Origin of the sequence: Actinoplanes sp. NPDC051411 (genome assembly GCF_040682075.1) — a bacterium.
GTDB lineage: Bacteria > Actinomycetota > Actinomycetes > Mycobacteriales > Micromonosporaceae > Actinoplanes.
The window spans coordinates 56,278-113,948 of sequence record NZ_JBFBAD010000004.1 but is presented as its reverse complement, the minus strand read 5'-3'; the positions used below and the strand labels follow the sequence as shown (position 1 = coordinate 113,948).

Below are 57,671 nucleotides of genomic sequence, written 5' to 3'. Positions count from 1 at the left end.
TCCTCGGCGGTGTCGGCGAGGTGGTCGGCACCTTCGCCGCCGGGATCCTGGTCGGCGTGCTCTCCGGCGTGGTGGCCGTCGTCTGGTCGCCCGCCACCGCACCGTTCGTGCTGTTCACGGCCATCATCCTGGCGCTGCTGCTGCGGCCGCGCGGGCTCTTCGCGACGGGGGCGGTGCGATGAAGTCGCTGATCGTGGCGTTTCTGGCCCTGGCCGGGCTGGGCCTCTTCGGCGGCCTGCCCTCCTACTACCTCGTGCTGCTCGGCACCGTCCTCTTCTGGATCGTCCAGACCACGAGCTGGAACCTGCTCTCCGGCTACGCCGGCTACTTCAGCTTCGGCCAGGCGGCCTACGTCGGCGTGGGCGCGTATTCGACCGCGGTGCTCGCCGGGCGGCACGGCGTCAGCTTCTTCTGGACGATCCCGGTGGCGGCCGTGCTCTGCGGGTTGCTCGCGCTGGGGATCGGGGCGGTGGCGTTCCGGCTCGGGTCGCTGCGCGGGGAGATCTTCGCGCTGCTCACGTTGGCCGTACCGTTCATCCTCTCGGCCTTCGCCCGGATCAACCATTCGGTCGACGGCGGGCAGGGGACGACGGTGCCGCCGCCCTCGTTCGCCGATTTCCAGGAATTGCAGTACCTGTTGGCGCTGGTCGTGGCCGGAATCGCGGTCGCGGTGGCCTACCTGGTGCGGCACGGGCGGGCCGGGTCGGCGCTGATCGCGATCCGCGACGACGAGGACGTGGCCGAGGTGCTCGGGGTGCCGACGTTCCGCTACAAGATGGTGGCGATCGCGGCCGGCGGGGTGCTGGGCGGGATCGGCGGGAGCGTCTACGCCCTGCAGATCGGCTTCGTCACGGTCGAAAGCGTCTTCGGCCTGACCATTCCGCTCTTCGTGATCGTGATGGGCGTCCTCGGCGGGCGCAGCCACTGGCTCGGGCCGGTGATCGGGGCGACGCTGATCGTGTCGCTGCAGGACCGGTTGTCGGCGCACGGGCTGGACTCATGGAACGCGGTCATCCTCGGCGGGATCCTGGCGTTGCTGGTGGTGGCGGCGCCGGCCGGGCTCTACGCCCGGTTGCGGGCCCGGCCGGTGACGGCCGGGGTGGCGTTCGTCGTGGTCACGGGTGTGCTGGCGATCATCAACGTGTGGGGGGAGACCCTCGACTGGATCGTCTGCGGGATGCTGGCGGCGGCCGTGGCGGCGATCGCGTTGGGGACGAAGAGGTCGCCGGGTGAGAAATCCGGCGGCCAGACGGCTCCGGCGCTCGTCGAGGACACGGAATCGGTGAGCGGCGCTGGGCCGGTCACTGCTGGGCCGGTCACTGCCGCTCCGGTTGCTGCTAGGCCGGCCGGTGAGGAGGACGCGGACCGGGGACCGGTGCTCGTCGAGATCCGGGAACTGGCCAAGCACTTCGGCGGCGTGCACGCGCTCGACGACATAACGCTCGACGTGCGGGCCGGAGAGCTGATCGGGCTCGTCGGGCCCAACGGCTCCGGCAAGACCACGCTGGTCGACCTGCTCTCCGGCCGGCAGCGGCCCACCCGCGGCGCGATCCGGGTCGGCGGCACCGACCTCGGCCGGCTGGCACCGCACGAGATCGCGCACGTCGGTATCGCCCGCACCTATCAGATACCGAAGCCGTTCGGCTCGATGACCGTGCGGGACAACGTCGCGACCGCGATCATGTTCGGGCGCCGGCCGGGGTCGCTGCGCGAGGCCCGTCCCCTCGCCGAGCGGCATCTGGCCACGGTCGCCCTCGGGCACCTCGCCGACGCCCATCCCGGCCACCTCAACCTCCACCAGCGCCAGCTGCTCGAGATGGCCCGGGCGATCGCGGCCGGCCCGCGGGTGCTGCTGCTCGACGAGGCACTGGCCGGACTCAACCCGGCCGAGGTCGACAACGCGGTCGAGGTCGTGCGGCGCATCCACGCCGGCGGCATCACCATCGTGATCGTCGAGCACCTGCTGCGCGTCCTCAACCAGCTGGCCACCCGGCTCGTCGTGCTCGACCGGGGCACGGTGCTGGCCGACGGAGCCCCGGCGGCCGTGATGAGCGACCCGGCCGTGATCCGTGCCTATCTCGGAAGGCAGGCCCATGTCTGACCCGCTGCTCACGGTCGAGGACCTCGACGTCCGCTACGGCGACGCGCAGGCCCTGTGGGGCGTCGGCCTGCGGGTCGGCGCGGGCGAGACAGTGTGCGTGGTCGGCCCGAACGGCGCCGGCAAGTCGACCCTGGTCAACGCCATCGCCGGCATTCACCCGGCGAGCCGTGGCCGCGTCGTCGTCAACGGCGTCGAGACGACCGGGCTGGCCGGGCACCGGGTCGGCCGGCACGGGGTCGCGGTGGTCCCCGAGGGCCGGCGGATCATGCCGCGGATGACGGTGACCGACAACCTGCTGCTCGGGGCGTACCGCAAGGCGGCCCGCCGCGAGCACAGGACCACGCTCGCGACCGTGCACGAGATGTTCCCGCGGCTGGCCGAGCGGTCCCGGCAGCTGGCCGGCAACCTGAGCGGCGGCGAGCAGCAGATGCTGGCGATCGGCCGGGCCCTGATGGCCCGGCCGGCGTTGCTGCTGCTCGACGAGCCGTCGCTCGGGCTCGCCCCGGTGCGGGTCGACGAGGTCTACGACGCGGTCGAACGGATCGCCGCGACCGGCGTCAGCGTGGTCGTGGTCGAGCAGGACGTCGAACGGGCGCTGGCCATCGCCGACCGCGCCTACCTGCTGGGGGAGGGCCGGGTCGTGGCCGACGGTCCGGCGGCCGAGCTCCGGGACAGTGCCGAGGTGCGCCGAAGTGTCCTCGGTCTCTGAGGCCGGCTGCGCGGCGGCTCCGGTGCGCCCGCTGATCTTTTCCGGTCGGCGGGCGCTGGTCGACGGGCACCCGATCTGCGCGGTCTGCGGCACCGCGGCGGTGCCGGTGGGGCCGGACCGGTGGCGGCATGCCCGAGCCGGCGAGAGCTATCCGGCCGGGTCGCGGTGGCTGCGGCCGGTCACGCCGGCCTCGGTCCGCCGACTGGGCTCGTTCGCCGAGTTCACGGCCCGCTACCCCGACGTCGTCCGGCCGCCGTCCGGCTCACCGCTCACCGAGGAGCACTGGCGGTGCGGGCGGGAGCGGCTCCTCGCGTACGGGAGGAGGCAGAACGCCGCACCCGGCCGGAATCCGCTCCTCGAGCTGGTGTCGCTCCTGGCCGGGGTGGCCCGGGCCGGGCCGGGCCCGATCGCCGTGGCCGAGCCGCTGGCCCGGATGCTCGACCTCGAGGGCCGCCGGCGCGAGCTGTCGTCCCGCTACGCGTGGGCGATCCCGAGCGAGGCCGCGCTAGGCCTGATCGGTGACCACGGGCCGGTCGTGGAGGCCGGCGCGGGCACCGGCTACTGGGCGTCCCTGCTGCGGGACCGCGGCGCCGAGGTGTGGGCGACCGACCTGTCGCCGGGTGCGAACCGGTTCCACCGCGCGGGCCGCACATGGCTGCCGGTGACCCGGATGGCGGCCGTCGACGCGGCGCGGCAGGCCGGGGAGCGCACACTGCTGCTCTGCTGGCCGCCCCCGGACGACGACGCGGCCGGCTATGCGGCGGTCCGGGCCTACCGAGGTGGCACCGTGATCACCGTGGGCGGCGGGCCGGACGGCCCGACCGGGACCGCGCGCCTGCATCGCGAGCTCGACCTGAACTGGTCAGTTTCGGACGAGCTCGCCCTGCCGTCGTGGCCTGGCATCCCCGATCGCATGACGGTCTGGCGGCGCAACCCGGTCCGGCGGCCGCTGCGCCGGCGCGACCGCTGCCCGTCCTGTGCCCGGTTCGTGGGCACCGGCTCGCCGGAGCGCTGCCCCCGGTGTGTCGCGGCCGCGCCGCCCGCCCTCGCCCTGCGGCAGGGGCGGCTGCGGGTCGAATACCCGGCCGAGGTGCTGGCTTCGCTGCCCGCGGCACTGCGGACGGCGCTGTTCGCGAGCCGCCACCGGTTGCCGGTTCGGGGGCGGTGACCGGCGACGGCCCGAAAGTGTCGTACCCGGGCAGGAGAATGGCCTGGTGCTGGTGGCGGTGGTTTCCGATGGTCGGTTGCAGGATCTGCGGCCCGACGGCACGCCGCTGGCCCCTCCGCGGGCGGTGAGCGATCTGGGGGCCGCGATCGCCGAACGGGAGGCGCGCGACCAGCCGCGCTGGATCTGGGCCTCGACCGCCGATCTCTACCCGGCCCTGCTGCGGGCCGGCGTGCGCGTCGCCCGTTGTCACGACCTCGAGCTGACCGAGTCTCTGCTGCTCGGGCACGCCGGCCGCTGGGGTGAGCCGCGGGCGCTGGCCGCCGCCCGGGCGAGGCTCCACGGCCTGCCGGTGCCGAGCGATCCGCCGCCCCGCGTCGCCGAACCGCCGGGCTTCGCCCAGGGCGCGCTCTTCGAGACCACCGGGCCTCCGCCGGCCGCCGCCGGCTTCGACGTGCTTTCCGCCGTACGCGAGGTGTACGCCGACCAGCAGCACCGCATCGCCCAGACCGAGCACCCGGGGCGCTTCCGCCTGCTCGTGGCGGCCGAGTCGGCCGGTGGGCTGGTCGGCGCCGAGATGGGCCACGCCGGCCTGCCGTGGCGGGCCGACCTCCACGACGACCTGCTGCGGGAGCTGCTCGGGGCGCCCCAGCCGGTCGGGCCGCCGCGCCGGCTGGCCGAGCTGACCGCCGAGATCAACGCCGCGTTCGGGGTGCACGGGCTGCATCCCGATTCGCCGCACGAGGTGGTGCGGGCGTTCGCGCGGGCCGGCGTCGACGTGCCCAACACGCGGGCCTGGGTGCTGCGCAAGGTCGACCATCCGGCGGTGCGGCCCCTGCTCGAATACAAGGAGCTCTACCGCATCTGGACCGCCCACGGCTGGGCCTGGCGTGACGCCTGGGTGAGTGGGGGCCGGTTCCGGGCCGAATACGTGCCGGGCGGCGTGGTCTCCGGCCGCTGGGCGACCCGGGGCGGGGGTGCCCTGCAGGTGCCCAAGGTGGTGCGGCGGGCGGTGGTCGCCGACCCGGGCTGGCGGTTCGTGGTCGCCGACGCCGGGCAGCTCGAGCCCCGCGTCCTTGCCGCGGTCTCCGGTGACGCCCGGTTCGCGGCCGCCGGTGCGGCCGGCGATCTCTATGCCGCGCTGGCCGCCGACTCGTTCGACGGTGACCGGGCCAAGGCCAAGGTGGCGCTGATCGGCGCGATGTACGGCCAGACCGGCGGCAACGCCATCCCGGCGCTGGCGGTGCTGCGGCAGCGCTATCCGATCGCGTTCGACTACGTCGAGGCGGCCGCCCGCACCGGCGAGGCCGGGGGACTGGTCCGGTCGTGGCTGGGCCGCACCTGCCCGCCGGCCGGCCGGGGCGCTCAGGAGGCCGGGCTCGAACCGCCGGAGGCCGAGCCGCCGCTCGACGGTGCCACGGGCCGTGCTCGCGGGCGGTTCACGCGCAACTTCGTCGTGCAGGCGACGGCCGCCGAGTGGGCGCTGGTGTTGCTCGCCACACTTCGTACGGCACTAGCGGGCACGAACGCAGAAATGGTGCTTTTCGTCCACGACGAGGTGGTTGTGCACTGCCCGGCCGAGCTCGCCGACGACGTGGTCTCCGCAGTTCAGGCGAGTGCCGAACAGGCCAAACGTCTGGTGTTCGGCGACACTCCGGTGCGATTCCCGCTGGACGTCTCAGTCGTTGGGGCCTACTCCGATGCGAAGTGAAAATCGGGTATCTTTATCAGCCCGAGACGAGAGGCGCTGCAACGGGGGCCAAGCTCCCGCCACGCTCGTCCGGTGACTCCGACCAAGGGCGCCTCCGTTGATCCGGAGGTGGTCGGTATGGACAGAAGCGCGACAACTGCTGAGCTGCGGCGAGGGCTGGGCGAGCGGATTCTGGTGCTCGACGGCGCGTGGGGCACGATGCTCCAGGCGGCCAAGCTGAAGCCCGATGACTACCTGGCCGGCGGCGTGGTTCCCGCCGATCACGCCAAGGACGTCACCGGCGACCCCGATCTGCTCAACCTGACCCGGCCCGACCTGATCCTCGACGTCCACCGGCAATATCTGGCCGCCGGCGCCGACATCACGACGACCAACACGTTCACCGCGACCAGCATCGGCCAGGCCGACTACGGCCTCGAGCCGCTGGTGCGCGAGATGAACATCCAGGGCGCGCGGCTGGCCCGGCAGGCGGCCGACGAGGCGGCGGAGGAAACCGGGGTCCGGCGTTTCGTCGCCGGCTCGGTCGGCCCGCTCAACGTCACGCTGTCGCTGTCGCCCAAGGTCGAGGACCCGGCCTACCGCGCGGTCACGTTCGACCAGGTCAAAGCCTCCTACGCGGAGCAGATCGCGGCGCTGGCCGAGGGCGGCGTCGACCTGCTGCTGATCGAGACGATCTTCGACACGCTGAACGCGAAGGCGGCCGTCGCGGCGGCCCGCGAGGTGGCGCCCGACCTGCCGCTCTGGATCTCGGTCACGATCGTCGACCTGTCCGGGCGCACGCTGTCCGGCCAGACCGTGGAGGCGTTCTGGCGCTCGATCGAGCGGGCCCACCCGCTGGTCGTGGGCGTCAACTGCTCGCTCGGCGCGGCCGAGATGCGCCCGCACGTCGCCGAGCTGGCCCGCATCTCCAACAGCTTCGTGGCCAGCCACCCCAACGCCGGCCTGCCGAACGCGTTCGGCGGCTACGACGAGACCCCGGTGCAGACCGCCGAGCTGGTCGGGGAGTTCGCCGGGGCCGGGCTGGTCAACATCGTGGGCGGCTGCTGCGGCACCACCCCCGCGCACATCGCGAAGATCGCCCAGGCGGTCAAGGACGCGCCACCGCGGAAGATCGACACGCCGGCGGAGACCACCCGGTTCAGCGGCCTCGAGCCGTTCGCGATCGGTCCCGACACCGGCTTCGTGATGATCGGCGAGCGCACCAACGTCACCGGCTCGGCCCGGTTCCGCCGGCTGATCGAGGCCGACGACTACCAGGGCGCCGTCGCGGTCGCCCTCGACCAGGTGCGCGGCGGCGCCAACCTGCTCGACGTCAACATGGACGCCGACCTGCTCGACAGCGAGCAGGCGATGACCACGTTCCTCAACCTGATCGCCACCGAGCCCGAGGTCGCCCGCATCCCGGTGATGATCGACAGCTCCAAGTGGAGCGTGCTCGAGGCCGGCCTCAAGTGCGTGCAGGGCAAGGGGGTGGTCAACTCGATCAGCCTCAAGGAGGGCGAGGAGGCCTTCCTCAAGCAGGCCCAGCAGATCCGCAACTTCGGCGCCGGCGTGGTCGTGATGGCCTTCGACGAGCAGGGCCAGGCCGACACCCGCGACCGCAAGGTCGAGATCTGTGGCCGCGCCTACGACCTGCTGGTCAACGTGGCCGGCTTCGCCCCCGACGACATCATCTTCGACCCGAACGTGCTCGCCGTCGCGACCGGCATCAGCGAGCACAACGGCTACGCCAAGGCGTTCATCGAGGCGCTCCCGCTGATCAAGGAGCGCTGCCCGGGCGTGCGCACCAGCGGCGGCATCTCCAACCTGTCGTTCTCGTTCCGCGGCAACGACGTGGTGCGCGAGGCGATGCACTCGGCGTTCCTCTACTACGCGGTCCAGGCCGGGCTCGACATGGGCATCGTCAACGCCGGCCAGCTGACCGTCTACCAGGACATCCCGGCCGACCTGCTGGAGCTCGTCGAGGACGTGCTGTTCGACCGGCGGCCGGACGCGACCGACCGCCTGGTCACGTTCGCCTCGACCGTCAAGGGGGAGGGCAAGCAGCGTACGGTCGATCTCACCTGGCGCGAGGCGCCGGTGGCCGAACGGCTGTCCCATGCCCTGGTCCACGGGATCGTGGACTTCATCGAGGAGGACACCGAGGAGGCCCGGCAGCTGCTGCCCCGGCCGCTCGAGGTGATCGAGGGCCCGCTGATGGACGGCATGAAGATCGTCGGCGACCTGTTCGGCTCCGGCAAGATGTTCCTGCCCCAGGTGGTCAAGAGCGCCCGCGTGATGAAGCGCTCGGTCGCCTACCTCGAGCCGTACATGGAGAAGGAGAAGGAGCAGGCCCGCCTGGAGGGCCGCGCCGAGGCCGACCGCGGTCAGGGCAAGGTCGTGCTGGCCACGGTCAAGGGCGACGTGCACGACATCGGCAAGAACATCGTCGGCGTGGTGCTGGGCTGCAACAACTACGAGGTGATCGACCTCGGCGTGATGGTGCCGGCCGCCAAGATCCTGGAGACCGCGATCGCCGAGAAGGCCGACGTCATCGGGCTGTCCGGGCTGATCACCCCGTCGCTCGACGAGATGGTCGCGGTCGGCGCCGAGATGCAGCGCCGCGGCTTCACGGTGCCGCTGCTGATCGGCGGGGCGACCACGTCCCGGCAGCACACGGCGGTGCGCATCGCCCCGGCGTACGAGGGTTCGACGGTGCACGTGCTCGACGCCTCCCGGGTCGTCGGGGTGGTGTCCGACCTGCTCGACGCCGACCGGGCCGAGAAGCTCGACGAGGCCAACCGGATCGAGCAGGAGCGGCTGCGCGAGCAGCACGCCAACCGGCACGCCCAGCCGCTGCTGACCCTTTCCGCCGCCCGGGACAACCGCGAGGTGGTCGACTTCAGCGACCTGCCCACTCCGGCTTTCACGGGCGTACGCGAGGTGCAGCCCTCGATCGCCGGCCTGCGCGAGATGATCGACTGGCAGTTCCTGTTCCTGGCCTGGGAGCTGAAGGGCAAGTACCCGGCGATCCTCGAGCAGCCGGTCGCCCGCGAGCTCTTCGACGACGCCAACACGCTGCTCGACAAGATCATCGCGGACGGCTCGTTCAAGGCCCGCGGCCTGTACGGCTTCTGGGGCGCCCACAGCGTGGGCGACGACATCGTGCTCGACAACGGCGTCCGCTTCCCGATGCTGCGCCAGCAGACCGAGAAGCCGGCCGGGCGGGCCAACCGCAGCCTGGCCGACTACGTCGCGCCGGCCGGTGACCACCTGGGTGGCTTCGCGGTCGCCATCCACGGCGCCAACGAGCTGGCCGCCAAATACGAGGCCGAGCACGACGACTACCGGGCGATCATGGTGAAGGCGCTGGCCGACCGGCTGGCCGAGGCGTTCGCGGAGTACGTGCACCTGCAGGCCCGCCGGGACTGGTTCGAGCCCGGCTCGCAGCCCAAGCTGGAGGACCTGCACGCCGAGCGCTTCCGGGGCATCCGGCCCGCTCTCGGCTACCCGGCCAGCCCCGACCACAGCGAGAAGAAGGACCTCTTCAAGCTGCTCGGCACCGACACGATCGGCGTGGCGCTTACCGAGTCGTACGCGATGACCCCGGCCGCCGCGGTCAGCGGCCTGATCTTCCAGCACCCCGACTCGCGTTACTTCACGGTCGGCCGCCTGGCCAAGGACCAGATCATCGACTACGCCGCCCGCCGGGGCATGTCGGTCGACGAGGTCGAGCGCTGGCTGCGTCCCAACCTGGCCTACGAGATCTGATCTTTCTTCTTTCTCTCGCGGCGGGGCTCTCCGGAGCCTCGCCGCTTTTTTGTCTTGCAAAAGTACGTGCTACGTACTAAATTAGTTCGTGTCACAAACTACTTTTGCGAGGAGCACACGATGGAGACTCTCGCCGCGGTCGTCAGCTCGTTCGACCGCCCGCCGCGCTACGCGTCGTTCGACCTGCCGTCGCCGTCCAGCGCCGACGAGGTCGTGGTCGACGTGCTCGCAGCCGGGCTGCACCCGCGGGTCCGCACCGGGGCGTCCGGCCGGCACTACACGAGCACCGGCAAGCTGCCGATGGTCCCCGGCGTCGACGGTGTGGCCCGGCTGCCCGACGGCAAGCTCGTCTATTTCGTCGCCGACGACGAGCTGACCGGCCCGATGGCCACCCGGACCGTCGTCGACACCCGCCGCTGCATTCCGCTGCCCGACGGCGTCGACGTGGTCAAGATCGCGGCCGCGATGAACCCGGCGATGTCGTCCTGGGTCGCGCTGCGCCGCCGGGTGCCGATCAAGCCCGGCCAGTCCGTACTCGTCCTGGGCGCGACCGGCAACGCCGGGCAGATGGCGGTCCAGGTCGCCAAACGGCTCGGCGCCGGCCGGGTCGTCGGCGCCGGCCGCGACGAGCGCCGTCTCGCGCTGCTGCCCGGCCTGGGCGCTTCCGCTGTCGCCCTCGGCGACGACGAGGCGCTGGCCAAGGCGGCCGCCGATGTCGATCTGGTCCTCGACTATCTGTGGGGCGAGCCGGCGGCGTCCGCGATCATCGCGCTGCTGACGGCCCGGCCCGACCGGGGCCGCGAGCTCAACTGGATCCAGATCGGCGCGATGGCCGGCCCGACCATCGAGCTGCCGTCGGTCGCGCTGCGCTCGGCCAACTTCCGCCTCCAGGGCAACGGTCAGGGCGCGGTCTCGCCCCGGGCGTACCTGGAAGAGCTCCCGTCCCTGGTCGAGGAGATCAACCGGGGTGACATCGCGGTGACCGCGCGGGCGCTCCCGCTGGCCGGCGTCGAGTCGATCTGGACCGCGCCCGACGAGCCCGGCGTCCGCACCGTGCTCGTCACCGAGGCGGCCTGAACCCTGGCCAGACTCCTACGTTACCGACCCGACCAGCTCGGCGAGCACCGGCCGAATGTCAGCCGGGTGAAGCCCAAGCTCGTCGAACCGTTCAACCCCCGCCCACATCAGCTCATAGCTGTTCTCCGGCCCGTTCTCGGCGGCCTCGTCGCCCGACAAAATGGGCACCCCAGACACTCCACCCATCAAAAAATAGAACGCCGACCGTCCGTTATGCCGCCCGGTCCACACCAGACGCTCAACCACTCCACGAAGTCCGGTCTCTTCGGCCAGCTCCCGGACGGCCGCCACCTCAGCACTCTCGCCGTCCTCGACGTGGCCTCCCGGCAGCACCGCATACCGATGGCCGGCACAGTCGGGCCCAACCGCCCGGGCGTCCGCACACATCACGCACTCGGCCGCCGACCCCTGTCGCAGGTACCGCTTGATCAGCAACACCCGAGCCCCGTCAACGACAACCGCAACACCCCGCGGAATCCCCATGACCGCAGTATCGCCGCTCCCCAAAACCACGGGCCGCCACGGTCATGACCGGCCTCCCGTAGCCCGGACAGCCAGGTGTGGGGTCAACGGTCGCCGAGCGCGACGGTCGACCAGGTCCCCACAGGGTTCCGCGCGCCGGTCTCGGACCATGGAGCCGGGCCCTGCGCCGCCGGTAGAGGCCCTGGATGCCGGCCTGCTCTCATTTTCCGTGTCCCGCACCGAAGGCGGCCGGTCTTTCCATTCTTTTGATGTCGGGCGTCTTCGGCTCGGTACCGCGCTCGCGGCAGGCTTCGCTGCTGTAGCCCTTGTCAGCCGGCAAGACCTCGAAGCGGCGCCGGGCCGTCCAGGGCGGCTGGCGGGTAGCAGTCGAGCAGATCGCGAGGCTGATGTCGGGGACATTCGCGCCGCTGGTCAGCACGTAGATCGGGGTGCCGACGCAGATCAGGTGGTGCTTGGAGCCGGGCTTACCGCGGTTGACTGGTTCCGGAGCCCCTCTTCCCGACCGGTCCCGGTGTGCAGCACGAACAGGATGCCTTGCCGGCCTAAACGGTCCGGGATCGGCCCCGGCGCCTTCTCCGGCCAGGGTGGCCGCACCGGTTCGATCAACGCCCAACATCCCACGGCCTGGCCACGAGCAGTGAACGAGGCTGATCTGAGCTTTCCCCGGTTTCCCGGACGCCATCGCTGACGGAGGAGTTCGGATGCCTGCACCACACCCGCCGGAGTTTCGTGAGCGCGCGGTCGAGTTGGCCCGGCTTCAGCAGAAGCCGGTCAGGGAGATCGCCTGCGGAAGGCCGCGGCCTATTTCGCGCGGGAGAACGTCGCTGAACTGGCCGCCGGCGGTGGCAGTGGCGTGCCGGGTCCTGGGTGTGTCGACCTCCGGGTTCTCTGAGTGGCGCGGTCGACCGGTCTCGGCCCGCTGCCCGGCCGATCAGGCGTCGAGCGCCACGATCACCGAGATTCGTCAGATGTCGCGGGGCAGTTACGGCGCTCCCCGGGTGCACGCCGAGTTGCGCCTGGCCGGTGCGGTGCGGCCGCAAACGCGTGGAACGGCTGATGCGATCGGCCGACTGTAAGGCGTCTACCGGCGCCGCCGGCACGGTGCGGGATCCGGACGCTGCACCGTCCGCCGACCTGGTCCGGCGGCGATTCACCGCGGACCGGCCGGACGCGTGGTGGGTCACCGAACTCACCCAGCACCGCACCGGTCAAGGCCGGGTCTACTGCGCCGTTGTGCTGGAGGTATTCGCCCGGCGGGTCGTGGGCTGGTCGATCGCCGACCATCCGACCACCGAGTTGGTCACCGACGCCCTCGACATGGCCCGCCGGCGTCGAGTCGTTCTTCCGGTCCATGCGACTCGAACTGCTGGACCGGCAGAGCCGCGCGACCCGGCAGGAACTCGCGAACGCGATCTTCGAATGGATCGAAGCCGGGAGGAAGCCCAGAATCGCCGCTCCCCAAAAATCAAAGGCCGCCACGGACACGCGCAAAGCTGACCCCAACCCCGACCGCGCAGACCACCCCAAACCCCCGGGGGTTTCCGGGGTAACCGCAACCGGCACGGTTTCTGCCCGCATGACCCACCCCCCAGGCCCGCCCGGGTAAGAAATATCGATGTCCCGAGACCAAAGGCGCGGCAGCCAGACCACCAACCCGTCAGGTGACCGCCAAACCCAGCCAGGCAGCCAGATCCGCGAAACCAGACTCCTTCCAGATACGAAAACCACGCGAGGGAGCCGATCAATGGGCCCAAGGTCGAAATAAATGCTCCACCTCGACCTTGGGCCCATTGATCGGCTCCCGTCCCAGCGCAAGAATCTAGAAGCCCTTCACCCCAAAATCCGAGAAAGAAATCGACGCCCCCCGATAACAACTTCCCCGGCATCATTGACGAACCGATCGCCGAACAACAGCCACTCCCCAAGCAACGAAGCAGCCCGATCCATCAAATGACACGCCGCCGCGAAATCCTCGGCATCAGACCGAAGAGGCCACAACCTCCGAGCCTGCTCCCAGGCCTGAGCCCGCGTAACCTTCACCAGAATCCTCTGACTCCAGTCATCCAACGGCCCGACGAGCCGGTCGATATGCAACTGCCAGTCATCGGAAAACCCTCGGCGCAACGGCTGAATCTCCTCATAGAAGATCTTGTTGACCAGCTCGTAGTCCGGGTAGATTTTGTCGTCCGGCGGCGGCCCCAGTTGCTCCCACGTCGTGATCAGGGCCAGCGACAGGTCGTGGTTGATGTGCGCGTTGACGCCGAGGACGGCCGCCACGAGTTCGCTCATCTCGGTGTCGCCGGCCCGCCGGAACAGGACTTCCCAGACGTCGGGTGTTTCGGCCTGGTCGCGGTTCCACAGGTCGAGGGCGAGGAAGTAGCGTTTGGCGAATTCGACGTCGAGCATTTCCAGGAATTCGGGCCATTGTGCGGTTGTCTGCAGCGCGGTGTCGACCCGGCGGGTGATCGTCAGGTAGAGCTTGTTGAACGCGGCGACGCGGTTGTTGGCCGGGCTGGGTGGCAGCTGGTCGAGGATCGCCTGCACGAGGACCTGGATGGCGAGCACGTCGGCGATGCCCTTGGGCGGGTTGGCGAGCGCTTCGCTCATCGCCGCCTGCAGCGGGGCCCAGCCGCGCACCAGGGGCGCGGCCGGGCCGGTGAGCTGGTTCCGCTTGTCGCGCAGGGTTGCGGCGCTGGTGCGGGCGAGCTCCCGGTCGAACCGGATGGGTTCGCCGTGGTTGGACGAGGTGGTCATCGGGCCAGCCTTGACGATGGGTGACCCGGACACCATCGCCCTGTCGGCAAAACGTCGCAGGATCTACGACACACCGACCCTAGTGGTCACTCCCGGCGAAGGTTGACGGCGCGAAGCGGTGCAGTGCCCACGGTGTGATCATTCCGGCGATCGCCAGGAGCGAGATGATGGTGAATGCCGTACGCAGGACCAGCACCTCGACCTTGCCGCCGACCTTGACCGCGATGACGTTCGGGATGCCGATCATGCGCCACATCCGGCGGCCGGTCGGGATCGGCCAGGCGATCGGGACGCCGGCGCTGGTGACGATGTCGCCCATCAGGTGGACGAAGCAGCCCACTCCGGCCGCGAATCCGAGCATCGGGTAGCCGCGGTCGCCGGGCAGGTTGGCCGCCGTGAACCAGGCGATGCCGCCGGACGCGAGCGTGACGATGACCCAGCCGGCCCGTTCGGCCCATTTCTCGAACAGGCCGCGTAGCGCCATGCCGGCCATGAGGAAGACGACCGCGACGACCGCCCATTTGCCGAAGTGCGCGCACAGTGCCGTGGTTCCCCAGCCGACGAGTGCCGCGAACGGCAGCGTGTGGGTGAACGTGCGGTGGCCGTTGTTGCGCTTGGGATCGTGGGAGAGCCGGGTCGCCGTGTAGACGCCGAGGGAGAACTTCTCGATCACCTCGGCCACGAACAGCGAGAGCACGCCGAACGTGTGGGCCACGGTGGCGCCGCCCTGGTTGGTGGTCACCCGCCCGGACAGGTCGAGGTCGGGGAGTAGTGCGCCCCCGGCGCAGACCATGGCACCGACCGAGATCGCCAGCGGCGACTGGTGATATCCGGCGAACTGATCGAGCGCCCAGCTTCCGGCCAGCCAGGCGGCTGCTCCGGAGAGGGCGTGCGACGGACCCATCATGTTTAGTTGACCCTCCTCGCACCCCGTTCTGCCGTGACCGGGGGCAAACCCGGTCACTGTGACAGAGCGGGGGGAGTCGATCAACGACCGACACGTCCATTATGGAATGTCGTGGATCACCGGTGTCCGGGCGCGTTCCAGGGTGCGACCCGCTCGGCGTGCGGGTAGCCGTAGCCGTAGCGACGCATCCGGGCGTGCCGGGCCAGACCCATGACCAGGAAGAAGAGCGGGATCGCGGGCCAGAAGAAGACCGCGTGGGACAGCGCCCAGATGCCGGTCAGCAGCAGGGCGATGAAGACCACGAATCCGGCGTGACGGCTGAGGTGACGGCGTGTCGCCTGACGCCCTTCGGGCGTGTCGGCGAGGGCGCGCCGGCCTCCGTCGGGAAGATCGGCCGTCAGCGGCTTGAGGTCGTCGCGATATTTCGCCGCGTACGCCGCGGCCAGTCGCTCCTCACCTTCCTCGAGGTTGAGCCGGCCCTCGGCCATGGCCGCGCGCAGGATCTCGGCGATCTGTTCGCGCTCCTGGTCGGAGGTGCGGATCCGGCCGTTGGCGCCGCTGAAGTTGTTCTCGGGGTTCACCGTGTCCTCCTTGGTGGCCTTCTTCGTGGCCTTCTTGATGGCCCGTGCTTGATGGCCCGTGCACCCAGAGTCGCCGGAAACGCGCCCACGGACGTCGGCCGCCGGGAGCATCTTCCGGGCGTCAATTCGCCCGGCGGCTCCTCCTCGCGTACTCCCGCGGGCGCATGACGGTCTCCCCGCGTACTCCCGGAGGCGTAGGAAACGCCAAGCCCGCGCGCCGATGCCGGGGCACCGCAAGGTGCCGTAGTTTTCCCTTGTGACCGAGAAGCCGCACCCCGGACCGTCCTGGCGGCGCGAGAATTATGCGCCGCGGGAGGGCTTCCAGCGGCGGGGCGGTCCGCATGCCTTCCCGCCCGCCGCGGCCGTCCTCGCCGGGGTCATCCAGGTCTGGTCGGCGCGCGACGCGGCCCGGCACGGCCTGGTGTTCCGCCCGATGGACCAGCTCTCCTACGCGCTGCTGCTGGCCGGCCCGTTCGTGCTGATCTGGCGGCGCAAGGCGCCGGAGGTCGTGTTCACGCTGGCCGCCGCCGCGTCGATCGGTTTCGCGTCGTTCGCCGCCCCCCGGTGGATGTACGCCGTGGCCCCCGCGATGGCCCTGTTCAGCCTCACCCGGCACGGCCGTCGCTGGTTCCCGGTGATCGGCGCCGCCGTGGCCTACACCGCCTACCTGCTGATCACCGTGGTCTTGGCGGGCCCGCTCGGCCTCGACCCGGGCACCCGGCCCGACGTCGGCGACGCGGTCGTGCTGGCGATCTGGCTGTTCGTGCTGATGCTGCTCGGCGGCGCGGCCAAGATCCGCTCCGAGCAGATGGCCGAGGTCATGAAGGTGCGCGCCGAGCAGGCCCGGGCCCGCGAGGAGCAGGAGAAGCGGCAGGCGTCCGAGGAACGGCTGCGGATCGCCCGCGAGCTGCACGACGTGCTCGGCCACCACCTGTCGCTGATCAACGTGCAGGCCGGGGTCGGTCTGCACCTGATGGACAACCGGCCCGAGCAGGCCCGCGAGGCGTTGAGCGCGATCAAGACGGCCAGTTCGGAGGCGCTGCGCGAGGTGCGGGCGGTGCTCGGGGTGCTGCGTACGGAAGACGAGGCGGCCCCGCGGCAGCCGGCGGTCGGGATCAACCGGCTCGCCGACCTGACCGCCGATGCCGGGCTGCCGGTCACCACCACGGTCACCGGGGAGCCGCGCGAGCTGCCGCCCGAGGTCGACCGGGCGGCCTACCGGATCGTGCAGGAGGCGCTGACCAACGTGCGCAAGCACGCCGCCGGGCCGGAGGCGTCGGCGACGATCGCGGTCGACTACCTGCCGACCGCGCTGCACCTGGCCATCCGAAACCGGCACGGCCCCGACGAGGGCGAGCCGGAGCCGGCCGCCGCCGAGCAGACGCCGGAAGGCAACGGCATCGCCGGCATGCGCGAGCGCGCACAGAGCTTGGGGGGAAGCCTCGAAGCCGGCCCGGTCGACGGTGGCTACCTGGTGTCCGTCCTGATCCCGGCCGAGCCGTCCGAAAGAGCCGCTCGGCCGAGCGGTTCCACAGAGAAGGAGCAATCGTGATCTCGGTGCTGCTCGCCGACGACCAGGCGCTGGTCCGGGCCGGATTCCGGGCGCTGCTCAACGCCGAGCCCGACATCCGGGTGGTGGCCGAGGCCTCGGACGGGGTCGAGGCGGTGCGGCAGGCCCAGCTGACCAGGCCCGACGTCGTGCTGATGGACATCCGCATGCCGGGCGTCGACGGCCTGGAGGCGACCCGCCGCATCGCCTCCGATCCGGCGCTCTCCGAGACCCGGGTGGTCATTCTGACGACGTTCGAGCTCGACGAATATGTGTTCGAGGCGCTGCGCACCGGCGCGTCCGGATTCCTGGTCAAAGACACCGAACCGGTCGAGTTGCTGCGCGGCGTCCGGGCGGTCGCGGCCGGCGACGCCCTGCTCTCGCCGAGCGTGACCCGCCGGGTGATCGCCGAGTTCGCCGGGTCGGGCCGCTCGGGACCTCCGGCCGCGCCCCCGGCCCACCTCGACCAGCTGACCGACCGGGAACGCGAAGTGCTGGTGCTGGTCGCCGAGGGCCTCTCCAACGACGAGATCGCGACCCGCCTGGTGATCAGCCCGGCCACGGCGAAGACCCACGTCAGCCGCACGATGATCAAGCTGGGTGCGCGCGACCGGGCACAGCTGGTCGTCTATGCGTACGAGGCCGGCCTGATCCGCCCGGGCTGGCTCGGCTGACCAGGGCTGAAAGGCCGCTCGCGGCAATCGCCTAGCATCAATCGGATGGGGGAGTACGGCCTGGGTATCGATCTCGGGAGCAGGTTCACCGCCGCCGCGATCACGGCCGGCGGGGCCGTGGAGGCGGTGCGGCTGGGCGGGCGGCGCACCGAGATCCCGACGGCCGTCTTCCTGCGCGCCGACGGCACGGTCCTGATCGGCGAGGGCGCGCGTCGGCGCGGCGAGTCGTCACCCGACCGGCTCGCCGTCGATCTCCTCCTGCGGCTGACCGATCCGGCGCCGGTCAAGCTCGGCGACACCGAACTCAGCGGGACCGCCCTGATGGCGCAGTTCCTCGACCAGGTCATCGCGACCGCCACCCGCGGCCGGGCCGGACGGCTCGCCCGGGTCGTGCTCACCCACCCGGTCGGTTCGGCGTCGCCCGACGCCCTCCGCCGGGCCGCCCAGCTGGCCGGGTTGCCCGAGGTCACGCTGCACGACGAGGCCACCGCGGCGGCCGCGCGGGCCCGGCCGGGCGACCTGGTCGCGATCTACGATCTCGGCGCGACGTTCCGGGCGACGGTGCTGCGGCGCACCGACGACGGCGCCGAGATCCTCGCCACCTCCCGGGTCGAGGGCGTCGACTTCGACCGCATGGTCTACGAGCAGGTGCTGTCCCGGTTCGACATCTCGCCGGAGGAGGCGCCGGCCGACCTCGCCCGGCTGCGCCGCGAGTGCGCCGAGGCGGTCGAGAGCCTCTCGTTCGACACCGAGGCCGAGATCGCGGTCGACCTGCCGGGCGTGCACACCCGGGTCACCTACCGCCGGTCCGAGCTGGAAAAACTCATCTCCCCGGCGTTGACGGAGACGGTCGCCGCCTTGCGGCGGGCTTTCGACGAAGCCGCCGTACGCGTCGACGCCGCCGACGCCGTCGTCCTGGCCGGCGGCTCGGCCCGGATCCCGCTGGTCGGAGCGCTGGTGTCGGCGGCGATCGGCCGCTCGGTCCCGCCGGGCGAACAGCCGGAGACGGCCGTGGCGATGGGCGCGGCCCGCCTGAGCCTGCCGGGCGCCGACCTGGCCGTGTCGGTCGCCTTCCCGGCCATCGTCCTCGGCGGCCCCTTCCCCGCGGCCGTGTCCCCGTCGCCGGGCACGACCGCCACTTCCTCTTCAGCGGCGGCGTCTCTTTCGCCGGACCCGGCTGCCATTCCCGTCGCCCCTTCCTCTCCGGCGGCGGTGTCTCCTTCGCCGGGCACTGGCGCTACTCCGGTCGTTCCTTCGTTGCCGGCAGCGGTGTCTGCTTCGCCGGGCACCACTCCCGTCGCCCTGTCGTTCTTGGCGGCCGGGCCGTTTCTGGGCGGGGGGTTCGACGAGACCGCCGCCGTGCGGCCGGCGGTGGATGCCGATCCGGCGACCCGGCCTGTCGTGCGGAAGCGCCGCGGCCCGGTCTGGACCTACCGCTGGCCGATCGCGGTGGGGCTGGCCGGGCTGGTCGTCGCCGCCGCGGTCACCGCCGTCGCGCTCCGGCCGGGCCGGGGCTCCGAGCCCTCCCCGCCGCCGGGCGCGCCGACCACCCCGCCGGTCGCGCTGCTCTGGAAGACCGCGGTCGGCTCCGGCGTGACCGAACCGCCCGCGGTCGGCGGCGACCGCGTCGTGCTCTCGTCGGCGGACGGCAAGCTGCGCGGCTACGACCGCGACGACGGCCAACTCGCCTGGTCGGTGCCGGTCGGGGCCGGGGCGCGCGTCGCGGCCGGGATTCCCGGCCGCCGGGCGTACGCCGTGACGACCGACGGGCACCTCCTCGCCGTCGACGCGGGAACCGGCGAGACGGTGTGGCGGCGTACGACGGGCACGACGTTCGACGTCCGGCCGGTCGTCGGGGAGGGCCGGATCTACGCGGGTGGCCGGGACGGGGTGCTCTACGCGTACGCCCTCGGCGGAAGCCATGCCCGCTGGCGGGTGTGGGCCGACCAGCGTTTTCCCATGAGCCCGACCTTGGTCGGGTCCGTCGCGGTGGCGTTCGCCGCCGACGGCCGGCTCTATGGCACCGACCGTGACGGAACGCCGATCTGGAAGCCCTCGGTCGGCCCGGCGACCGCCGCACCGGTCGCCGCCGCCGGTGCTGCCTGCCTGCCGCTGGCGGACGGGTCGGTGCGGTGCGTGCGCGCCGACAACGGGGCGGTGCTGCCCCCGATCAGGCCGGCCGGCGTCACTTTGAAGTCGGCCGCCGGCGATGGCGCGCTGGTCTTCGCGGGCGGTTCCGACGGTTCGGTCGGAGCCTGGGAGCCGATCTCCGGTGGGCAGCGCTGGGCGGCGCGTCCGGCGGCCGGTTCCGCCGGGCCGGCCCGCCTTCTGGCCCGCGCCGGCGAGGTCGACGTCGCCTACCCGGACGGCCACCTGGTCGGCCTCGACGCGCGCACCGGCGCGGTGCGCTGGCGGCACCGCCTGCCTGAATCCTTGGCCGGCGCCCCGGCCGGTGACGCCGGCGGCCTGTTCGTGCTCGGCGCGTCGGGCACGCTCTACGCGCTGCGGCCGCCCGGCGTCGCGGCCGGCCTGGGTTCCTCGCCGTCGGTGGCCCCGCCGCCCACCACCCGCCCGCCGGCCGGCGGCGCCCCGCCGGTGCACCACACCGCCGATCCGTCGATGTCGGCCTCGCGGCCCAGCGATCCGGTCTCCGATCCGCCGTCGTCCGATCCGCCGACCTCGGACCCGCCGAAGTCCGACCCGCCCTCGGAGGGCGCCGCCCGCCCCTGATTGCACGATTCTGCTTGTCGAAGCAGAATCGGATAGTGCCCCTGGACGAGCTCCGCACCCTGATCGCCCGCCACGCCCGGCCCGACCTGAGCACCCCGATCGAGGGCGTCCTGCTGTCCCGGGTCGACCGGCCGAGCAAACCCGCCGTCTCGATGACCGGCACCGTCGTCGCGCTGGTCGCCCAGGGCGCGAAGCGGCTCGCCCTCGGCGACCGGGTCTACGACTACGGCGCCGGGCAATACGTGGTGGCCTCGATCGACATGCCGATCATCGGGCAGTTCACCGAGGCGTCCCCGTCCGAGCCCGCGCTCGGCTTCGGCCTGGTGCTCAAGCCGGCCGCGGTCGCCGAACTGCTCCTGCAGGACAGCGACCAGGCCCGAGGCTCCGTGCCGGCCGCACCCGCGATCGCGGTCAGCGACGCCGGCGACGAACTGATCGACGCCGTGGTCCGGCTGCTGCGCCTGCTCGACTCCCCGCGCGACCGCGACGTGCTCGCCCCCCTGGTCATCCGCGAGATCCTCTGGCGTGTGATCACCGGCGACCAGGGCGGCACCGTACGGCAGCTGGGCCTGGCCGACAGCGGCCTGACCCAGATCGCCCGGGCGGTCCGCTGGATCCGCGAGAACTACGGCCGGCCGTTCCGCGTGCAGGACCTGGCCGACGCCTCCGGCATGAGCGTGTCCGCCTTCCACCGCAACTTCCAGGCGGTCACGACGATGAGCCCGATCCGCTTCCAGAAGCAGATCCGGTTGCAGGAGGCGCGGCTGCTGCTGGCCGCGGGGCCGGCCGACGTGGCGCGGGTCGGGCACCGGGTGGGGTATGACAGCCCGTCCCAGTTCAGCCGGGAGTACCGGCGGCAGTTCGGCTCGCCGCCGGGTCAGGATGCCGCCCGCATTCGCGATAGCACACCCGTCGCGGTCCCCTCGCTGCCCTGACCCTGAAACGTCAGTCGTCAGGGTTGTGGCGGGACCGGTCGAGCACCTCCTCGGTGGTCAGCGGACTCTTCGGGTGGTAACTGAGGCAGAGCGGCGTACGCGCCTTGACGAACGATCGGCCCTCCAGCGCCACGTAGAACTGGCCGCTGCTCAACTGCGAGATGCCCGGCACGTCGCCGCCCTTGGCCCGGGCCATCTCGCGCGCGGCCTCGATCTGCACCGGCGAGTTGAGTAGGCCGTAGAACTGGGTCGCCGCGTTGCCGGGAATCTGGTTGTGCAGGCCCTTCGGCGCCTGGGTGGCGAACACCAGGCCGAGGCCGTACTTACGGGCCTGGGAGGCCAGCGCGATCGTCGACTTCGTGCAGGCGGTGATTGCCCCCGAGGGGGCGAGCGTCTGAGCTTCGTCCATGACGAACAGGCCGCCCAGAGGACGATCACCGGCTGGGTTCTTCTTCACCCAGGCGAACAGGGCCATCTGGAGTTGGTTGACGAAGCTCTGCCGAGGGCCGTCCTCGGTGCCCAGCCCGATCATGCTGATGACCGAGATGCGTGCCCGCTTTCCCGGCCGGGGCCGGAGCAACTCGCCCGGATCGACCGGTTCACCGACGCCACCGAACAGCGGGTCGATTACCGTGGCCGCCGTCAGGGCCTCGCCCAGCTCGGAGGCGATCTTCGGGCCGATGTCCCCGAAACTGCTGGCCTCAACGGGCAGATCGTCGAGCATGCCGATGAACCCGCGGAGTGTCGTCCGCTGATGTCGGCGGGCGTAATAGGTCAGCGACTCCTTGAGAATGGCCTGGCCTCGCTGTGCCTTGCTGGTGGTTCCGGCGATCTTCGCACGGGGAGCCAGGGCGACGAGGGCCGCGTCGATCGCGGCCTCGAACTCGTCGAGGTCGTCGACAAGGTGCTGGAAATCGGGGAGGGGTTGGAAGCTGATCGGCCGACCGGCCTGACGGCGTGGCGTGTAGACGACGACATCGGTGTTTTCCAGATATTCCTTGGCCTTGGCCGCGTCGCCGGGAAGCCAGCCGGGCGGCTCCTCCGGCCACGGGTCACCCAGCCGGGCCAGGTCGTTGTTGGGGTCGAGGACGATCGAGGAGACGCCTTGAAGGGCGCATTCCTCGATGATGCGGCGTAAGAGAACTGTCTTGCCCGAGCCGGAGCCAGCGAAGACCGCGGCGTGTTTGCGAAGTGCCTCGAGGAAGATCGGGACGGGCTCGCCCGTTTCGACTGTGAGACCGAGGTGGAAAGCCGCGCCCTCCAGGTCGGCGCCCACCTGGGGTGGCTGATCGATCTCTTCGATCGGCTTTCCCCGCGGGCTTGCCGGCAGGTCGGTGGCCGCATCGGCCAGCGCCTCGCGCAGAAAGGCAACCTCGCACGTTGGCCGCCGATCGACCAGCCAGGCGGGCAGGTCGACTGACGGCTTCGCCGACATCTCTCGCAGTGCCCAGAGGATGCGCAGGTCGTTGTCGGTCACGGCCAGCCGGCGACCGCCCGCCGTCTGGAACGCGGCGACGGCCTCTCGGTTCTTGGGGCTGGTCGGCCATTCCGTGTTGCGTAGCAGAAACAGCCGGCGCCCGTGAACACCCTGCGCCAGGCCGGATTCGGTCGACGCGGCTCGGATGCGGTTGAGCACTGCCGTCGGGTGATATTCGGCGGAGATGCCCCGGAAACCCCAGTGCGCCTGCACCTCCGCCTCGTCGTCGAGGATCCGGCGGAGCCGGGCGTGCAGGACCGGCTTGGTGCTGGGCCGGGCGTCCTGCTCGAAATGCCGGGCCTCCGCTCCGCGCTCGATGATCCACGCCTGCAATCCGGCCGAGAGCAGCGGCGGCAGTTCGACGTCCTCCGCCTCCTTCGTCAGGGTACGGCCGATATCGGCCGCCTCCCTGAGCTCGGCGAATCGCTTGTCGAGGGCGGCGAGGGCGTCGGCCGGAGGATCGGTCAGCACCGGCTGGTCGGCGACCTCACCGGTCGGCTTCGTCAACTTCGGCAGAACGCGCGCGTCGCTGTCGGCGACGCATTTTCGGATGTGGGCGTTGACGATCTGGAGCAACTGGCGCGGCATGAAGTCCACTGCCTCGTCGAAGGCATCCTCCTCGACCGGCCACGTCGCGTACGGCGGGGTGAACGCCGCAGTACGGTAATAGGGCTCCAGCCGTCGGGCCACCAGCTCTCGGCCGACCGCCGGCGTAGGAATGCGGCCCAGATTCTGCGTGGCCACGAATCGGTCCTGGACCGCTGCGATCGCGTAGTTGCGGATGACCTCCCACGTGGAGTGCTGAGCCGCGATCACGGTCAGGGTCCGGTGCGTCGCCTCGCGCAGCGACATCAGGCCGTCGGCGATCTGGTCCAGGACGACCGAGTCCTGCCACTCGGCCTCCAGCCCGTTTGTCATCGCCTTGGCCAGCGGTGCCAGCAGGCCGTCGATCTGGTCGACCGCGACGACCGACGGGCCAGTGAGAGCGAGCAGCCGCGAGATCTCGCTCACCACGCTCTCTGGCGGGTACGCCGCGCGCTGCAGACCCCATTGCGCGCGTTCGCCCGGCTCGCTCTCATCGCCGGAGAGCAGGAAATTGGTGCCCACCTCGCGGGACCGGAAGTCTCCGGCACTCAAGACGACCAGCGCGCGCAGCGTCTGTCGACATGCCATGGCGATATCCGGGCGAAACCGATCGAGGGCCGCCAGGACTGCTTCGACGGCTGTTCGGTCCAGGGGTGTCTCGCCGATGACGGCCTGCCGCGCCGCGAACGGCACGCCGGTCAGCAGAGTGAGCCGTTTCAGGAAGCGCAGCAGTTGGGTCTCGGCACCGTCCACCCGCCGCGCGAGTCCGTCGATCATCGAGTTGGCGACGCGGTACCAGAACCGGCTGCCGTCGAGCAGGCTCACTAGGAAGAAGTATCCGTCCTGCTGCTGGACCTGCTCGCGCACCCAGCCCAGCAGATGCGTCTTGCCGGAGCCGCGCTGGCCCTGGACGACCACGCCGACCGGGCTCGCCTCCGACTCGTCGCGGGCGTCCCCGATGGCATCAAGGATCGCGTTGGCCACGTCGCGGTGCAGAGTGTCGACGTGGAACTCGGAGCGCCGCCAGACGTCGTCCTGAGTCGGGACCACGTTGATCCGGACCCCGGCGAGGGCCTTGAGCTCAGTGTCGCTCATGCCGACTCGATCGAGAGCACGTGCTGGGCGCGGTTGCCGATGGTCACCGCCGCTTCGCGGTCGCGCTGGCTCAACGACTTCTGGTTGGTCTCCTCCTCGATCCGGATGCCGGGCATCCGGGACATCAGCCGGAGGACGCCGTCGACCTCGCGGCGCGGGATGCCGCGCAGATGGTCGCGGATATCGGCCAGGCCAACCCAGCTGCCGGCCGGGTCCGCGAGCTTGCGATAGGTCCGGCGGACCTCGAGGTCGATCTCGTCGGCCGGCAACGTAGAGCTGGAGGCGGCGTCCATTGCGGGAGCGGCGGCCGGTTCGTTCGCGACCGGCGGCTCTTCCGGCAGATCGGCGAAGATCTGGGCCAGACTCCGGCCGGTGCGGTCCAAATAGTCGCCGACCCCGCCGAGCACCGCGTAGAGCGCCTTGCCGGCCGAGCCGTCCTGCCTCTGTGACTCCCCGGCCAGTTCGGCCCGGCACCAGGCCCATCCGTCGTCGGCCAGGCGGAAGAAGTAGGCCCCGCGCGTGCCCTTGCGACAGTCGATCAGCTTGGCGTCGGCGAGCTTGAGCCGCGATTTCCCGGTCAGTTTCAGCCCCGGGGCGTAACTATCTTCAATTTCTGGATTGGACAACTCCGCGTTGGTCGCCATCAGGATGAGCAGGAGTGCGCGCTCCGGCAACGAAAGCTTCGGCTCAGGCATGAATGACCCCTTCGAGATTTTCGGCCCGGCGGCCGTCAAGGAATTGTCGAATTTGCGACACGACCAGGTCGCGATGCTGAATGACTTGGTCGTTGGTGAAGCGCAGGACCGCGTATCCGCCCAGTTGCAGGAGCACGTCGCGTTGCCTGTCGGCGGCGAATTTGGTCGCCTCGCGATGTTCGGCACCGTCGATCTCCACGATGCAGCGGTCGGCACGCCACATCAGGTCGACTCGGACCGGATTAGTGAGCGGGTGCGGCCGGTGGAGCTGATTCCACTCGCGGTCGCACGCCCATTCGTTAGCAGCGAGTGCCGTCTCCAGTAACCGCTCGGCGGTGCTCGCCGGATGCGGCTTACCCGCCGCGGCGGAGAATCGACCGCCGGTTCTTGCGGCGGCGTTGACCGGCTCGACGTGGACGGTCTCCACGGTGTCGACCGACGTCAGCGCGGCACCGGTGAACCAGGCGCCGCACCGGCCATGGTCGGTGAGCCAGCGGGCGGCGAACGCCAGTGACTGCTCCTCGTCAGCCGCCAGTCCGATCGGTACGCGGACGAGCAGGGCCATCCGGTCGCGGCCGAAACTGTTCGCGACGGCGCCGGCCAAGCCGTACGCGCGTACCTCCGGGCTGAAACCACGCTGCGCCGGAGGCCGCCTGCGTAGTGCGCGCTCGGCGAGATCAGCCAGGAAAGGTCCGTACTGGCCGGCGCGCTCGGCGTCGCGCAGCGCAATCGACCGAACGGCTGCCACACCCGCGCCGGCCGGATCGTCGATCGGCTCGGCGGCCGGTAACCACGCGGGATAGAGCGCGCGGGCCACCGCGTCCAGATGGGTCAGGAAGTCGGTGACGATCTGGGCCGGGCGCCCCCGAGGCGGGACGTCGCACGTCACGACGGCCGGCCCGGTTCCGCCGCCGTTCTCGGCGGAGAACTCGAGCTCACCGCTGCCCAGGTATCGGAGGCTGATCGGTCGATCAAGCGGTAGATCTGTCCATGCCTGCGCCACGCCGCATTCCTCAGGTCGCGTTCGCTTGATTTTGCAGGTGGCCAAATCCGGAAACAAGCCCGATACGGCTTGTCTGATGCTGCTTGAACTGCGAAAGGATCAACCATGTAGACCCTTCCACTCCCGACCCAGGTACTGGTAACAACGTGCCGTCGGGCGCTCGCGACGGACAAAACGTCGGGTGTGGCGCTCCGGTCACTGAATTCCTAGAATTTGCCCGTGTCCGCGGTGGGAATCGAGGGAAATGAACCGCCGAGCCGTGCCCAGGACGCGGTTCGCATCTTGTTGATCATTTCCGCGGCCGCCGAGTCCTTGCGTGAACCTCCTTTGCATGATCCGGCCCTGGCCGATGCGGTCGCCGTCGTGCAAAGCCAGGTCCGGCTCCAGAAACTGGACTTCTGGGTGCGCAACCCAGACTACTTGGCCGACGAGCTGCTCACCGAGTACGAGCACGGAGCCGGCGACTACCGGCTCCGGCAGGCGGAAGCCATCCTGGCCTCGGACGAACCCCAGGTACGCCGCTATCCGATGATCCGGTACCTCTTCGGTGCGTACGAGCCATTGGACGACGCGGTGGCGGTTCTGCGGAGCGCCGGCCTCGTGATTCGTCGCAAGCGTGGCTCCGCCGGGCGGGTGCGGCAACACGACTACTACCTGACCCGGGCTGGTCGCGACACCGCAGACCGGATAACTACGGACTTCCCGGTCTTCCGTTACTTCGTGGAACGTACCCGGTTGGCCGCCGGGCTGGCTGAGGGGCGGCCGGGCACTCATCTCAAGGACCGGCAGTACCGGCAGGAAGAATATCGGGACACCCGGATCGGCAAAGAGATCCGCAGCATCGCCCCGCGAGTGCGAGACCGGCTCCAACGTCACCTGTCCGGACCCTCGTCACAGGAGGTACCGGCGAAATGAACCACGAGGACTTCATCGGCCGCGTCGCGATCCAGGCCGGCACCGCGGTGTCGGTCGTGGAGCGGGTCTTTGCCGACCACGGATTCGCCCCGGCCGTGTCGAGCGACATCCCCCGCCCGATCCGGCTGCTGCGCTTGCGGATGGCCGGCGACCGCTCGGTCGAGCCGCGGGGCTCGTTCGACAGTGAGATCCGTTTCGGCACGGGGCTGACCGTGCTGGCAGCTGACAATCTCCGTGGCAAGACCAGCGTGTTTGAGCTGCTGACCTGGTGCCTGCGAGGTTCTCCGCGCAGCAACCTACAGGGCGTCGTCCGGAACTGGCTCAGCCGGCTCGAATGCGATGCGGTGGTCGCGGGCCATGCCCTCGGTTTCCGTCTGGCTATCCGGGGCGGCGAGCTCATTACCGGCGTCGTGCTCTCGGCTGCCGATCCAGCTCAGCTCGACTCGGCTCAGTCGGCCGATCCCGGGCGCGGCATCGTGGAGATCGCCCGGGGCGCCGGCCAGGACGAGTTCGCCACCATGGTCGAGAGCCTAATGATGGAGTTGCTCGGTCTTCAGCGCCTGGAGTCGCGCTCCCGCCGTTCGGCGTCCGGCACCAACACGTACGGTTGGGCCGCCTATTTCGGGGCGATCTACCTTCCGTCCGGTGGGGAACCGGCGCTCCTCGGAGACACTGTCGTCGGCGGCCTGGCCGGTCGGTTGCTGCAGGTTTTCCTCGACCTGCCGAGCGCCGCGTTGCTCACCCGGGTGAAGGCTGCCCGCGATCAACATGTGGAAGCGGAGAGGGCCGCGGCGTCGGACGCGGCGCGCGTGCGCCACATGCTCGACGACCAGCGCGGAGCTGCCCAGCGGGAACTCGCCGAGGCCCGGGCCGCGCTGGCTGCGTTGCCGGAGCAGATTGAGGCTACTGCGCTGGTCACCATTGTCGGCGAGCTGACCGATGCCGCCGTACGGGCCGAGGCAGACTCGTGGCAGGCCCGGGAGACCTACGAGTTGTTCCGCGCTCAGCGACGGTCCGACGAGCGGGTGCTCAACGACCTCCGGGAGCATCTCGCCGCCCGAGAGCTGTTCCACGCGCTCGACCCGCAGGTCTGCCCGCGATGTGAAGCACCGATCGGCCCCGAGCGGCGGGCCGCCGAACGTGCATGGGCGATCTGTGCGGTGTGCGCAAGCCCAACCATCCGAAGCGATTCGCATGATCAGGCGATCGAGGAGGAGGCGAGGTGGCGGTTGTCGGCGGCACAAGCGGCGGAGCAGCTTGCCCGGAAGCACCGGGACGAAGCGGCCTCAGCCGCCGATGAACGACGGCGAGCACTGGCCGACGCCGAGCGGGCACTCGCTGCCGTTCGGTCGGGGGAGTCGGAGCGGCAGCGGCGGGAGCTTACCTATCGCCTGGCCCGCGTCGACGGAGCTCTCGCCGCTTTTGATCTGGTACCCGCTGGCGAGAGGGCCGCCCGGAGTGACACCCGCGTGGTCCTGGACGCGGCCGTGGAGGTGTTGACTGACGACCAGGTCGCTGCCGGTGACGGGCTCTTCGACGAAATGAATGAGAACATTGCGGTCCTCGCGCGGAGCTTCGGATTCCGCAATCTCGATCGGGTCGTCGCCGATCGGGCCGGTCGGCTCCAGATCTACAAGACCGGAGGGCCCCGCGAGTGGTTCACCACCCAATCGCCGGGGGAGCGGCTCCGGCTGCGCATCGCGGTGGTGGTCGCCCTGCTGCGGATCGGCCACCGTCACGGCATCGCCACGCATCCCGGCCTACTGCTGATCGACAGCCCGCGCTCGGAGGAGGTGCAGGACGGCGACGCGGCGGCGTTGCTACTCGCCCTTGAACGGCTGTGCGCCGAGACGCCGGCTTTGCAGATCCTGGTCACCACCGCGGACGAGGAGCTTGTGCGACGTACGTTGACGCAAGCCACGGTTGTCGCACCGCCGGGCCGTGGCCAGCCGCTGTGGTGACCGCCGGGCCCCTCGACCGCCTTCTTGCCAGTGGCCTGGAGGACGGCGTTCCCGCGCTGGGCGAACTGGCCTCCCGGCTCATCGGTGACCGTGGTGCGGCGTTGGCGACGTCCGCCAGTGGACCCCTCGCGCCGCTGCTGTGCCGCTCACTGGTTCGCGAACTCCGGCAGAACGGGGTCGTGGCCGAAGCGGACGTCGAGGCCGTCGTGGAAGGGCTGACACGGCAACGTGCCCTACTGGCGACCCTCGACGCCACCGACGAGCTCCTGGAGTCGGCGGAGTTCGCCCGGCTTCACGGTACGCGTTTGGCCCGGGCACTTCTCGCCGCCCATGACGCCGCGCTCGCCGACCGGCCTCTCGTCGCGTCCGCTTTCGCCGAGGGAGCACTGCGGCTCGCGCTTGCCGGAGCGACAAGCCCGGCGCGTACGTCGGTCATGTTGACGCCGGAGGATCCGGACCGGCTGGCCGCGGACTATCTCGAGCGGCTCCCGAGGCTGATTGGAGCAGCCCTGGACGCATGGGGCGGCCAACCGGCGATTGCAGGAACTCTTCGCGCGACCTTGAGCGCGCTCGCGGAGATGCCGGCCACCGCGGCGGATGCCTCGTTCGAGCAAGGCATGGACGCCCTGCGGCGGGCTGCGGGCGATTCCCGCCCGGCGGCACTCCGTCTGCTCGGCGAGGCTCGCCGATGGTTCGGCCTTGCCGAGGCGGCCGAGGAGGTGCGCCACGACGCTGCGCTCTACGGGGCGGGAATCGACGTGATCATGGCATTCGCGCGGGTCGACGGGCGGGCGCTCGTGGTCGCCGAGCGTCGGCTGAGCGAAGGACTGGCCGGCCGGATGGCCTGGCTCGAAGGCACTCACCTCCCGGCGTGGCGACGTCCACGCATGGCGGCATTCTCCGCCTGGGGCCGGCTGACAGCGATCCTGGAGAAGGCCCATCGGGCGGGGGCTGAGCACGTCTGGTTGAACGCGTGGCCCGCGTTGGAGGCTGTTCTCGACGCGTACGTGTTGAATCGGAGTGTGATCCCGGTGGCCGGAGAGCTGAACTCGGCCGGGTTTGCCCGGGTCGTCCAGCCGGTGATCGAAGACTCGTTGGTGAACCGCGAGATTCTTCTGGCGCAGATCCGGCGGCTTACCGATGAGCTCGCCCAGGCCACCGAACTGCCGGCCCGGGCCGCGCAGCTACGGGCGCTTCGCTATCGCCTGGATCAGCTTGTGGGACGGGATGGCCGATCGGACGGCACTCGGCCGGAACTGGACGACCGAAACGAACTGGGACGCCTGGTTGCGCTCGCTCCGAGCCTGCTCGCCGAACTCGGCCCGGCCGACGCGGCGGACCTGGCCGCCCACCTCGACGACGACCATCTGCGGCTGGTCGAGGGCGTGGCCTACAACGGGACGGTTCGCCAGGCGGCCATGCGCGACCCGGTCACCGCGCGATTGCTCGAGCGGCTGTCCTCGGGCCTTCAGCCCTGCCCGGACTACCGCGGCGTCGTCCGGCGGCAGTTCGATGCGTTGTGCGGTGAGACGATCGCCTTTGTCGCCGCTCGGCACGACGCGAAGAGCTCAGCGGGCGTCGACTATCTGCGACCTATGAAGTCGCCACCGCACGAGAGAGTGTTCCAGGACGACTATGTCGACTGGCTACGGCGGGGACCCTTCGCCGGCCGGATCGACGTCGAGGTGCCGTCCGTGGCCACCGGTCGCGCGGACGTCAAGGTCGGAGCGGGCACAACTGCCTTCTTCGTGGAGGTCAAGCGCGAGCTGCGGGACGCTTCGGCCGAGGCGTTGGAGAGGTCATATCTGACTCAGGCGGCGGACTACGCGGGTTCCGGCGCCATCCTCGGTGTCCTTCTGGTGCTCGACCTGACGCCGCACCCACGCGGTGTCCGTCACCTGAGCGAGTGCGCCTGGGTCGCCCGATCGCGACCTCCGGGCAGCAAGCGCGATCGATACGTCGTTGTAGCGGTCGTGGCCGGCAACCGGAGTTCGCCCAGCACCTATTCCGTCAAACACCGCTGATCGCAGGTCCGGCGCTGGTCAGAGGCGGCGGGCGCGCAGGGTTTCGGCGACCGACCAGGCCTGGAAGGGGCAGCCGGTGGCCTCGTGCGGGGCGTCGCCGTCGGCGGTTTCCGAAACCGAGCCGAGGCCGTATTCGCCCAGGTGGTCGTCGGCGTCGGAGAGGGTCTGGTCGGCGGAGACGCCCAGGCGGTGCCAGGATGCGACGAACGGGCCGATCAGCCAGGGCCAGACCGTGCCGGTGTGGTAGGCGGTGTCGCGGGCGGCCGGGTCGCCGCGGTGGACGCCGTGGTAGCCGGGTGTGCCGGGGGCCTGGCTGCGCAGGCCCATCGGGGTCATCAGGGCGGCGCCGATGGTCTGCAGCTCGCCGGGTGAGGGGCGCAGCGGGGCGTACGGCAGCGACCACGCCAGCAACTGATTGGGCCGCAGGGTCGGGTCGTCGCCGGACGGGCCGTCGACCACGTCGGGGAGGCCGCCGGCCAGGGCCGGGAAGCGGCGGGCGAACGAGGCCAGGGCGGCCGGGTGGGCGCGGGCGGCGGCGCCCGGTGGTCGAGGTCGCGCTGTTCCCGCACGGCCGCGCCCACCCGGACCTGCCAGGCCAGCTTGATGACCATGGCCAGCCCGTTGACCCAGAGGGCGTTGATCTCGACCGGTTTGCCGGCCCGGGCGGTGACCGGCACGCCGTCGACGCGGGCGTCCATCCAGGTCAGGGCCTCGCCGGGGGCGCCCTGGCGGAGCAGGCCGTCGGCCGGGTCGGCGCCGATGCCGTAGCGGGTGCCGGCGAGGTGGTGGTCGACCACGTCGCGGAGCGCCGGTAGCAGCGAGGCGGCCAGGTCGGTGTCGTCGGTGACCGCGACGTGGCGGCCCACCGCGTGCAGGAACCACAGGGTCGCGTCGGCGGCGAGCGCGAGCGTGGCCTGCGCGTCGTCGGCCGGGCGGGCGGCGGCGACGATCGCGCGGTTGCGGGAGCGGGCCGCCTGGATGATCTCGGAGGCGGGGGGCGGCGCCGAGTCGAGGTCCGACGCCCACGCCGTGACCTCGGCCGTCGCCCCGGGCTGCCGCAATTCGGCGTGGAAGCGGCCCGCGTGCCAGAGGTCCTCCTGCGGGTTCAGGCCGCGCGCCGCCTCGGCCCGGTAATGAACACCCCGCCACCAGCTTCCGGCCCGGCGGAAGCCGGGGCCGCGGAGACGGTACGCGTCCGCCACCACACAACCGCCCGACGCCTCGCTGACGGTCGGTGGCGGCCCGGAGGCGCCTCGCTCTCCGTGTACGTCCCTCCATGTGCAGAGCGTGTCCAACGCGAGACTGACCGGGCCGCCGGTCAGCAGTCTGTGCACAATCGCGACCGCCGGGCGGCCGTGCGCCATGGCCAGTTCCCGCTCGACCACGACGTCGCCGACCCGCCAGCGCCAGCGGGGCAGGCCGTCGACCAGTTCGAACCCGGCGAGCAGTTCGTGCCCGCGCGGGGCGATCGTCCCGTCCGCCCATTCGTGCGTGCCGAGGCGCACCGACACACCCGACGGTAGGGTCAGGATCGGGTCGAGCGAGGCCGGCCCGAGGTGGCGGCCGTTCTCCCCGGCCACGACGAGCAGCCCGTGGTAGCGGCGGGTGCGCAGGCCACCGGCGGTGCCCATGGCATAGCCGCCGCAGCCGTCCGGCACGAGCCACTCGCGCGCCGACCCCTCGTCGAGGCGCCCGCACACCTGGGGGCCGAACGCCAGGCGGCGCACGGTAGCCATCAGATGACCTCCGGTTGTCGGGCAGAATCAGTCGGTGTCTACGCCGGTAACACCGGGAAGGGACAATCTCAGTGTCGCCGTACGGGAGCCGATGATCGAGTTATGGGGGTGGAACACGGCGTGGCGGAGCGGGTACGCCTGGCGCAAGCCGACTCCGGAGAGCAGCCGTGGCGGGCGTGGGGTCCCTATCTCTCGGAACGCGCCTGGGGCACCGTCCGTGAGGACTACAGTGAACACGGCACGGCCTGGGACTACTTTCCGCACGATCATGCGCGCTCCCGGGCGTACCGCTGGAACGAGGACGGCATGGCCGGCCTCTGTGATGACCGGCAGACCTTCTGCTTCGCGCTCGCCCTCTGGAACGGCCGCGACCCGATCGTCAAGGAGCGGATGTTCGGGCTCGGCGGCGACGGCGGCAACCACGGCGAGGACGCCAAGGAATACTGGTGGTATCAGGACTCGACGCCCACCCACTCGTGGATGCGCTGGCGCTACCACTACCCGCAGGCCGCCTACCCCTACGACGACCTGGTGCGGGTCAACGGGCAGCGGTCCCGCGAGGAAGCGGAATATGAGCTGCTCGACACCGGGGTCTTCGACGAGGACCGCTTCTGGGCGGTGACCGTCGACTACGCCAAGGCGACGCCGCGCGACGTGTGCATCGCGGTCACCGTGTCCAACCGCGGGCCGGAGGCGGCGACGCTGCACGTGCTGCCGACGCTCTGGTTCCGCAACACCTGGTCGTGGGGCCTGACCAACCGGCCGGTGCCGACGATGGCGGGCACGCCCGGCCGGCTCGACGCCCAGCACCGCTCGCTCGGCCACCTCGTGCTCGAGGCGGACACCGCGGTGCCGGCGTTGATGTGCGACAACGAGACCAACTCGCAGCGGCTGTGGGGCCTGCCCGGCACCAGCATGTACCCGAAGGACGGCATCAACGACCACCTGGTCGACGGCGCCCCGACGGTCAACCCGGACGGCACCGGCACCAAGGGATCCCTGCACTACGAGCTGACCCTCAAGCCGGGCGAGACCCGCACGCTGCGGCTGCGCCTGGTGCAGGCCGACAACGGTCCCGGCCCGCTCGACCTCGGCCCGGGCTGGGCCGGCGTGATGCGGGAACGGCTCGGCGAGGCCGACCAGTTCTTCGACGACCTGATCCCCGGCGGCGCCTCGGCCGAGGAGGCGGCGGTCGCCCGGGCCGGCATCGCCGGCCTCATGTGGGGCAAGCAGTTCTACCACTTCGACGTCAAGCAGTGGCTGACCGGCGACCCGGGCTCGGCGCCGCCCCCGCCCGGCCGGCGCTACGGGCGCAACAACGCCTGGTGGCACATGAACAGCTTCGACGTCATCAGCATGCCCGACGCGTGGGAATACCCCTGGTACGCCGCGTGGGACCTGGCCTTCCACTGTGTCTCGATCGCCCGCGTCGACCCCGGGTTCGCCAAGTCGCAGCTGCTGTTGCTGCTGCGCGAGTGGTACATGCACCCCAACGGGCAGATCCCGGCCTACGAATGGGCGTTCGGCGACGTCAATCCGCCCGTGCACGCGTGGGCGGCGCTGCGGGTGTTCGAGATCGACGGCGGGCGCGACCACGACTTCCTCGCCCGGGTCATGCACAAACTGCTGCTCAACTTCACGTGGTGGGTCAACCGGAAAGACGTCGGCGGCAACAACGTGTTCGAGGGTGGCTTCCTCGGCCTCGACAACGTGGGCCCGTTCGACCGGTCGGCGGCCCTGCCGGTGGCCGGGGTGCTCGAACAGTCCGACGGCACCGGCTGGATGGCGATGTACGCGCTCAACCTGCTCGACATGGCCATTCGGCTCGCGTTGCACGACCGCACCTACGAGGACATGGCCACGAAGTTCTTCGAGCATTTCGCGTACATCGCCGAGGCCGCGTACCGGCAAGGCCTCTGGGACGACGAGGACTGCTTCTTCTACGACGTACTCAAATTGCCGGACGGCCATCACCTGCCGCTGAAAACCCGTTCCATCGTCGGTTTGCTGCCGCTTGCGGCAACCACCCGGCTGACCTCCGCGACCCTGCACCGGCTTCCCGACCTGAGCGCCCGCCTGCGCTGGCTGCGCACCGCGCAGGGGGAGTACGCCGATGTCATCAGCGCCCGCCGCCTGTCCGCCGAGGGTCAGCAGCAACGCCTGCTGTCGATGGTCGGGCAGGACCAGCTGCTGCGCATTCTGGCCCGCATGCTCGACCCGGAGGAGTTCCTTTCGCCGCACGGGTTGCGGTCGCTTTCCCGGGCGCACCTGGAGAAGCCGTTCACGGTGTCGCTCGGCGGATCCGACTTCACGGTCGGCTACGAGCCGGCGGAAAGCACGAGCGGGCTGTTCGGCGGCAATTCGAACTGGCGCGGGCCGGTCTGGATGCCGGTCAACTATCTGCTGGTCGAGGCGCTGCGCGAATTCGCGGCGTTCTTCGGCGACGACCTGCGGGTCGAATACCCGACCGGGTCGCAGCACAAGGTGCGCCTGAGCGAGGTGGCCGACGACCTGTCCCGGCGGCTGATCTCGCTGTTCATCCCGGATTCGTGGGGCCACCGGCCGATCTACGGCGCCAACGAGACGCTGCAGACCCACCCGGACTGGAAGGACCTCATCGTCTTCCCGGAGTATTTCCACGGGGACAACGGAGCCGGGCTGGGGGCATGGCATCAGACCGGGTGGACCGCGTTGGTCGTCGATCTGATCCTTACACTGCACCGGTGATTCGCCCTCGTGTGATCGTCTCCGTCATCGCCACCGTGGACGGCCGGGTGGCTCTCAACCGGACGTCGCGTCTGCTCGATCCGTCGGCCAGACTCCTGTGGGAATCGGCCTGGCCGCCGGACGTGCCCGAGTTGCTGGCGCGGGGAACCTCCGTCATCGAGGCGTCGCATCCGACCGTGGTGCTGGAGGGGAGCGGCACGTTCGTTCCCGATTCCGCCCCTCCGCTCCCGCTGGCGCCGGTGAACGTGCCACCCGGCGACTTCCTGCCGGCGGTGGGCAGCCCGCGGTGGTTCGCCGTGGTCGACGGCCGGGGACGGATGGAATGGTCCTTCAAGGGCGACGACACCACCCGCCTGCTCGTCGTCGTCAACCCGGCCACGCCCTCGGGCTACCTGGGCTTCCTGCGGTCGTCCGGCATCCCGTACCTGTCGGCGTCCGGCCTCCCGGCGATGATCGAGAAGTTCGGCTCCGAACTGGGCGCCACCTGCGTCGTCTCGGAGGCCGGCGGCGGGCTCAACGGCGCGCTGCTGCGGGCCGGCCTGGTCGACGAACTGCACGTGATCACCGTGCCGGCGGTGGTCGGCGGCTTCGGCACCCCGTCCATGTTCGACGGTCCGCCCCTGGGCCTGTCCGAGGCGCCGGTCAAGCTGCGAACGGTCGACGTGCAGGTCGGCGGCCACGGCTCGATCTGGACCCAGTACTCGCTTTCGCCTCACCCGTAAATGGGGCTAACGTGGTCCAACCGGGCTGGCAAGCCATTGACGCTTGGGGGAGCGAGGGCCTCGTGGCGCTGGGCGCAACCGTTTTGACTTCCGCCGCATGAGCGAGGTCCTCGTGTTGCACGGCTCGCCCGGCTCGGGCAAGTCGACGCTGGCCGGGGTGATCGCCGAGCTGCTGCGGGTCGAGGGCAAGGCGCACGCCGTGATCGACCTCGACGAGATCAGCCTGATCTTCCCGTCGCCGGGGCGCGACTTCGCGCTGCGCAACCTCGGGGCGATCTGGCCCCACTACGCCGCCGTCCCCGGCCTGCGGCTGATCGTCCCCAGCGTGATCGCCGACGAGGCCGAGCTGGTCGCCTTCCGGGCGGCCGTCCCGTGCGACCGTTTTCTGGTCTGCGAGCTGACCGCGCCCCGCCCGGTCCTCGAGGAGCGGGTGACCGCCCGGGAGCCCAACGAGTTCTGGCGTGACCGCCTGCGCTACTTCCTCGACCTGTTCGGCTCCCGCACCGACCTCGACCGCATCCGTGATTTCGAGGTCAGCACCCATGACCGCCCGGTCGGCGACGCCGCCCGCGAGGTCATCGCCAAGGCGGGCTGGTGAGCACCGTCTTCGGCGAGGTCGCGGTCCTGGCGGCGCGGATCACCGAGGCATATCGCCGGTTTCCGCCGGCGACCGGGGCGCGGGCGCCGCTGCCGTCGTGGGCGGTGCCCGAGTTGGAGGTCACGCCGGGCATGACCGATCTCACGGTCTGGGAGGAGTTCGAGGATCGGGCGGAGACGACCGGCGTTTTCCTCGACCATCTGCGGACGCTGTCGCCGTTCCGCCGGCGCACTCCGGAGAATCGGCGGGGGCTACTTGCCGCGCTGCGCGAGGTCATTGATGCGCGGGGCGGGGTGGTGCCGATGCGGATCGTGACCTCGCTCGTGCTCGCCCACCGCGCGTGATCAAGGTCGCAAAGCCTACTGACCCTATATGTGTTCCGGGTCTCTTCCTATCGTTCTGAATCCGACCTAGCGTCGTCGCCATTGATCGCCGGCGGCTTCACCGTGCCGGAATCGTGGTAGAAGAGGAACAATGGTCGTCGATGAAACCCGCGCCGTGGCGCTCACGCCCGCGCGGCATCCTCTGCGCCGGCTGCTCGCGGACCGCTGGGCCGTGGCCGGCGCCACGATCGTGCTCCTGTTCATCCTGATCGCGCTGATCGCCCCGCTGCTCTCGGCGATCGAGGGCCACGACCCCTACACGTACGACACGAGCGCGCTCGACGACTCGGGGCTGCCGCGCGGATTCGGCGGTGGCATCGGCGGCGGGCACTGGTTCGGGGTCGAGCCGGTCACCGGGCGCGACCTGTTCGCCGTCGTCGTGCACGGCGCCCGCACCTCGCTGCTGGTCGGGTTCGCCGCGACGATCCTGGCCGTGCTGATCGGGGTGCTCGCCGGGCTGACCGCCGGCTACTTCGGCGGCTGGTACGACCAGGTGATGAGCCGGATCATCGACGTCCTGTTCGGCTTCCCCTGGCTGGTCTTCGTGATCGCGATCGGGGCGGTCGCGCCGGCCGGGTTCCCCAAACAGCTGCTGGTCATCCTGGTCATCGGCCTGTTCGGCTGGCCGTCGATCGCCCGGGTGGTGCGAGGGCAGACCCTGGCCCTGAAACGCCGCACGTTCGTGGTCGCCTCGGCCGCGCTCGGCGCCGGCCCCGGACATCAGCTGCGCCGGCAATATCTGCCCAACCTGTGGTCGACGATCATCGTCTACGCGACCATCACCGTCCCCGGGATGATCGGTGCCGAGGCCGCGCTGTCGTTCCTCGGCGTGGGCGTACCGCCGCCGACCCCGGCCTGGGGCCGGACGATCGGCGAAGCCGTCTCGTGGGTCCAGACCGACCCGATGTTCCTCGTCTTCCCGGGCGCCGCGCTGTTCCTGGTGACGTTCGCCTTCAACCTCTTCGGCGACGGCCTCCGCGACGCCCTGGACCCCCGGACGCGCCGATGAGAACCTTCCGCTACGTCGTCCTGCGCCTGCTCGGCATGGTGGGCACGCTGCTGGTGATCAGCGTCATCACGTACGCGATCTTCTATCTGCTGCCGTCGAACCCGGCGCAACTGTCGTGCGGCCGGCCCTGCACCCCGCAGCGGCTGGCGGAAGCCAGCGCGTTCATGGGCTACGACAAGCCCTGGGCGACGCAATATCTCGACTTCCTCGGCGGCATCGTCGCCGGGCGGCACTTCGGCAGCGGGGCGGCCGCGGTCGACTGCGCCGCGCCCTGCTTCGGCTACTCGTTCCGGCTCAACGCGAGTGTCACCTCGCTGATCGTCGAGCGGGCCCCGGTCACCTTCTCGATCGCGATCGGCGCGGCGGTGCTCTGGCTCCTGCTCGGGGTCGGCGCCGGGGTGGTCGCGGCGGTGCGGCGGGGGACACTGGCCGACCGGGCGGCGATGGTGTTCGCCACGATCGGCGTCTCGTCGCCCGCCTACCTGATCGGCCTGCTCGGCATCCTGCTCTTCGGCTTCACGCTCAACGTGGTGCCGGTCGGCGGATATGTGCCGCTCACCCAGAGCCCGGTCGACTGGGCGTGGCATCTGATTCTGCCCTGGTGCGTGCTCGCGCTGCTGTCGGCGGCGGTCTACGCCCGGCTGACCCGCGGGCAGATGCTCGAGGTGCTCGACGAGGACTACATCCGTACCGCCCGGGCCAAGGGCCTGCGCGAGCGGCGGGTGATCGGCCGGCACGGCCTGCGCAACGTGCTCATCCCGGTGATCACCGTGTTCGGGCTCGACCTCGGCACGCTGCTCGGCGGCGCGGTGATCAGTGAGCGGGTGTTCAGCATGCAGGGCCTCGGCGCGCTGCTGCTCGACGCGGTGAGCAGCAGCGACCTGCCGCTGATCGTCGGCGTGACGCTGTTCTCGGCCGTGCTGGTGATCTTCGCGAATTTCGTCGTGGACATGGTCTACAGCCTGCTCGACCCGCGAGTGGTGCGGTAAAGGAAGAGGTCCCTATGAGACGGAGCATTATCGCGGTGGCCGCTTTGCTGAGCCTGGCCGCCTGCGATGCCAATCCGAGCACGACGACGGACAAAAGCACGGGCACCGCCAAAGGCGGCACGCTGACCATCCTCAACGCGCAGACCGTCATGCACTTCGACCCGGCGAAGAGCCAGAGCCTGGCCATCACGTCGCTCGGCCTGGTGCTGCGCCGGCTCACCGCGTGGGACGTCGAGCCGGGCAAGACCGCCCAGGTGGTGCCCGACCTGGCCACCGACACCGGCAAGACCACCGACGGAGGCAAGACCTGGACTTACACGCTCAAGGACGGCCTGACCTTCGCCGACGGCACGCCGATCACCTCGGCCGACATCAAGTACGGCGTGGAACGCTCGTTCGCCCCCGAGCTCTCGGGCGGTCTCGGCTACCACAAGGGCCTGCTGATCGGCGGGGACGCGTACAAGGGGCCCTACACCGGCGGTGACCTCGCCTCGATCGAGACCCCGGACGCCAAGACGATCACCTTCAAGCTGAAGTCGGCGTACGGCGACTGGCCGTGGATCACCTCGATGCCCGCGTTCAGCCCGGTGCCGAAGGCGAAGGACGACCTGAAGACGTACGACCAGAAGCCGGTCGCGTCCGGGCCTTACCAGATCGAGACCTACCAGGAGGGGACCGCGGTCACGCTGACCCGCAACCCGCACTGGGACGCGTCGACCGACCAGGCGCGCACCGGCGGCCCTGACAAGATCGTCTTCCAGCTGGGCCAGGACACCACGGTCGCCGCCCAGCGCCTGATCGCCGACTCGGGCGCCGACCGGGACGCGTTCGGCGCCGGCTTCGTCCCGCCCGCCCAGCTGGCCCAGATCCAGCAGAACCCGGCCGCCAAGTCGCGGCTCGTCACCTCCGACGCCGGCGCTCTGCAGTACCTCGCGATCAACACCCAGCGGCCCGCGCTCAAGGACCTGAAGGTCCGGCAGGCGATCGAGTACGCCGTGGACAAGCACGCGTTCCAGATCGCGGCCGGCGGCCCGACCGGTGGCGACCTGGCCACCACCCTGATCACGCCGGGCATCGCCGGGCGGACCCCGTACGACCTCTACCCGGCCGACCCGGCGGGCGACCCGGCCAAGGCCAGGCAGCTGCTGGCCGGGACGACGCTGCCGAAGCTCGTGCTGCTCTCACAGAACGACCAGGTCAACCTCGGGCAGGCCCAGGCGATCCAGCAGGGGCTGCTGCGGGCCGGCATCGCGACGACGATCAAGCCGCTCGACCAGGACACCTATGTCACCGACGTGACCAGCGACAAGTCCGACTACGACCTGACGGTCAGCAGCTGGCAGCCGGACTTCCCGAGCGCGAACGGCAACATCGAGCCGCTGTTCGCCACCAAGGAGATCGGGGGCGGCGGCTACAACATCTCGCGCTACTCGCAGCCCGAGGTCGACCGGCTGATCGACCAGGCCACGGCCCAGGTCGACCCGGCCCAGGCGCAGGCGCTCTGGGCCCAGGCCGACAAGCGGATCATGCAGGACGCGCCGGTGGTGCCGCTGATCTACACCAAGAACTCGTTCCTGCACGGCTCGGACGTGCAGAACTTCTTCGTGGCGGCCTTCCCGGCGTACCCGAACTATCTGAAGGTGTCGCTGAAGCAGTGAGCCTTCTTGCCGTCTCCAACCTGGGCATCGCCTTCGGCGATGTGGTGGCCACCCGCGGCGTGACCTTCGAGTTGCGCCGCGGGCAGGTGCTGGCGCTGGTCGGCGAATCCGGCTCGGGCAAGAGCGTCACCGCGATGGCCGTGCTCGGGCTGCTACCGGGCACCGCGACCGTCACCGGCAGCATCGAACTCGAGGGCGAAGAGCTGCTCGGCGCGCCACCGGACCGGCTCCGCGCGCTCCGCGGCGACCGGATCGGCACGATCTTCCAGGAACCGATGACGGCCTGGAACCCGGTCTTCACCGTCGGAAACCAGATCGAGGAGGCGATCCGCGCCCATCGGGCGCTCTCCCGGTCCTCCGTACGCGCCCGCGTGCGCGAGTTACTCGCGACGGTCGGACTGACCGACGTGGACCGGATCGCCCGCTCGTATCCGCACGAACTCTCGGGCGGCCAACTGCAGCGGGCGATGATCGCGATGGCGATCAGCTGTGACCCGGTGCTGCTGATCGCCGACGAGCCGACGACCGCCCTCGACGTGACCGTGCAGGCCGGCATCCTCGACCTGCTGCGCGACCTGCGGGACCGGCTCGGCATGGCGATCCTGCTGATCACCCACGACATGGGGGTGGTCGCCGACCTGGCCGACTCGGCGGTCGTGCTGCGGCGCGGGTCGATCGTCGAGGAGGCGCCGGTCTCGTCGCTGTTCGCCGCCCCGGCCCACGAGTACACCCGGGAGCTGCTCAGCGCCGTGCCGTCGATCCGCCCCGGCTCGTCGTCGTCTGTTTCCGAGCCGGTCGCCTCGCTGCGGGACGTCGTCGTCGAATACGGCGGGCGGCGCCACGTGCGGGCACTCGACGGCGTCACGCTGGAGATCCAGCGCGGGCGGGTGCTCGGGCTGGTCGGCGAATCGGGGTCGGGCAAGTCGACCGCCGGGCGGGCGCTGGCCGGGCTGGTGCCGGTCGCCCGCGGAACGGTGCTGGTCGACGGGACCGATCTGGGCAAGGTGTCGCGGCGAGGACTGCGCGACCTGCGGGCCGACATCGGGATCGTCTTCCAGGACCCGGCGTCGTCGCTCAACCCGCGCCGGACCGTCGCCGACAGCATCGCCGAGCCGCTCGTGGTCCACCGCGACCTCGACGCCGCCGCCCAGCGGGCCCGGGTCGACGAACTGCTCGAGGCGGTCCGGCTGGGCCCGGAATTGCGGGACCGCTACCCGTACGAGATGTCGGGCGGACAACGGCAGCGGGTCGCGATCGCGCGCGCCCTCGTGCTGAACCCGGCCCTGCTGATCGCCGACGAACCGACCAGCGCGCTCGACGTGTCGGTGCAGGCCCGGATCCTCGACCTGCTGGAGTCGTTGCAGGAGCGGTTCGGCTTCGGCTGCCTGTTCATCAGCCACGACCTGGCCGTGGTCGGGCGGCTGGCCGATCGGGTCGCGGTGATGCACCAGGGCCGGATCGTCGAGGAGGGGCCGCCGTCCTCGGTGCTGCTCGCACCCGAAGATCCGTACACCCGGCGGCTGCTGGCCGCCGCGCCGGTCGCCGACCCGGTCGAACAGGCGTCGCGCCGGGCGTCGCGGCTTTCCATAATCGACGGGTGACCGCCCCGGAAAAGAAGATCGGCCTGCTCGCCTGTGTCGCCTTCGCGGTCGGCACGATGGTCGGCGCCGGCGTGTTCGTGCTCTCCGGCCTGGCCGTTGAGCGGGCCGGACCGGCCGCGATCCTGTCGTTCCTGCTCGCCGGGGTGCTCGTGCTGCTGTCGGCGCTGTCGTTCGCCGTGGTCGCGGCGCTGGCCCCGCCCGGCGGATCCGGTTACGCCTATGTCGGTGTCGCGCTCGGAACGCGGTTCGGCTTCCTGACGTCGTGGGCGTTCTGGCTCGGCGGCGTCATCGGGGTCGCCTTCGTGCTCAACGCGTTCGGGAGCTACCTGCACGACTTCTTCGCTCACGGCGTACCCCCGCAAGCCGTCGCCATCGCGGCGGCCGTGACCATCGCGGGTTTGAACCTGGGCCCGGCCTCGCTGATCGGCCGGGCCGAGACCGCGCTGGTCGCCGTGAAGGTGGCCATCCTCGCACTGCTGATCGTGTTCGCCCTGGTGCACGTCGACCGCGCCCACTTCACGCCGTTCACCCCGCACGGAACCACGGCGATCCTGACCACGAGCAGCCTGCTGTTCGTCGCCTACCTCGGCTTCAACGTCGTCACCAACCTGGCCGGCGACGTCGACCGGCCCCAGCGCACGATCCCGCTCGCCATTCTGATCAGCATGGGCGTGGTCGCCCTGATCTACGCCGGCGTGGTGATCGCCCTGCTGGCCGGCGGCATCTCGTCCTACGACGAGGCGAGCGTGGGCACCGCGGCCCAGCATCTGATCGGGCGCTGGGGCGGCATCCTGATCCCGGTCGGCGCCCTGATCTCGACGCTGTCGGCGGCCAACGCCAACACGCTGGGCTCGTCCGAGATCATGGTGCGGCTGGCGGCCGACCGCATGGTCCCGACGGCGGCCGGGCGGCTGTGGCACGGCCACCCGGCGGTGAGCGTCCTCAGCGGCGCGGCCATCTCGGTGATCCTGCTGCTGACCGGCGACATCCAGACAATCGTCGCCCTCGGCAACGTGGCCGCGATCGCCGCGATGGTGCTGGTGAACGCGGCCGCTTTCCGGGCCCAGCAGCGCGGCCGGCCGGCCGGCGTTTCGTCTGCGCAGCTCGGCGCTTTGTCCGCTCAGCACGGCTCCGGCGGCGGCCTTGCTCCGCACGGCGGCCGGCCGGCCGGCGGGATCCGGCTGCCGGGCGGGCCGGTGCTGCCGGCGCTCGGCCTGGTGGCGGCGGCCGCCCAGCTGTTCTTCATCTCCTGGTGGGAGACGCTGGTCGGCCTCGCCCTGGTCGCGGCCGGCCTGGGCCTGCACGCGCTGCGCGGCCGCCACCTGCCCGACCCGCACGCCGACATCGTCGACCACCTGAGCCGCAACGACGGCCCGGCCGGGCGAGCCATCCGCCGCTAGCTCGGGGCCGGCGGCTTCCCCGGCGCTCAGGAGCGTCATGTCGGTGAGGGAGCCGGCGACCAGGTCGGTGATCATGACGGGCCGTCATGAACCTCGAGCGACCGGCGGCGCGCCGCCAGCAGGAGCGCGAGGAGCACGGCGCTTGCGGTGGCCGCCGCCAGAGCACCGGTCGACCCGAACCGGTCGGCGGCGGCGCCCGCCGCGGCGGCTCCGACCGCGATGGCGCTCAGCCCGGCCGCGGTGACCATCGTGAACGCCTCGACCGTGTGACCGGGCGGAGCGAGGCGCCCGGCCAGGGCGAATCCGAGCACACCGGCCGGGCCGAGACAGGTTCCGAGCACGAAGAGGCAGCCGGCGAACGCCAGCGGCGTCGCGGCCGGCACGGAGGCCGCGAGGGCGGCCGCGGCGACGACCGTCAGCCCGGCCAGCCACCAGGCCGGACGGCCGCTCTGCAACCGGGTTCCGCCGACCACGGCCCCCAGGACGCTGCCCGCCGACAGGGCCGCGTAGAGCAGGCCCGCGTCCGCCGTGAAGCGCGCCGCGGCCGACACCTGGACGACCCCGATGATCAGCCCGTGGCCGGCCGCGACCAGCAGGAGGGTCCGTACCCCCGGGCCGGCCAGCGCGCCGATCAGATCGTTGCGACGGGCCTCCCCGCGCCAGGCCCGCGCCGCGCGGCTGGTCGCGATCGTCGCCGTCCCGGCCGCGAACAGTGCGGCGCACAGCACGATCACCGCGGCCGGCCCGGTGACCAGCAGCATCGCCGTCACCAGCAGAGGGCCGAGCAGCAGCGGCACCTCGAACAGCAGCGACGACAGGGTCATCGCCGCGGGAAGCAGCCGCGAGGGCAGCAGCGTGGGCCACAAGGCGCGGAGACTGGCGTTCACCTGCGGCTCGCAGGCGCCGGTCAGGAAGGCGCACACCGGCACGGCCGCGCCCGCACCGGCTCGGCCGGCGAGCACCAGGCCGCTCATCCCCAGCAGTTGCGCGCCGGCCGCGGTCAGCAGAACCGGCGTCTGCCCGAACCGGTCGATCAGCCGGCCCTGAACCATCATGCCGACCGCGGTCCCCGCGCCGAGCAGGCCGACGGCCAGGCCGGCCGACGCGAACCGGCCCTGCGAGCGCTGCACCAGCAACAGCACCGCGAGACCGAGCATGCCGATCGGGAGGGAGGCGAGCACCGCGCCGGCGGCCGGGCGGCGCGCGCCGGGCTGCCGGAGAACCGCAAGAAAAGAGCCCGAGGTCAACCGGTCACTCCTCGAAAAGACGAAGGTCACCGGTGTCCGGGCGGGCACCGCGCGCGGGTTCACCGCGGCGCGCCACCACCCTACGCCGGAGCCCGTCGTCGGGACAGCACCCGGCGGACCGCGTCTATCGTGACCGGGTGCCGATCATGGAGATCTCCGACCTGATCATTCGCCATGACACGGCTACCGGGGCCCGGCTGCCGGTCCGTCGCGACGAGGTGGTCCAGGCGCTGCGGGCGGCCGGTGACCGGCGCGGGGCCCGGATCGCGGCGTCCCTGCCGCATCGCGACGGCGTGCTCGACGGGCCGGCGGTGGAGCGGCTGCTGGTGCGTACCCACACCGAACTTCAGCGGCTCAACGAGGAGTTGCGTATCGCCGAGCAGCTGGCGCGGTTGCTGGCGGCGCTGCTGGCCGCGGTGTCGCGTCGCGGTGAGCGGCCGCGGGTCGTCGACGTCGGCTGCGGCATCGGATATGTCATCCGCTGGCTGGCGGCGACCGGCGTGCTCGGCGACGTGGAACTGTGCGGCGTCGACTTCAACGCCGCACTGGTCGACGAGGCGAACCGGCTGGCCGACGCCGAAGGACTGCCGTGCCGGTTCGTGCACGGCGACGCGTTCGCCCTGCCCCGGGACGCCCCGATCTACATCTCGAACGGTCTGCTGCATCATCTGCGCGGCGCGGATCTCGGCGCGTTCTTCCGCGCGCAGGACGGCGCCGGTGCACGGGCGTACTGCCACTTCGACATCGCCGCCACCCGGCTGGCCCCGCTCGGCGCGTGGATCTTCCACCGGGCGCGGATGCGGGAGCCGCTGGGCCGCCACGACGGGGTCGCGTCGGCCCGCCGCGCCCACGCCGACCACGAACTGATGGCCGCGGCCGGCTCCGCGCCCGGCCTGGTGCCGGTGCTCTACCGGCCGACGCGTCACAGCAACCCGTTCTCCGCGTCGACCCGGCCCGTGCTCGGCGTCCCCGCACGGGACCTCCCGGCCCTGCGGGAGGCGCTCGGCGCGTCCGCGCGTCATCTGGTCGCCGAGAGCCGGCCGGTGCCCCGGCCGTGGTGAGTACGCCGATCGCCGTGCCGGCCGCGCTGGCGTCGATCGCGCTGATCGACGCCGCCCTGGCCGGATACCGGGCGGCGACCGGGCGCAACGGCCGCATCGGCAAACGCCGCTACTACCTCGTCGCCATGCGGCGTGGGCTGGCCGCCGGTGCGGCGCTGCTCGGCGGCCTGGCCGTGGTGCTCGGCGCCGCGCTGGGCGGCGCGCCGCACCCGTCCGAGCGGTACGCCGACCTCACGCGCGCGGGCACGGTCATGCTGTGGATCCTCGGCCCTTACGCGATCGTCGTCCTGCTGTCGATCGGCGGTTACGCGCTGCTGCCCCGGGCGCCCGCGACGTTCCTCATCCTTCTCGGGCTCGGCCCGTTCACGCTCGTCCGCCCGTGGCTGACCGTCGCCGCCGGCGCCGCCGCCGCGTGGACCGCCTCCGACCCGGTGACCAGGGCCTGCGCTCTGCTGGCGGCGGCCGGCGTGCTCGCGGTGGAGCCGTGGCTGAGCCGCCGCTGGTACGCCGAACCGCAGTGACCCGGCCGGACGGCGTACGGGAAAGGATGCCGCCCGCTCAGCGGGAGCGAGGTGCGGTTGCCGGATTGCCTGGACCGTCCCGCCGGGCGAGGAGAAGATTGATCATATGAAGGTCTATCTGTCCACGGACATGGAAGGCACCGCGGGCATCGTCGACTGGGCGCAGTGCGTCGGCGACGGGCCCGAGGCGGCGGCGGGGCGGGAGTTGCTGCTGGCCGAGGTCAACGCGGCGATCGACGGGGCGCTGGCGGCCGGGGCGACCGAGATCGTCGTCAACGACTCGCACTCGGTGATGCGCAACCTGGCGCCGGCGTTGCTGCACGGGCGGGCGACCTACATCTCGGGCAGTCACAAGCCGCTCTACATGATGGAAGGGCTCGACTCGTCGTTCGACGCGATCTTCTTCGTGTCCTACCACGGGTCGATGGGCGGCGACCCGGCCGTGCTGTCGCACACCTACAACCCGCGGGCGGTCGCCGAGGTGCGGCTCAACGGCCGGGTGGTCGGCGAGTCGGGGGTCAACGCGCTCGTGGCGGCCCACTACGGCGTGCCGGTGGTGCTGGTGACCGGCGACCAGACGGCGTGCGAGGAGACGGCCGCGGTCATTCCGGGCGTCGAGACGGCCGTGGTCAAGAAGTCGATCACGCGGTTCGCGGCCGAGAGCCTGCACCCCGAGGTGGCGCGGGAGCTGATCCGGGCCGCCGCGACCCGGTCGATCGAGGGACTCGCCGGGGTGACGGCACCGGAGGTTCCGTCGCCGTCGGCGCTCGAGGTCACCTGGCGTACGGCCGACATGGCCGAGATGGCGACCTGGATCCGGGGGATCGAGCGCGTCTCGCCGCGGGTGACCCGGGCGACCGACGACGACCGGCTGCGGCTGTTCCGCACGTTCATCACGAGCGTGCTGCTGACCCGGGGGATCGCCCTGGAGCGGTAGCGCCGGTCCTGCCGTCCGGTTGCGGCTCAAGCCGGGCCCGGCGGTGCCGATGATGGTCTCCTGAGCGACCGAGGAGGCCACCAGTGCGTTCCACCACCACCCGCCGGCGTACGCCACGCTGGATGACGTGGACTCTGGCCGGCCTGCTCGCGTTGCTGTCGGGTTATGCCGTGCTCGGCAGCTGGCGGCAGAGCCAGCTGATCCAGCGCATCTCGCTCGACGCCTCGAACACCGACCTCGCGCAGGACGCCAACTATCAGGCGGTCCGCGAGCTGTCGCTGATCCAGGCGGCGCTGATCGAGCCGGACGGTGACGAGGAGCAGCGGCTGCCGGCGGCCGAGGACCAGGTCACCGCGGCGGTCGACCGGCTGCTCGCCGCCGACACCGACCACCGGTCGCGGATCCAGATCATCGCCGACCGGCACGCCCGCCTCCGGGTCGCCATCGCCACCTACTCGGGCCAGCTCGACCGGTTCGACCTGGCCGCGGCCCACGTCACGCTCGAGACGGCGATCGAGCCGCTCACCTCGGTGATCACGAACGACCTGCTCGACGAGCAGAACGAGCACGTCGCGGCGTACGCCCGGAACCAGGCCTCGGCCCGCTCCGACTCCCGCTGGCTCGCCGGCGGCAGCCTCGTGATCTTCGCGCTCGGCCTGTGCCTGCTGGCGCTGTTCGGCTGGTCGAACCGCGCCCACCGGCGCCTGGTCGAGCGCATGGCCACCACCGACGCCCTCACCGGCCTGCCCAACCGCAGCGCGTTCGGTGCGGCCGTCGAGATCGCCCTGGCCCACGGCCGCCCCACCGTCCTGGCCGCCAACCTCGACGGCTTCCACGACGTCAACGACCGGCTCGGCCACCACGTCGGCGACCTGCTGCTGGTCGAGGTCGGCCGGCGGCTCGCCGCCTCGGTGCGGGAGCGCGACGCGGTCGCCCGGCTCGGCGGCGACGAGTTCGGCGTGCTGCTGCCGGCCGGCGACCCGCAGGCCGGCGCGATCCTCGCGGCGCGGCTGATCGAGGCGTTCAACGAGCCGTTCCTGATCGGCGAAGTGATCATCGACCTCGAGGTCAGCATCGGCGCGGCGGCCGCCACGCCGGACACCGACGTGACGACCCTGCTCCGGCAGGCCGACATCGCGTTGCACACGGCCAAGGAGCAGCGGCTCGGCTTCCACCTGTACGCCGCCGCCGACTGCCCGGACACCGCCGCCCGGCTCACCCTGCTCGGCGACCTGCGCCGCGCCCTCGAGGTGGACGACCAGATCGCGCTGCACTACCAGCCCAAGATCGACGTCAGCACCGAGGCGGTGGTCGGGGTCGAGGCGCTGGCCCGCTGGCAGCACCCGGAGCGCGGCCCGATCCCGCCCGGCGAGTTCATCCCCATGCTCGAGACCACGAGCCTGATCCACCGGTTCACCGACCGGGTCCTCGGGATCGCCCTCGAGCAGGCCCGGGCCTGGCTCGACGCCGGGCACCGGGTGCCGGTCGCGGTCAACGTCTCCACCCGCTCGCTGCTCGACACCTCGTTCCCGGACCGGGTCGCCCAGCTGCTGTCCGACACCGAGGTGCCCGGCGCGATGCTGTGCATCGAGATCACCGAGCACACGGTGATGAGCGACCCGGCGACCACGATCGAGGCGCTGCGCCGCATCCGGGCGCTCGGCGTGAAGACGTCGATCGACGACTACGGCACCGGCTACTCGTCGATGACGTACCTGAAGCTGCTGCCGCTCGACGAACTCAAGATCGACCGATCGTTCGTGCACGACATGGCGATCGACCACGCCAACCGGGCGCTCGTGCGCTCGACCGTCGAACTGGGCCGCAACCTCGGCCTGACCGTGGTCGCCGAGGGCGTCGAGGACGCCGAGACCCACGTGGCGCTGCAAGCGGTCGGCTGCGACCTGGCCCAGGGCTACCACTTCGCGCGGCCGCTGCCGGGCGACGTGCTGACCGCCCGCCTGGGCCGCACCTCGTCGGCGCTGCCGGTGGCGCCCTAGGATCGGGCGTATGGACTTCGGCGTCGGCTATTTCCCCACGCACGACGGCATGCGGCCCGGCGACATCGCCCGGCGGGTCGAGGAACGCGGGCAGACCGGGCTCTACTTCGCGGAACACACCCACATCCCGGCGAGCCGCGAATCGGCCTGGGGTGGCGGCCCGGTGCTGCCCCAGAAGTATTTCCACACCTACGACCTGTTCGTCGCGCTGACCGCGGCGGCCGAGGCGACCCGGTCGCTGCGCATCGGCAGCGGGGTCTGCCTGGTGATCGAGCGCGACCCGATCGTGCTCGCCAAGGAGGTCGCCAGCGTCGACCACCTCAGCGGGGGCCGGTTCGAGTTCGGCATCGGCTCGGGGTGGAACCGGGAGGAGATGCGCAACCACGGCACCGACCCGCGCACCCGGCTGGCGCTGCTCGACGAGCGGGTGCGGGCCATGAAGGAGATCTGGACCACCGACGAGGCGACCTTCCACGGCGAGTTCGTCAACTTCGACCGCATCTGGTCGTGGCCGAAACCGGCCCAGCGGCCACACCCGCCGATCTATGTCGGGGGAGGCGGGCCGACGGTCCTCGACCGGGTCCTGGCGTACGCGGACGGCTGGTTCCCGCAGTGGCACGACCACGACCTCACGGCCCGGATCGGGGAACTGCGGGCCAAGGCCGACCGGTACGTTCCGGTGCAGGTGCTGAGCGTTCCGCCGGAGGCGTCGGCGCTGGAGCGGCTGGCCGCGGCCGGGGTCGAGCGGGCGTCGTGCTGGCTGCCGTCGGGGCCGTGGAGCAAGGTCGAGCCGGCGCTGGAGAAGTGGGAAGCGGCGATCGGCGAATTGACCGGGCGATGAGCGACCGTTTCGCCGCCGCGCCGGTGGCCCGCCTGGCGACCGTGTCGGCAGCCGGCGAGCCGCACATAGTGCCGGTCGTGTTCGCGGTTGACGGGGACACCATCTATTCGGCGGTGGACGGCAAGCCGAAGCGGCTGCGGTCCTTGAAGCGGCTGGCCAACATCGAGGCGAATCCGCGGGTCAGCCTGCTGGTCGACTCGTATTCGGCGGACTGGTCGCGGTTGTGGTGGGTGCGGGCGGACGGGATCTGTTCGGTCTTCGACCGGTCGGCGCCCGCGGCGTCGGCGCTGCGGGCGAAATATCCGCAATATCAGGACGTCTCGCTCGACGGTCCGTTCTTGCACATCGCCGTCACGCGCTGGTCCGAGTGGGCGGCCTGACCGCACTGCGCGGGCGGCCGCGTTGCGTGGGCCCATGCGGGCGAAGTGAGCCGGCGTCGGCGCGTTGCGAGGCGACCCTTCGGTGCATGCCGAAGTCCGATTTCCGCCAGCCACGGCGGGGGCGGCCGCGCGAGGCTGGAGGCATGACCGATCCACCTGACCGCTATCGGCGGGCCGCCGACGGATTCGCTCGGGTGCTCGCCCGGATGCGGCCCGCGCAACTGCGGGCGGCCCACCCCGTGCACCGAGTGGGATGTGCGCCAACTGGTCAACCACATGACCCGGGGCAACCTCAACTACGCGCTGCTCGCCTCCGGCGGCAGCGGATCCGAATTCCTCCCGCTGCGCGATCGGGATGCGCTGGGCGGGGAGCCGGGTCTCGTGGCGTGGATCCGGGCGGAGTCGCCGACGATCTATGCCGGGTTGGACGTGTCTTCGTTCTTCGGGGTGGCGGCGCCGGTGGATTCCGGAAACGACCAGGATCGCCTGGTGGGGTGCTTCGGGCGTACCCCCGGCTGGCGCGCTCCGGCGGAGGGTGACCGAATCTAGGCGGTCGCGCAGTCCTGGAGCACCTCCAGAGCGCGCCGGGCGGCCGGCGCCGAGCCGGCCGACGTCTGGACCAGGGCGAAGATCGAGCGCAGCGGGGTCGGGCCGGTCACCGGCACCGTGGTCACCGCCGGCGGGAGGCGGATCGCGCCCAGCCGGGGGAGCACCGTGATGCCGATTCCGGCCTCGACGAAGGCGATCGCGCTCGGATAGTCGTGCGCCTCGACCCGGAACGACGGCCGGAAACCCGCTGCCCGGCACGCCTCCAGCAGGTTGCGCCGGCACCAGCCCTGGGCGACGTCGTTGTCGATCCAGCGTTCCTTTTCGAGTCGTGACAGCGCGACGCCGTCCGCCCCGGCCAGCGGGTGGCCGGTGGGCACGACCGCGAGGTAGGGATCGTCGACCAGGTGGTGGGCCCGGGCCTCGCGGGTGCCGGTGTAGTCGCGCGGCGCGACCACGATCTGTACGTCGGGGCGCTTGCCCGGCCCGGTGCTCAGGTCGTCGCGCAGGGCCAGGTCGAGGCGCAGGGCCGGGAATTCGCGCAGCAGCGTGCGGGCGACGGTCGGCATCCAGGCCGAGCCGACCGACGCGAAGTAGGCGATCGAGAGTGACCCGGTGCGCCCGTCGCGCAGGTCGCCGACGAACGCCTCGACGTCGCCGAGCCGGGCCAGCACGTCGTCGATCTCGGCGGCGAGCGCGAGCCCGACCGCGGTCGGTTCGACGCCGCGGCCGCTGCGGGCGAGCAGGGTGAGACCGGTCTCGCGCTGGAGCGCGGCGACGTGCTGGCTGATCGCGGACGCGGTGTAGCCGAGGTTGCTCGCCGCGGCGTTCACCGAGCCGCTGGCCACGACGGCGCGGAAGACGCGGAGGCGATGAACGTCAATCATAAAGCGCAACTTAACAGAAGTGCAGAAATCCTTGCTTGTCCTTCATCTTCCTTCGGAGGAGCGTGATCGTCATGAGTCGTTACGGCGCCCTTGCCGCGGCCGGTGTCACGATGCTGCTCTGGGCGTCGGCGTTCATCGTGATCCGCGCGGTCGGCACCCACTACAGCCCCGGCGCCCTGGCCCTCGGCCGCATGCTCGCCGGCACGGTGGCCCTCTCCGCGGTCGCCCTGGTGATCCGGCCGAAACTGCCCCGCGGTCGCCCGCTGCTGCTGGTGACCGCGTACGGCGCGCTCTGGTTCGGCCTCTACACGGTGCTGGTCAACGCGTCCGAGCAGCACGTCGACGCCGGCACCGCCGCGCTCATCGTCAACGTCGGCCCGATCCTGATCGCCGTCCTGGCCGGCCTCTACCTGGGGGAGGGCTTCCCGCGGAGCCTGCTGGCCGGCCTCGCCGTCGCCTTCGTGGGCGTCGCCGTCATCGCCGTCGCCACCTCGACCGGCCGCCACGACTTCGTCGGCGTGCTGTTCGCCCTCGGCGCCGCCGCCCTCTACGCGGTCGGCGTCCTCCTGCAGAAACAGGCTCTCGGCTCGGTCGGCGCCTTCTCGGCGACCTGGCTCGGCTGCCTGTGCGGCGCCGTCGTCTGCCTGCCCTTCGCGCCGGGCCTGGTCCGCGAGGCCGCGTCGGCTCCCGCCTCCGCGAGCCTCGGCGTCCTCTATCTGGGGGTCTTTCCGACTGCGATCGCATTCGGCACCTGGGCGTACGCGTTGAAGCGCACCACCGCCGGCCGCCTCTCCTCGTCGTCCTACCTGGTGCCCGGGATCGCCGTGCTGCTGTCGTGGCTGGCCCTCGGCGAGGCCCCGACGTGGCTCGCCCTGGCCGGCGGCGCCCTGTGCCTGGCCGGGGTGGCGGTCACGCGTCTGGGTTCCGGTCGTCCCGCACCCCGGGCGCAGTTGGAGAAACTTCGCTAGCTTGCCGGCATGGACGAGCCCACCCAGGATTTCATCGCGGCCTTTCAGACGTTCCTCGACGAGGTGGTGGCGAGCCACCGCGAGCACGCCCGGACGGTGGGCGAGCAGGCCCTGACCCCGGTGCTGCGGGAGCATCTGGGCACCGACCCGCGGGGGATCGCGGTCGTCACCGAGGAGGTGCCCGCCTACCGGTTCGTCGACCTGGACGTCGCGCTTGCCGAGGTGCAGGACCGGGACGAGCGGGCCCAACTGCTCGGCATCGGCGGCGGCACCCAGCGCAACCACCATTCGCTCGGCGAGGTGCTGCAGATGGCCGGGCGGTTCGAGCAGTTCCCGGTCGGCGCGGTGGACTACTCGAGCGTCGCGACGGGCCCGGAGACCACCCGCGAGGCGGTCTCGTTCGGCCTGCGCCTGTTCTCGTACGCGGGAGGTCCGGTCGCCGTGCTGCAGCGCGCCGCCGCTCCCCGCTACGGCGTCGCGACCTCCCGGATGGAGATCCTCAGCCCGGTCGCCGGGGTCGCGGCGGCCCTGATCGCCGAGGTGCGCGAGCTGATGGTGCGCCGCTCGGTGCTGCGCGGCCAGGTGCTGACCCTGGGCGGCTCCGACTTCGAGCCCGGCATCGGCGGCATCACCTTCCACCGGCGCCCGGCTCTGGCGCCGGAGGACATCGTGCTGCCCGCCGGCCTGCTCGACCGGCTGCACCGGCACGTCGCCGGGGTGGCCCGGCACCGGGACCGGCTGCGCGCGGCCGGCCAGCACCTCAAGCGCGGCCTGCTGCTCTACGGTCCGCCCGGCACCGGCAAGACGCACACCGTGCGCTACCTGCTCGGGGCGCTGCCCGATCTGACCGTGGTGCTGCTGTCCGGCCCGTCGATCCAGTTCGTCTCCGACGCCACCCGGATGGCCCGCGCTCTGCAGCCGGCCCTGGTCGTGCTGGAGGACTGCGACCTGGTGGCCGAGAACCGCGACTTCAGTCCGGGCGCCCAGCCGCTGCTCTTCGAGGTGCTGGAGGCGCTCGACGGGCTCAGCGACGACGCCGACGTGGCCTTCCTGCTCACCACCAACCGGGTCGACGTGCTGGAACCGGCCCTGGCCCAGCGGCCCGGCCGGGTGGATCTGGCGGTGGAGGTTCCGCTGCCCGATCAGGGCGCCCGCCGGCTGCTGCTGGCTCGCTACGCCCGTACGATCCGCTTCTCGCCGGCCGTGCTGGACGAGGTCGCGACCCGGACCGAGGGCATGACCGCCTCGTTCATCAAGGAGCTGGTGCGCCGGGCCGTGCTGATCGCCGCCGAGGCCGAGCGGGATGCCGCCGACGACGATCTCGTCCACGCCGCCGACGAGATGCTCGACGAGGCGCAGAACATCACCCGTTCGCTGCTGGGCTCCGCCGACTGACGTCCGGGCGGGTGTCGTATTGTCGGACGGTGCCCGATCCCGTAACGAGCCGCCGACCAGCGGCTGCCCCGCGTGCCGCCGCCGCTTCGCCGCGCGGGTACGCCGGCGGACCGCCGCTCAAGACGAAGGCGGAGAAGCGGGCCGAGGCCAAGGCGGCCAAGGCACGCGCCCGGGCGAGGGAGAAGCGCCGCCAGACGCTGACCGTCGGTGGCTCCGCGCTGGTCGTGCTGGCTCTGGTCGTCGGGCTGAGCGTGTGGATCGGCCAGTCGTCGTCGAATTCGATCCCGGCCGCCGCGACCGCGAGTGCGGCGGCCGCCCCCAGCCCGAGTGCCGCGTTTCCGCCGGTGCCGGCCGGGGCCGACCCGGCCCTGAGCAGGAAGCCGGCGGCGACCGCGGGCCAGGGCACCGTCACCAGGCTCAAGACGACGACCCTCATCCCGGGCACCGGCCCGGCGGTCCGGTCGGGTCAGACGATCAACGTGAACTACGTCGGCGTCACCTACGCCGACGGCAAGGAGTTCGACTCGTCCTGGAGCCGCTCCGAGGCGTTCAGCTTCCAGGTCGGGGCGGGCAACGTCATCAAGGGCTGGGACCAGGGGCTGATCGGGGTCAAGGTGGGCAGCCGGGTGCAGCTCGACATCCCGGCCGGCCTGGCGTACGGCGACGCTCCGAGCGGCGGGCAGCCGGCCGGCGCGCTCCGCTTCGTCGTCGACGTCCTGTCGGCAACCTGATCGCAGTTCCTGATCGCAGTTCCTGATCGCAGTTCCTGATCGCAGTTCGTGAACCGTTAGCCCCGTTCGACACGACGAACAGGGTGTGGATGGAAGCTGCGTCGGTGGCCTGCCGGGAGGTCGCGCATGCTGACGCGACCGTCGGATCCGCGGGACGACTCCCGGCTCCTCGCGGCGATCACGGACGGCGACCGGGAGGCGTTCGCTGAGCTCTATCGGCGCCACCTGCCGTGGCTGCTGGTGCGGCTCGGGCGGCGCTGCTCGTCGCCGGAGCTCGTCGATGAGGTCGTGCAGGACACGTTCGTGGTGGTCTGGCGGTCGGCCGGCCGGTGGGACGGCCGGGGTGAGGTGGCCGCGTGGATCTGGGGAATCGGCATCCGCCGTCTGGTCGACGCGCTGCGGCGCAGCCGGCCGCCGGCCGATGAGCTGACCGAGTTCGGCGGCGTCGAGACCTCGGCCGAGGAGCACGTGCTGCTCGCCGTCCAGTACGGCGACGTCGGGGCGGCCCTGGTGAGCCTGTCCCCGGAGCTGCGGGCCGTGGTCCAGGCGACCGTCCTCGACGGACTGACGACCCGGGAGGCCGCTCAGCTGCTGGGCATCCCGCCCGGCACGGTCAAGACACGGATGATGCGCGCCCGTGCCCTGTTGCGGGAGCGGCTGGCATGACGGGGAGGTTGCGATGACCGCATGGCACCTGGATCCGGAGGCAATCCGCCGATACGGGCGGGAGGCCGTCCCGCCCGATCTGGCGGCTTCCGCCGAAGCGCACCTGATGAAGTGCGCCGTCTGTCGGGACGTGCTGGCGTCCTATGTGGATGACCGCCGGGTGGAGGCAATCTGGCACGAGGTGGCCGACCGGATCGACGCGCCCCGGCGGAGTCGGCCGGAACGGATGCTGGTCCGGCTCGGCGTGGGCGAGGCGACGGCGCGCCTCGTGGCCGCGACGCCGACCCTGCGGGGGCCGTGGCTGCTGGCGGTCGCGGGCGTCCTCGCGCTCGCGGCCGGGGCGGCTCAGGTCGACGAGCGCTTCCTGCGGATGTTTCTCGTGGTCGCCCCGCTCGGGCCGCTGGCCGGTGTCGCGGTCGCCTTCGCCGGCGGCCTCGATCCGACCCGGGAGATCGGGCTGGCCGCGCCGATCTCGGGGTTGCGGCTGTTGCTGATCCGCACGGCCGCGGTCCTGGCGGTCACCGTGCCGATCGTGGCCCTGGCCGGGCTCGCGCTGCCGGGCTCGAACTGGCCGGCCGTCGCCTGGCTCCTGCCCACCGCCGGGCTCACCGGCGCCGCGCTGGGCCTGACCGGCCGCCTGACCCCCATCGTCGCGGTCGGGGTGGTGGGCACGGCGTGGGTGCTGCTGACCGCCCCGACCGCCGTCGCCGGTCGCCTCGACCTCGCCTTCGGCGCCGGCGCCCAAGTCTTCTGGCTCGCCATCGCCCTCGCCGGCGGCACCTGGCTCGCCGTCACCCGCCACACCGTCACGATCAAGCTGGGAAGAAGCGCATGACCACCGTACGCGTGCACGACGCGACCAGATCCTTCGGCCGCACGACGGCGCTCGACGGCGTCGACTTCGAGGCCGGCCCCGGGGTGACCGGGCTGCTCGGTCCGAACGGGGCGGGAAAGACGACCCTGCTCCGGATCATCGCCACCGTCCTGGCGCCGGACCGGGGCACGGTGACGCTGCTGGGCCGGGACCCGTCGCGCCCCGACGACCGCACCCGGATCCGCGAGCGCCTGGGCTACCTGCCGCAGGACGCCGGTTTCCACCGGGGCTTCACGGTCTTCGAGTTCATCGACTACGTGGCGATCCTCAAGGAGATGACCGACCGGCGTCCCCGCCACGACGAGGTCCGCCGGGTCATCGCGCTGGCCGGACTGGAACCGGTCAGCGCCAAGCGGATCCGGGCCCTCTCCGGCGGGATGCGCCGGCGGGTCGGGCTGGCCCAGGCCCTGCTGGGCGATCCCGGCCTGCTCGTCCTCGACGAGCCGACGGTCGGCCTCGACCCCGAGCAGCGGCTGCGTTTCCGGGAGATGATCTCGCACGCCGGTGAGGGACGCACGGTGGTCATGTCCAGCCACCAGACCGAGGACATCACCGCCCTGTGCACCCGGATCGCCGTGATCCACCAGGGCCGGCCCCGGTTCACCGGCACCCCGGCCGAGCTGACCGCACGGGCCGAAGGACGGGTGTGGGCGGACGGGCAACGGTCGCCGGCCGCGCTTGCGGCGTGGCGCACCGGTGAGGGCGCCTACCGCAACGTGGGCGATCCACCGGCCGGCGCGGAGCTGATCGCACCCACGTTGGAGGACGCGTACCTCCTGCTCATGGGCGGATCCGAGCTGGAGGTCACCCGCTGATGACCGCCGTTTCCCACCGGGCGCCCCTGGTCGGCCGGGAGAGCCGCCGCCTTGTCCGGCAACCCGTGACGTGGCTGATTCCCGTCGTCGTCGCCGCG

The 57,671-nt window shown here is 71.5% G+C and carries 50 protein-coding genes (2 of these 50 only partly in view); 38 read left to right on the top strand and 12 right to left on the bottom strand.

What is annotated here, in order from left to right; genetic code table 11:
- The 7 genes from AB0M88_RS03450 to AB0M88_RS03420 form a co-directional block, all read left to right on the top strand.
- Positions 1-182 carry the end of a branched-chain amino acid ABC transporter permease gene (locus AB0M88_RS03450; RefSeq protein ID WP_364094721.1) on the top strand. 679 nt of this gene lie to the left of the window's left edge, so only the last 182 of its 861 coding nucleotides appear in the window; the start codon falls outside the window, past its left edge; its stop codon occupies positions 180-182.
- Entirely contained in the window at positions 179-2,101 is a 1,923-nt protein-coding gene (locus tag AB0M88_RS03445; RefSeq protein WP_364094718.1) for a branched-chain amino acid ABC transporter ATP-binding protein/permease, read from the top strand. The genes AB0M88_RS03450 and AB0M88_RS03445 overlap by 4 nt, the downstream gene beginning before the upstream one ends.
- A complete protein-coding gene (locus AB0M88_RS03440) occupies positions 2,094-2,810 on the top strand; it encodes an ABC transporter ATP-binding protein (protein WP_364094715.1) in 717 nt (238 codons plus the stop codon). Before AB0M88_RS03445 ends, AB0M88_RS03440 begins: the two co-directional genes overlap by 8 nt.
- Complete coding sequence (locus AB0M88_RS03435; RefSeq protein WP_364094713.1) at positions 2,794-3,978, top strand: hypothetical protein; 1,185 nt, start codon at positions 2,794-2,796, stop codon at positions 3,976-3,978. Before AB0M88_RS03440 ends, AB0M88_RS03435 begins: the two co-directional genes overlap by 17 nt.
- A 46-nt stretch (positions 3,979-4,024) precedes the next feature.
- On the top strand, positions 4,025-5,686 hold the full coding sequence (locus AB0M88_RS03430) for a bifunctional 3'-5' exonuclease/DNA polymerase (protein ID WP_364094711.1): 1,662 nt from the start codon (positions 4,025-4,027) through the stop codon (positions 5,684-5,686).
- Between the two features lie 117 nt (positions 5,687-5,803).
- The gene (gene metH, locus AB0M88_RS03425; RefSeq protein ID WP_364094708.1) at positions 5,804-9,436 is read left to right on the top strand and encodes a methionine synthase; all 3,633 of its coding nucleotides are present in this window, start codon (positions 5,804-5,806) and stop codon (positions 9,434-9,436) included.
- 120 nt (positions 9,437-9,556) lie between these two features.
- Positions 9,557-10,513 (top strand): zinc-binding alcohol dehydrogenase family protein, encoded by a 957-nt coding sequence (locus tag AB0M88_RS03420; protein WP_364094705.1) that lies wholly within the window; start codon positions 9,557-9,559, stop codon positions 10,511-10,513.
- 15 nt (positions 10,514-10,528) lie between these two features.
- Here AB0M88_RS03420 and AB0M88_RS03415 read toward each other — a convergent pair whose 3' ends face one another.
- Positions 10,529-10,951 (bottom strand): NUDIX domain-containing protein, encoded by a 423-nt coding sequence (locus tag AB0M88_RS03415; RefSeq protein ID WP_364094702.1) that lies wholly within the window; start codon positions 10,949-10,951, stop codon positions 10,529-10,531.
- Positions 10,952-11,195: 244 nt separating this feature from the next.
- Complete coding sequence (locus AB0M88_RS03410) at positions 11,196-11,414, bottom strand: hypothetical protein (protein ID WP_364094699.1); 219 nt, start codon at positions 11,412-11,414, stop codon at positions 11,196-11,198.
- A 626-nt stretch (positions 11,415-12,040) separates the two neighbouring features.
- Between AB0M88_RS03410 and AB0M88_RS03405 the strand changes: the two genes are divergently transcribed.
- Positions 12,041-12,493 (top strand): DDE-type integrase/transposase/recombinase, encoded by a 453-nt coding sequence (locus AB0M88_RS03405; RefSeq protein WP_364094696.1) that lies wholly within the window; start codon positions 12,041-12,043, stop codon positions 12,491-12,493.
- Between the two features lie 333 nt (positions 12,494-12,826).
- Here AB0M88_RS03405 and AB0M88_RS03400 read toward each other — a convergent pair whose 3' ends face one another.
- The 3 genes from AB0M88_RS03400 to AB0M88_RS03390 all read right to left on the bottom strand — a co-directional run bounded on the left by AB0M88_RS03400 (position 12,827) and on the right by AB0M88_RS03390 (position 15,238).
- Positions 12,827-13,750 (bottom strand): DUF5995 family protein, encoded by a 924-nt coding sequence (locus AB0M88_RS03400; protein ID WP_364094693.1) that lies wholly within the window; start codon positions 13,748-13,750, stop codon positions 12,827-12,829.
- 79 nt (positions 13,751-13,829) lie between these two features.
- The gene (locus AB0M88_RS03395) at positions 13,830-14,657 is read right to left on the bottom strand and encodes a metal-dependent hydrolase (protein ID WP_364094690.1); all 828 of its coding nucleotides are present in this window, start codon (positions 14,655-14,657) and stop codon (positions 13,830-13,832) included.
- Between the two features lie 116 nt (positions 14,658-14,773).
- Positions 14,774-15,238 carry a DUF1707 domain-containing protein gene (locus AB0M88_RS03390; protein ID WP_364094688.1) on the bottom strand — a complete coding sequence of 155 codons (465 nt, stop codon included), beginning with the start codon at positions 15,236-15,238 and terminating at the stop codon, positions 14,774-14,776.
- A gap of 256 nt (positions 15,239-15,494) precedes the next feature.
- On the opposite strand from AB0M88_RS03390, the gene AB0M88_RS03385 reads away from it, so the two are divergent.
- Genes AB0M88_RS03385 through AB0M88_RS03370 form a run of 4 tightly spaced genes read left to right on the top strand, consistent with a single transcriptional unit; the run spans position 15,495 to position 21,126 of the window.
- Positions 15,495-16,790 carry a histidine kinase gene (locus AB0M88_RS03385; protein ID WP_364094686.1) on the top strand — a complete coding sequence of 432 codons (1,296 nt, stop codon included), beginning with the start codon at positions 15,495-15,497 and terminating at the stop codon, positions 16,788-16,790.
- Complete coding sequence (locus AB0M88_RS03380; RefSeq protein ID WP_364094684.1) at positions 16,787-17,461, top strand: response regulator transcription factor; 675 nt, start codon at positions 16,787-16,789, stop codon at positions 17,459-17,461. Before AB0M88_RS03385 ends, AB0M88_RS03380 begins: the two co-directional genes overlap by 4 nt.
- A 45-nt stretch (positions 17,462-17,506) precedes the next feature.
- Complete coding sequence (locus AB0M88_RS03375) at positions 17,507-20,191, top strand: PQQ-binding-like beta-propeller repeat protein (RefSeq protein WP_364094683.1); 2,685 nt, start codon at positions 17,507-17,509, stop codon at positions 20,189-20,191.
- Positions 20,192-20,226: 35 nt separating this feature from the next.
- Positions 20,227-21,126, top strand: coding sequence for an AraC family transcriptional regulator (locus AB0M88_RS03370; RefSeq protein WP_364094680.1), 900 nt, complete (start codon positions 20,227-20,229; stop codon positions 21,124-21,126).
- A 10-nt stretch (positions 21,127-21,136) separates the two neighbouring features.
- Here the strand turns inward: AB0M88_RS03370 and AB0M88_RS03365 are convergent, their stop codons facing one another.
- The 3 genes from AB0M88_RS03365 to AB0M88_RS03355 are packed head-to-tail and all read right to left on the bottom strand — an operon-like array spanning position 21,137 to position 25,981.
- Positions 21,137-24,283, bottom strand: coding sequence for an ATP-binding protein (locus AB0M88_RS03365; protein WP_364094677.1), 3,147 nt, complete (start codon positions 24,281-24,283; stop codon positions 21,137-21,139).
- Positions 24,280-24,978: a hypothetical protein gene (locus AB0M88_RS03360; RefSeq protein ID WP_364094674.1), complete on the bottom strand. Its 699-nt coding sequence runs from the start codon at positions 24,976-24,978 to the stop codon at positions 24,280-24,282. Before AB0M88_RS03360 ends, AB0M88_RS03365 begins: the two co-directional genes overlap by 4 nt.
- Entirely contained in the window at positions 24,971-25,981 is a 1,011-nt protein-coding gene (locus tag AB0M88_RS03355; protein WP_364094671.1) for a DUF559 domain-containing protein, read from the bottom strand. The genes AB0M88_RS03360 and AB0M88_RS03355 overlap by 8 nt, the downstream gene beginning before the upstream one ends.
- 219 nt (positions 25,982-26,200) lie before the next feature.
- On the opposite strand from AB0M88_RS03355, the gene AB0M88_RS03350 reads away from it, so the two are divergent.
- The 3 genes from AB0M88_RS03350 to AB0M88_RS03340 are packed head-to-tail and all read left to right on the top strand — an operon-like array spanning position 26,201 to position 30,881.
- A complete protein-coding gene (locus tag AB0M88_RS03350) occupies positions 26,201-26,896 on the top strand; it encodes a hypothetical protein (protein WP_364094668.1) in 696 nt (231 codons plus the stop codon).
- Positions 26,893-28,857: an ATP-binding protein gene (locus AB0M88_RS03345; RefSeq protein WP_364094665.1), complete on the top strand. Its 1,965-nt coding sequence runs from the start codon at positions 26,893-26,895 to the stop codon at positions 28,855-28,857. The genes AB0M88_RS03350 and AB0M88_RS03345 overlap by 4 nt, the downstream gene beginning before the upstream one ends.
- A complete protein-coding gene (locus AB0M88_RS03340) occupies positions 28,851-30,881 on the top strand; it encodes a hypothetical protein (RefSeq protein WP_364094662.1) in 2,031 nt (676 codons plus the stop codon). Before AB0M88_RS03345 ends, AB0M88_RS03340 begins: the two co-directional genes overlap by 7 nt.
- A gap of 18 nt (positions 30,882-30,899) precedes the next feature.
- Here AB0M88_RS03340 and AB0M88_RS03335 read toward each other — a convergent pair whose 3' ends face one another.
- Both AB0M88_RS03335 and AB0M88_RS03330 read right to left on the bottom strand, forming a co-directional pair.
- Positions 30,900-31,307 (bottom strand): amylo-alpha-1,6-glucosidase, encoded by a 408-nt coding sequence (locus tag AB0M88_RS03335; RefSeq protein ID WP_364094911.1) that lies wholly within the window; start codon positions 31,305-31,307, stop codon positions 30,900-30,902.
- Positions 31,217-32,617, bottom strand: coding sequence for a glycogen debranching enzyme N-terminal domain-containing protein (locus AB0M88_RS03330; RefSeq protein WP_364094659.1), 1,401 nt, complete (start codon positions 32,615-32,617; stop codon positions 31,217-31,219). The genes AB0M88_RS03335 and AB0M88_RS03330 overlap by 91 nt, the downstream gene beginning before the upstream one ends.
- Positions 32,618-32,719: 102 nt before the next feature.
- Here AB0M88_RS03330 and AB0M88_RS03325 point away from each other — a divergent pair, with 102 nt between their 5' ends.
- From AB0M88_RS03325 to AB0M88_RS03285, 9 genes are all read left to right on the top strand, one after another.
- On the top strand, positions 32,720-35,344 hold the full coding sequence (locus tag AB0M88_RS03325) for a glucosidase (RefSeq protein WP_364094656.1): 2,625 nt from the start codon (positions 32,720-32,722) through the stop codon (positions 35,342-35,344).
- Complete coding sequence (locus AB0M88_RS03320; protein ID WP_364094653.1) at positions 35,341-36,066, top strand: dihydrofolate reductase family protein; 726 nt, start codon at positions 35,341-35,343, stop codon at positions 36,064-36,066. Before AB0M88_RS03325 ends, AB0M88_RS03320 begins: the two co-directional genes overlap by 4 nt.
- Positions 36,067-36,163: 97 nt before the next feature.
- Positions 36,164-36,664, top strand: a complete 501-nt coding sequence (locus tag AB0M88_RS03315; protein WP_364094652.1) for a hypothetical protein — start codon at positions 36,164-36,166, stop codon at positions 36,662-36,664.
- Complete coding sequence (locus tag AB0M88_RS03310; RefSeq protein ID WP_364094650.1) at positions 36,661-37,008, top strand: hypothetical protein; 348 nt, start codon at positions 36,661-36,663, stop codon at positions 37,006-37,008. The genes AB0M88_RS03315 and AB0M88_RS03310 overlap by 4 nt, the downstream gene beginning before the upstream one ends.
- 130 nt (positions 37,009-37,138) lie before the next feature.
- Positions 37,139-38,056: an ABC transporter permease gene (locus tag AB0M88_RS03305; RefSeq protein WP_364094648.1), complete on the top strand. Its 918-nt coding sequence runs from the start codon at positions 37,139-37,141 to the stop codon at positions 38,054-38,056.
- Positions 38,053-39,045: an ABC transporter permease gene (locus AB0M88_RS03300; protein ID WP_364094645.1), complete on the top strand. Its 993-nt coding sequence runs from the start codon at positions 38,053-38,055 to the stop codon at positions 39,043-39,045. The genes AB0M88_RS03305 and AB0M88_RS03300 overlap by 4 nt, the downstream gene beginning before the upstream one ends.
- Before the next feature lie 14 nt (positions 39,046-39,059).
- On the top strand, positions 39,060-40,703 hold the full coding sequence (locus AB0M88_RS03295) for an ABC transporter substrate-binding protein (RefSeq protein ID WP_364094642.1): 1,644 nt from the start codon (positions 39,060-39,062) through the stop codon (positions 40,701-40,703).
- Positions 40,700-42,304: an ABC transporter ATP-binding protein gene (locus AB0M88_RS03290; RefSeq protein WP_364094639.1), complete on the top strand. Its 1,605-nt coding sequence runs from the start codon at positions 40,700-40,702 to the stop codon at positions 42,302-42,304. The genes AB0M88_RS03295 and AB0M88_RS03290 overlap by 4 nt, the downstream gene beginning before the upstream one ends.
- The gene (locus AB0M88_RS03285) at positions 42,301-43,704 is read left to right on the top strand and encodes an APC family permease (protein WP_364094636.1); all 1,404 of its coding nucleotides are present in this window, start codon (positions 42,301-42,303) and stop codon (positions 43,702-43,704) included. Before AB0M88_RS03290 ends, AB0M88_RS03285 begins: the two co-directional genes overlap by 4 nt.
- 71 nt (positions 43,705-43,775) lie before the next feature.
- Here the strand turns inward: AB0M88_RS03285 and AB0M88_RS03280 are convergent, their stop codons facing one another.
- On the bottom strand, positions 43,776-44,951 hold the full coding sequence (locus tag AB0M88_RS03280) for a hypothetical protein (protein ID WP_364094634.1): 1,176 nt from the start codon (positions 44,949-44,951) through the stop codon (positions 43,776-43,778).
- A gap of 146 nt (positions 44,952-45,097) precedes the next feature.
- Here AB0M88_RS03280 and AB0M88_RS03275 point away from each other — a divergent pair, with 146 nt between their 5' ends.
- From AB0M88_RS03275 to AB0M88_RS03245, 7 genes are all read left to right on the top strand, one after another.
- On the top strand, positions 45,098-46,012 hold the full coding sequence (locus AB0M88_RS03275) for a class I SAM-dependent methyltransferase (protein WP_364094908.1): 915 nt from the start codon (positions 45,098-45,100) through the stop codon (positions 46,010-46,012).
- A complete protein-coding gene (locus AB0M88_RS03270) occupies positions 46,009-46,533 on the top strand; it encodes an oxidoreductase (protein WP_364094631.1) in 525 nt (174 codons plus the stop codon). The genes AB0M88_RS03275 and AB0M88_RS03270 overlap by 4 nt, the downstream gene beginning before the upstream one ends.
- Positions 46,534-46,639: 106 nt before the next feature.
- Positions 46,640-47,470 carry a M55 family metallopeptidase gene (locus AB0M88_RS03265; RefSeq protein WP_364094628.1) on the top strand — a complete coding sequence of 277 codons (831 nt, stop codon included), beginning with the start codon at positions 46,640-46,642 and terminating at the stop codon, positions 47,468-47,470.
- Between the two features lie 83 nt (positions 47,471-47,553).
- The gene (locus AB0M88_RS03260; RefSeq protein WP_364094625.1) at positions 47,554-49,470 is read left to right on the top strand and encodes a bifunctional diguanylate cyclase/phosphodiesterase; all 1,917 of its coding nucleotides are present in this window, start codon (positions 47,554-47,556) and stop codon (positions 49,468-49,470) included.
- A 10-nt stretch (positions 49,471-49,480) separates the two neighbouring features.
- Entirely contained in the window at positions 49,481-50,311 is an 831-nt protein-coding gene (locus AB0M88_RS03255) for an LLM class F420-dependent oxidoreductase (RefSeq protein ID WP_364094623.1), read from the top strand.
- Positions 50,308-50,691 carry a TIGR03668 family PPOX class F420-dependent oxidoreductase gene (locus AB0M88_RS03250; RefSeq protein WP_364094617.1) on the top strand — a complete coding sequence of 128 codons (384 nt, stop codon included), beginning with the start codon at positions 50,308-50,310 and terminating at the stop codon, positions 50,689-50,691. The genes AB0M88_RS03255 and AB0M88_RS03250 overlap by 4 nt, the downstream gene beginning before the upstream one ends.
- A 150-nt stretch (positions 50,692-50,841) precedes the next feature.
- Complete coding sequence (locus AB0M88_RS03245; RefSeq protein ID WP_364094905.1) at positions 50,842-51,240, top strand: maleylpyruvate isomerase N-terminal domain-containing protein; 399 nt, start codon at positions 50,842-50,844, stop codon at positions 51,238-51,240.
- Here AB0M88_RS03245 and AB0M88_RS03240 read toward each other — a convergent pair.
- Positions 51,237-52,124 carry a LysR family transcriptional regulator gene (locus tag AB0M88_RS03240; protein ID WP_364094614.1) on the bottom strand — a complete coding sequence of 296 codons (888 nt, stop codon included), beginning with the start codon at positions 52,122-52,124 and terminating at the stop codon, positions 51,237-51,239. The two genes, AB0M88_RS03245 and AB0M88_RS03240, sit on opposite strands and share 4 nt — an antisense overlap.
- A 71-nt stretch (positions 52,125-52,195) precedes the next feature.
- On the opposite strand from AB0M88_RS03240, the gene AB0M88_RS03235 reads away from it, so the two are divergent.
- The 7 genes from AB0M88_RS03235 to AB0M88_RS03205 all read left to right on the top strand — a co-directional run.
- A complete protein-coding gene (locus AB0M88_RS03235; RefSeq protein ID WP_364094612.1) occupies positions 52,196-53,092 on the top strand; it encodes a DMT family transporter in 897 nt (298 codons plus the stop codon).
- A 9-nt stretch (positions 53,093-53,101) separates the two neighbouring features.
- On the top strand, positions 53,102-54,487 hold the full coding sequence (locus AB0M88_RS03230) for an ATP-binding protein (protein ID WP_364094609.1): 1,386 nt from the start codon (positions 53,102-53,104) through the stop codon (positions 54,485-54,487).
- 29 nt (positions 54,488-54,516) lie between these two features.
- Positions 54,517-55,218, top strand: coding sequence for an FKBP-type peptidyl-prolyl cis-trans isomerase (locus AB0M88_RS03225; RefSeq protein WP_364094606.1), 702 nt, complete (start codon positions 54,517-54,519; stop codon positions 55,216-55,218).
- A gap of 126 nt (positions 55,219-55,344) precedes the next feature.
- The gene (locus AB0M88_RS03220) at positions 55,345-55,884 is read left to right on the top strand and encodes an RNA polymerase sigma factor (RefSeq protein ID WP_364094603.1); all 540 of its coding nucleotides are present in this window, start codon (positions 55,345-55,347) and stop codon (positions 55,882-55,884) included.
- Between the two features lie 13 nt (positions 55,885-55,897).
- On the top strand, positions 55,898-56,719 hold the full coding sequence (locus tag AB0M88_RS03215; protein ID WP_364094600.1) for a hypothetical protein: 822 nt from the start codon (positions 55,898-55,900) through the stop codon (positions 56,717-56,719).
- Positions 56,716-57,573, top strand: a complete 858-nt coding sequence (locus tag AB0M88_RS03210) for an ATP-binding cassette domain-containing protein (protein WP_364094597.1) — start codon at positions 56,716-56,718, stop codon at positions 57,571-57,573. The genes AB0M88_RS03215 and AB0M88_RS03210 overlap by 4 nt, the downstream gene beginning before the upstream one ends.
- Positions 57,573-57,671 carry the 5' portion of a hypothetical protein gene (locus tag AB0M88_RS03205; protein WP_364094594.1) on the top strand. The gene runs 675 nt beyond the window's last position, so the window shows 99 of its 774 coding nt (coding positions 1-99); it begins with the start codon at positions 57,573-57,575; the stop codon falls past the right edge of the window. Before AB0M88_RS03210 ends, AB0M88_RS03205 begins: the two co-directional genes overlap by 1 nt.

What these genes read in the sequence shown, in the direction of transcription:
- AB0M88_RS03445 (WP_364094718.1), top strand. Translation starts at nt 179, where the DNA reads ATGAAGTCGCTGATCGTGGCGTTTCTGGCCCTGGCCGGGCTGGGCCTC.
- AB0M88_RS03440 (WP_364094715.1), top strand. Translation starts at nt 2,094, where the DNA reads ATGTCTGACCCGCTGCTCACGGTCGAGGACCTCGACGTCCGCTACGGC.
- metH (WP_364094708.1), top strand. Translation starts at nt 5,804, where the DNA reads ATGGACAGAAGCGCGACAACTGCTGAGCTGCGGCGAGGGCTGGGCGAG.
- AB0M88_RS03420 (WP_364094705.1), top strand. Translation starts at nt 9,557, where the DNA reads ATGGAGACTCTCGCCGCGGTCGTCAGCTCGTTCGACCGCCCGCCGCGC.
- AB0M88_RS03400 (WP_364094693.1), bottom strand. Translation starts at nt 13,750, where the DNA reads ATGACCACCTCGTCCAACCACGGCGAACCCATCCGGTTCGACCGGGAG.
- AB0M88_RS03395 (WP_364094690.1), bottom strand. Translation starts at nt 14,657, where the DNA reads ATGATGGGTCCGTCGCACGCCCTCTCCGGAGCAGCCGCCTGGCTGGCC.
- AB0M88_RS03375 (WP_364094683.1), top strand. Translation starts at nt 17,507, where the DNA reads ATGGGGGAGTACGGCCTGGGTATCGATCTCGGGAGCAGGTTCACCGCC.
- AB0M88_RS03365 (WP_364094677.1), bottom strand. Translation starts at nt 24,283, where the DNA reads ATGAGCGACACTGAGCTCAAGGCCCTCGCCGGGGTCCGGATCAACGTG.
- AB0M88_RS03360 (WP_364094674.1), bottom strand. Translation starts at nt 24,978, where the DNA reads ATGCCTGAGCCGAAGCTTTCGTTGCCGGAGCGCGCACTCCTGCTCATC.
- AB0M88_RS03345 (WP_364094665.1), top strand. Translation starts at nt 26,893, where the DNA reads ATGAACCACGAGGACTTCATCGGCCGCGTCGCGATCCAGGCCGGCACC.
- AB0M88_RS03330 (WP_364094659.1), bottom strand. Translation starts at nt 32,617, where the DNA reads ATGGCTACCGTGCGCCGCCTGGCGTTCGGCCCCCAGGTGTGCGGGCGC.
- AB0M88_RS03325 (WP_364094656.1), top strand. Translation starts at nt 32,720, where the DNA reads ATGGGGGTGGAACACGGCGTGGCGGAGCGGGTACGCCTGGCGCAAGCC.
- AB0M88_RS03315 (WP_364094652.1), top strand. Translation starts at nt 36,164, where the DNA reads ATGAGCGAGGTCCTCGTGTTGCACGGCTCGCCCGGCTCGGGCAAGTCG.
- AB0M88_RS03305 (WP_364094648.1), top strand. Translation starts at nt 37,139, where the DNA reads ATGGTCGTCGATGAAACCCGCGCCGTGGCGCTCACGCCCGCGCGGCAT.
- AB0M88_RS03300 (WP_364094645.1), top strand. Translation starts at nt 38,053, where the DNA reads ATGAGAACCTTCCGCTACGTCGTCCTGCGCCTGCTCGGCATGGTGGGC.
- AB0M88_RS03295 (WP_364094642.1), top strand. Translation starts at nt 39,060, where the DNA reads ATGAGACGGAGCATTATCGCGGTGGCCGCTTTGCTGAGCCTGGCCGCC.
- AB0M88_RS03275 (WP_364094908.1), top strand. Translation starts at nt 45,098, where the DNA reads ATGGAGATCTCCGACCTGATCATTCGCCATGACACGGCTACCGGGGCC.
- AB0M88_RS03265 (WP_364094628.1), top strand. Translation starts at nt 46,640, where the DNA reads ATGAAGGTCTATCTGTCCACGGACATGGAAGGCACCGCGGGCATCGTC.
- AB0M88_RS03255 (WP_364094623.1), top strand. Translation starts at nt 49,481, where the DNA reads ATGGACTTCGGCGTCGGCTATTTCCCCACGCACGACGGCATGCGGCCC.
- AB0M88_RS03250 (WP_364094617.1), top strand. Translation starts at nt 50,308, where the DNA reads ATGAGCGACCGTTTCGCCGCCGCGCCGGTGGCCCGCCTGGCGACCGTG.
- AB0M88_RS03240 (WP_364094614.1), bottom strand. Translation starts at nt 52,124, where the DNA reads ATGATTGACGTTCATCGCCTCCGCGTCTTCCGCGCCGTCGTGGCCAGC.
- AB0M88_RS03235 (WP_364094612.1), top strand. Translation starts at nt 52,196, where the DNA reads ATGAGTCGTTACGGCGCCCTTGCCGCGGCCGGTGTCACGATGCTGCTC.
- AB0M88_RS03230 (WP_364094609.1), top strand. Translation starts at nt 53,102, where the DNA reads ATGGACGAGCCCACCCAGGATTTCATCGCGGCCTTTCAGACGTTCCTC.
- AB0M88_RS03220 (WP_364094603.1), top strand. Translation starts at nt 55,345, where the DNA reads ATGCTGACGCGACCGTCGGATCCGCGGGACGACTCCCGGCTCCTCGCG.
- AB0M88_RS03215 (WP_364094600.1), top strand. Translation starts at nt 55,898, where the DNA reads ATGACCGCATGGCACCTGGATCCGGAGGCAATCCGCCGATACGGGCGG.
- AB0M88_RS03210 (WP_364094597.1), top strand. Translation starts at nt 56,716, where the DNA reads ATGACCACCGTACGCGTGCACGACGCGACCAGATCCTTCGGCCGCACG.